Origin of the sequence: Paraburkholderia atlantica, assembly GCF_009362785.1 — a bacterium.
Taxonomy (GTDB): Bacteria; Pseudomonadota; Gammaproteobacteria; order Burkholderiales; family Burkholderiaceae; genus Paraburkholderia; species Paraburkholderia atlantica.
The window spans coordinates 1-56,501 of the sequence record NZ_WHNQ01000017.1 but is presented as its reverse complement, the minus strand read 5'-3'; the positions used below and the strand labels follow the sequence as shown (position 1 = coordinate 56,501).

General features: G+C 64.4%; 56 protein-coding genes (1 of these 56 running past the window's edge). 36 read left to right on the top strand and 20 right to left on the bottom strand.

Features of this window, described 5'->3' with window-relative positions:
* The 4 genes in view from GCT19_RS23165 to hyfB are tightly spaced (at most 4 nt apart) and all read right to left on the bottom strand, a layout consistent with a single transcriptional unit that may run on beyond the window.
* Positions 1-1,051, bottom strand: the 5' portion of a protein-coding gene (locus GCT19_RS23165; RefSeq protein WP_018437146.1) for a hydrogenase 4 subunit F. The gene continues 413 nt to the left of window position 1, outside the view; 1,051 of the gene's 1,464 nt are visible here — the first part of the coding sequence; the start codon lies at positions 1,049-1,051; its stop codon lies off the left edge, out of view.
* A complete protein-coding gene (locus GCT19_RS23160) occupies positions 1,044-1,703 on the bottom strand; it encodes a formate hydrogenlyase (RefSeq protein ID WP_152853211.1) in 660 nt (219 codons plus the stop codon). The genes GCT19_RS23165 and GCT19_RS23160 overlap by 8 nt, the downstream gene beginning before the upstream one ends.
* A complete protein-coding gene (locus tag GCT19_RS23155) occupies positions 1,704-2,654 on the bottom strand; it encodes a respiratory chain complex I subunit 1 family protein (RefSeq protein ID WP_013091243.1) in 951 nt (316 codons plus the stop codon). It lies immediately after the preceding gene.
* Positions 2,655-2,658: 4 nt separating this feature from the next.
* Positions 2,659-4,665 carry a hydrogenase 4 subunit B gene (gene hyfB, locus GCT19_RS23150; RefSeq protein ID WP_152853210.1) on the bottom strand — a complete coding sequence of 669 codons (2,007 nt, stop codon included), beginning with the start codon at positions 4,663-4,665 and terminating at the stop codon, positions 2,659-2,661.
* Positions 4,666-4,854: 189 nt separating this feature from the next.
* On the opposite strand from hyfB, the gene GCT19_RS23145 reads away from it, so the two are divergent.
* Together GCT19_RS23145 and GCT19_RS23140 are read left to right on the top strand one after the other, a co-directional pair.
* Positions 4,855-5,622 (top strand): YoaK family protein, encoded by a 768-nt coding sequence (locus GCT19_RS23145; protein ID WP_152853209.1) that lies wholly within the window; start codon positions 4,855-4,857, stop codon positions 5,620-5,622.
* Positions 5,623-5,730: 108 nt separating this feature from the next.
* Complete coding sequence (locus GCT19_RS23140; protein WP_013091246.1) at positions 5,731-5,916, top strand: CopG family transcriptional regulator; 186 nt, start codon at positions 5,731-5,733, stop codon at positions 5,914-5,916.
* A 23-nt stretch (positions 5,917-5,939) separates the two neighbouring features.
* Here the strand turns inward: GCT19_RS23140 and GCT19_RS23135 are convergent, their stop codons facing one another.
* On the bottom strand, positions 5,940-6,776 hold the full coding sequence (locus tag GCT19_RS23135; RefSeq protein ID WP_152853208.1) for a spermine/spermidine synthase domain-containing protein: 837 nt from the start codon (positions 6,774-6,776) through the stop codon (positions 5,940-5,942).
* Positions 6,777-6,865: 89 nt separating this feature from the next.
* Positions 6,866-7,210, bottom strand: coding sequence for a zinc ribbon domain-containing protein YjdM (locus tag GCT19_RS23130; RefSeq protein WP_026229011.1), 345 nt, complete (start codon positions 7,208-7,210; stop codon positions 6,866-6,868).
* Positions 7,211-7,507: 297 nt separating this feature from the next.
* On the opposite strand from GCT19_RS23130, the gene xth reads away from it, so the two are divergent.
* Entirely contained in the window at positions 7,508-8,317 is an 810-nt protein-coding gene (gene xth / locus GCT19_RS23125; protein ID WP_018437141.1) for an exodeoxyribonuclease III, read from the top strand.
* Between the two features lie 98 nt (positions 8,318-8,415).
* Here the strand turns inward: xth and GCT19_RS23120 are convergent, their stop codons facing one another.
* The 6 genes from GCT19_RS23120 to GCT19_RS23095 form a co-directional block, all read right to left on the bottom strand.
* Positions 8,416-8,682: a CsbD family protein gene (locus GCT19_RS23120; RefSeq protein WP_013091250.1), complete on the bottom strand. Its 267-nt coding sequence runs from the start codon at positions 8,680-8,682 to the stop codon at positions 8,416-8,418.
* 181 nt (positions 8,683-8,863) lie between these two features.
* Entirely contained in the window at positions 8,864-9,547 is a 684-nt protein-coding gene (locus GCT19_RS23115; protein WP_018437140.1) for a Pr6Pr family membrane protein, read from the bottom strand.
* 76 nt (positions 9,548-9,623) lie between these two features.
* Positions 9,624-10,658, bottom strand: coding sequence for a flagellar motor protein MotB (motB, locus tag GCT19_RS23110; RefSeq protein ID WP_152853207.1), 1,035 nt, complete (start codon positions 10,656-10,658; stop codon positions 9,624-9,626).
* Between the two features lie 14 nt (positions 10,659-10,672).
* Complete coding sequence (gene motA / locus GCT19_RS23105) at positions 10,673-11,542, bottom strand: flagellar motor stator protein MotA (RefSeq protein WP_018437138.1); 870 nt, start codon at positions 11,540-11,542, stop codon at positions 10,673-10,675.
* A 65-nt stretch (positions 11,543-11,607) separates the two neighbouring features.
* Positions 11,608-11,994: a hypothetical protein gene (locus GCT19_RS23100; protein ID WP_152853206.1), complete on the bottom strand. Its 387-nt coding sequence runs from the start codon at positions 11,992-11,994 to the stop codon at positions 11,608-11,610.
* A 24-nt stretch (positions 11,995-12,018) separates the two neighbouring features.
* Positions 12,019-12,852, bottom strand: coding sequence for a polysaccharide deacetylase family protein (locus tag GCT19_RS23095; RefSeq protein ID WP_152853205.1), 834 nt, complete (start codon positions 12,850-12,852; stop codon positions 12,019-12,021).
* A gap of 276 nt (positions 12,853-13,128) precedes the next feature.
* Between GCT19_RS23095 and GCT19_RS23090 the strand changes: the two genes are divergently transcribed.
* From GCT19_RS23090 to GCT19_RS23060, 7 genes are all read left to right on the top strand, one after another.
* Entirely contained in the window at positions 13,129-13,893 is a 765-nt protein-coding gene (locus tag GCT19_RS23090; protein ID WP_018437136.1) for an SDR family oxidoreductase, read from the top strand.
* 94 nt (positions 13,894-13,987) lie between these two features.
* A complete protein-coding gene (locus GCT19_RS23085) occupies positions 13,988-14,251 on the top strand; it encodes an oxidoreductase-like domain-containing protein (protein ID WP_176136703.1) in 264 nt (87 codons plus the stop codon).
* Positions 14,252-14,279: 28 nt separating this feature from the next.
* The gene (locus tag GCT19_RS23080; RefSeq protein ID WP_152853204.1) at positions 14,280-15,149 is read left to right on the top strand and encodes an NAD-dependent protein deacetylase; all 870 of its coding nucleotides are present in this window, start codon (positions 14,280-14,282) and stop codon (positions 15,147-15,149) included.
* Between the two features lie 46 nt (positions 15,150-15,195).
* Positions 15,196-15,813, top strand: coding sequence for a pyridoxamine 5'-phosphate oxidase family protein (locus GCT19_RS23075; protein WP_018437133.1), 618 nt, complete (start codon positions 15,196-15,198; stop codon positions 15,811-15,813).
* Between the two features lie 33 nt (positions 15,814-15,846).
* A complete protein-coding gene (locus GCT19_RS23070; RefSeq protein WP_152853203.1) occupies positions 15,847-16,455 on the top strand; it encodes a DUF938 domain-containing protein in 609 nt (202 codons plus the stop codon).
* 277 nt (positions 16,456-16,732) lie between these two features.
* Positions 16,733-18,142, top strand: coding sequence for an NADP-dependent phosphogluconate dehydrogenase (gndA, locus tag GCT19_RS23065; RefSeq protein ID WP_152853202.1), 1,410 nt, complete (start codon positions 16,733-16,735; stop codon positions 18,140-18,142).
* Between the two features lie 275 nt (positions 18,143-18,417).
* Positions 18,418-18,753 carry a DUF4148 domain-containing protein gene (locus GCT19_RS23060; RefSeq protein ID WP_018437130.1) on the top strand — a complete coding sequence of 112 codons (336 nt, stop codon included), beginning with the start codon at positions 18,418-18,420 and terminating at the stop codon, positions 18,751-18,753.
* A 167-nt stretch (positions 18,754-18,920) separates the two neighbouring features.
* On the opposite strand, the gene GCT19_RS23055 is transcribed toward GCT19_RS23060, so the two are convergent.
* Entirely contained in the window at positions 18,921-19,241 is a 321-nt protein-coding gene (locus GCT19_RS23055) for a hypothetical protein (protein ID WP_013091261.1), read from the bottom strand.
* 230 nt (positions 19,242-19,471) lie between these two features.
* On the opposite strand from GCT19_RS23055, the gene GCT19_RS23050 reads away from it, so the two are divergent.
* The 3 genes from GCT19_RS23050 to ltaE all read left to right on the top strand — a co-directional run bounded on the left by GCT19_RS23050 (position 19,472) and on the right by ltaE (position 21,962).
* Positions 19,472-19,783: a cupin domain-containing protein gene (locus GCT19_RS23050; protein ID WP_013091262.1), complete on the top strand. Its 312-nt coding sequence runs from the start codon at positions 19,472-19,474 to the stop codon at positions 19,781-19,783.
* A gap of 164 nt (positions 19,784-19,947) precedes the next feature.
* Positions 19,948-20,751, top strand: coding sequence for a peptidoglycan DD-metalloendopeptidase family protein (locus GCT19_RS23045; RefSeq protein ID WP_018437128.1), 804 nt, complete (start codon positions 19,948-19,950; stop codon positions 20,749-20,751).
* 203 nt (positions 20,752-20,954) lie between these two features.
* Positions 20,955-21,962, top strand: coding sequence for a low-specificity L-threonine aldolase (gene ltaE, locus GCT19_RS23040; protein ID WP_018437127.1), 1,008 nt, complete (start codon positions 20,955-20,957; stop codon positions 21,960-21,962).
* Between the two features lie 143 nt (positions 21,963-22,105).
* Here the strand turns inward: ltaE and GCT19_RS23035 are convergent, their stop codons facing one another.
* Complete coding sequence (locus GCT19_RS23035) at positions 22,106-23,476, bottom strand: MFS transporter (RefSeq protein ID WP_193727442.1); 1,371 nt, start codon at positions 23,474-23,476, stop codon at positions 22,106-22,108.
* Positions 23,477-24,186: 710 nt separating this feature from the next.
* On the opposite strand from GCT19_RS23035, the gene GCT19_RS23030 reads away from it, so the two are divergent.
* Positions 24,187-26,640 (top strand): glycogen/starch/alpha-glucan phosphorylase, encoded by a 2,454-nt coding sequence (locus GCT19_RS23030; protein ID WP_026229007.1) that lies wholly within the window; start codon positions 24,187-24,189, stop codon positions 26,638-26,640.
* Between the two features lie 75 nt (positions 26,641-26,715).
* Here the strand turns inward: GCT19_RS23030 and GCT19_RS23025 are convergent, their stop codons facing one another.
* Complete coding sequence (locus GCT19_RS23025; protein WP_152853200.1) at positions 26,716-27,105, bottom strand: DUF6232 family protein; 390 nt, start codon at positions 27,103-27,105, stop codon at positions 26,716-26,718.
* Positions 27,106-27,260: 155 nt separating this feature from the next.
* Here GCT19_RS23025 and gltS point away from each other — a divergent pair, with 155 nt between their 5' ends.
* The 9 genes from gltS (at position 27,261) to phaC (ending at position 37,124) form a co-directional block, all read left to right on the top strand.
* A complete protein-coding gene (gltS, locus tag GCT19_RS23020) occupies positions 27,261-28,463 on the top strand; it encodes a sodium/glutamate symporter (RefSeq protein ID WP_152853199.1) in 1,203 nt (400 codons plus the stop codon).
* 15 nt (positions 28,464-28,478) lie between these two features.
* Complete coding sequence (locus tag GCT19_RS23015) at positions 28,479-29,339, top strand: class I SAM-dependent methyltransferase (protein ID WP_152853198.1); 861 nt, start codon at positions 28,479-28,481, stop codon at positions 29,337-29,339.
* An 83-nt stretch (positions 29,340-29,422) separates the two neighbouring features.
* Positions 29,423-29,884, top strand: a complete 462-nt coding sequence (locus tag GCT19_RS23010) for a hypothetical protein (RefSeq protein WP_152853197.1) — start codon at positions 29,423-29,425, stop codon at positions 29,882-29,884.
* 123 nt (positions 29,885-30,007) lie between these two features.
* Positions 30,008-31,012 carry an AraC family transcriptional regulator gene (locus GCT19_RS23005; protein WP_013091271.1) on the top strand — a complete coding sequence of 335 codons (1,005 nt, stop codon included), beginning with the start codon at positions 30,008-30,010 and terminating at the stop codon, positions 31,010-31,012.
* 213 nt (positions 31,013-31,225) lie between these two features.
* The gene (locus GCT19_RS23000) at positions 31,226-33,028 is read left to right on the top strand and encodes an acyl-CoA dehydrogenase (protein ID WP_152853196.1); all 1,803 of its coding nucleotides are present in this window, start codon (positions 31,226-31,228) and stop codon (positions 33,026-33,028) included.
* Between the two features lie 69 nt (positions 33,029-33,097).
* Complete coding sequence (locus tag GCT19_RS22995) at positions 33,098-33,847, top strand: electron transfer flavoprotein subunit beta/FixA family protein (RefSeq protein WP_184130693.1); 750 nt, start codon at positions 33,098-33,100, stop codon at positions 33,845-33,847.
* 77 nt (positions 33,848-33,924) lie between these two features.
* Complete coding sequence (locus GCT19_RS22990; RefSeq protein ID WP_152853195.1) at positions 33,925-34,872, top strand: electron transfer flavoprotein subunit alpha/FixB family protein; 948 nt, start codon at positions 33,925-33,927, stop codon at positions 34,870-34,872.
* Positions 34,873-34,896: 24 nt separating this feature from the next.
* Complete coding sequence (locus GCT19_RS22985; RefSeq protein ID WP_152853194.1) at positions 34,897-35,367, top strand: MaoC family dehydratase; 471 nt, start codon at positions 34,897-34,899, stop codon at positions 35,365-35,367.
* A 14-nt stretch (positions 35,368-35,381) separates the two neighbouring features.
* Positions 35,382-37,124, top strand: coding sequence for a class I poly(R)-hydroxyalkanoic acid synthase (phaC, locus tag GCT19_RS22980; protein ID WP_193727440.1), 1,743 nt, complete (start codon positions 35,382-35,384; stop codon positions 37,122-37,124).
* A gap of 71 nt (positions 37,125-37,195) precedes the next feature.
* On the opposite strand, the gene GCT19_RS22975 is transcribed toward phaC, so the two are convergent.
* The gene (locus GCT19_RS22975; protein ID WP_018433631.1) at positions 37,196-38,197 is read right to left on the bottom strand and encodes an AraC family transcriptional regulator; all 1,002 of its coding nucleotides are present in this window, start codon (positions 38,195-38,197) and stop codon (positions 37,196-37,198) included.
* Positions 38,198-38,439: 242 nt separating this feature from the next.
* On the opposite strand from GCT19_RS22975, the gene GCT19_RS22970 reads away from it, so the two are divergent.
* The 9 genes from GCT19_RS22970 (at position 38,440) to GCT19_RS22930 (ending at position 47,262) form a co-directional block, all read left to right on the top strand.
* Positions 38,440-39,495, top strand: a complete 1,056-nt coding sequence (locus tag GCT19_RS22970) for a BKACE family enzyme (RefSeq protein WP_013091278.1) — start codon at positions 38,440-38,442, stop codon at positions 39,493-39,495.
* A gap of 153 nt (positions 39,496-39,648) precedes the next feature.
* Positions 39,649-40,971: an MFS transporter gene (locus GCT19_RS22965; protein WP_018433630.1), complete on the top strand. Its 1,323-nt coding sequence runs from the start codon at positions 39,649-39,651 to the stop codon at positions 40,969-40,971.
* A gap of 106 nt (positions 40,972-41,077) precedes the next feature.
* The gene (locus GCT19_RS22960; protein WP_018433629.1) at positions 41,078-42,058 is read left to right on the top strand and encodes a quinone oxidoreductase family protein; all 981 of its coding nucleotides are present in this window, start codon (positions 41,078-41,080) and stop codon (positions 42,056-42,058) included.
* A 10-nt stretch (positions 42,059-42,068) separates the two neighbouring features.
* Positions 42,069-42,917, top strand: a complete 849-nt coding sequence (locus GCT19_RS22955) for a TauD/TfdA dioxygenase family protein (RefSeq protein ID WP_013091281.1) — start codon at positions 42,069-42,071, stop codon at positions 42,915-42,917.
* A gap of 18 nt (positions 42,918-42,935) precedes the next feature.
* Entirely contained in the window at positions 42,936-43,502 is a 567-nt protein-coding gene (locus GCT19_RS22950; protein WP_018433628.1) for an RBBP9/YdeN family alpha/beta hydrolase, read from the top strand.
* 32 nt (positions 43,503-43,534) lie between these two features.
* The gene (locus tag GCT19_RS22945) at positions 43,535-43,891 is read left to right on the top strand and encodes a Rieske (2Fe-2S) protein (protein WP_152853193.1); all 357 of its coding nucleotides are present in this window, start codon (positions 43,535-43,537) and stop codon (positions 43,889-43,891) included.
* A 50-nt stretch (positions 43,892-43,941) separates the two neighbouring features.
* Positions 43,942-45,567 carry a 3-(methylthio)propionyl-CoA ligase gene (locus GCT19_RS22940; RefSeq protein ID WP_152853192.1) on the top strand — a complete coding sequence of 542 codons (1,626 nt, stop codon included), beginning with the start codon at positions 43,942-43,944 and terminating at the stop codon, positions 45,565-45,567.
* 138 nt (positions 45,568-45,705) lie between these two features.
* A complete protein-coding gene (locus GCT19_RS22935) occupies positions 45,706-46,851 on the top strand; it encodes a porin (RefSeq protein ID WP_018433626.1) in 1,146 nt (381 codons plus the stop codon).
* 30 nt (positions 46,852-46,881) lie between these two features.
* Complete coding sequence (locus GCT19_RS22930; RefSeq protein WP_152853191.1) at positions 46,882-47,262, top strand: BON domain-containing protein; 381 nt, start codon at positions 46,882-46,884, stop codon at positions 47,260-47,262.
* Between the two features lie 55 nt (positions 47,263-47,317).
* Here the strand turns inward: GCT19_RS22930 and GCT19_RS22925 are convergent, their stop codons facing one another.
* On the bottom strand, positions 47,318-47,761 hold the full coding sequence (locus tag GCT19_RS22925) for a VOC family protein (protein ID WP_152853190.1): 444 nt from the start codon (positions 47,759-47,761) through the stop codon (positions 47,318-47,320).
* A gap of 240 nt (positions 47,762-48,001) precedes the next feature.
* On the opposite strand from GCT19_RS22925, the gene GCT19_RS22920 reads away from it, so the two are divergent.
* The 4 genes from GCT19_RS22920 to GCT19_RS22905 all read left to right on the top strand — a co-directional run bounded on the left by GCT19_RS22920 (position 48,002) and on the right by GCT19_RS22905 (position 52,300).
* Positions 48,002-48,793: a DUF899 domain-containing protein gene (locus GCT19_RS22920; protein WP_018433623.1), complete on the top strand. Its 792-nt coding sequence runs from the start codon at positions 48,002-48,004 to the stop codon at positions 48,791-48,793.
* A gap of 146 nt (positions 48,794-48,939) precedes the next feature.
* Positions 48,940-49,794, top strand: coding sequence for a CPBP family intramembrane glutamic endopeptidase (locus GCT19_RS22915; protein ID WP_152853189.1), 855 nt, complete (start codon positions 48,940-48,942; stop codon positions 49,792-49,794).
* Positions 49,795-49,915: 121 nt separating this feature from the next.
* Positions 49,916-50,341, top strand: coding sequence for a DUF1801 domain-containing protein (locus GCT19_RS22910; protein ID WP_152853188.1), 426 nt, complete (start codon positions 49,916-49,918; stop codon positions 50,339-50,341).
* Between the two features lie 225 nt (positions 50,342-50,566).
* On the top strand, positions 50,567-52,300 hold the full coding sequence (locus GCT19_RS22905) for an IlvD/Edd family dehydratase (RefSeq protein WP_018433620.1): 1,734 nt from the start codon (positions 50,567-50,569) through the stop codon (positions 52,298-52,300).
* A gap of 133 nt (positions 52,301-52,433) precedes the next feature.
* Here the strand turns inward: GCT19_RS22905 and GCT19_RS22900 are convergent, their stop codons facing one another.
* From GCT19_RS22900 to GCT19_RS22890, 3 genes are all read right to left on the bottom strand, one after another.
* Complete coding sequence (locus GCT19_RS22900) at positions 52,434-53,486, bottom strand: serine hydrolase domain-containing protein (RefSeq protein ID WP_152853187.1); 1,053 nt, start codon at positions 53,484-53,486, stop codon at positions 52,434-52,436.
* Between the two features lie 43 nt (positions 53,487-53,529).
* Positions 53,530-54,822 carry an MFS transporter gene (locus GCT19_RS22895; RefSeq protein WP_026228312.1) on the bottom strand — a complete coding sequence of 431 codons (1,293 nt, stop codon included), beginning with the start codon at positions 54,820-54,822 and terminating at the stop codon, positions 53,530-53,532.
* A gap of 317 nt (positions 54,823-55,139) precedes the next feature.
* Entirely contained in the window at positions 55,140-56,321 is a 1,182-nt protein-coding gene (locus GCT19_RS22890) for a porin (protein ID WP_013091294.1), read from the bottom strand.
* Positions 56,322-56,501 lie beyond the last annotated feature (180 nt).

Sequence of the window (56,501 nt, the reverse complement as noted above, 5' to 3'; positions counted from 1 at the left end):
CAAAAAAGATCGCCGACTTGACCAGAGAATGGACGGTCATATGCAGCAGACCGGCGAACGTCGCGACCGGGCCGCCGAGGCCGAACGCGAACGTCATCAGTCCCATGTGCTCGATCGACGAATACGAGAACAGCCGCTTGACGTCCTTCTGCCGAAACAGCGAGAACGACGCGATCAGCACCGATACGAGCCCGAACCCGACCAGCAACCGTCCCGGCAGGCCATTGCCGAGCGCGCCGTCCGCCAGCACCTTGCAGCGCAGCACCGCGTACAGCGCGACGTTCAGCAGCAGCCCGGACAGCACTGCTGAGATCGGTGTCGGGCCTTCGGCGTGCGCGTCCGGCAGCCAGTTGTGCATCGGCACGAGTCCGACTTTCGTGCCGTAGCCGACCAGCAGGAACACGAAGGCGATCGACACGATGGACGGATCGAGGTGCGTCCTGACGGCGGCAAGGCTCGTCCACAGCAACGCGTCGCCGTCGCTCAGTTGCCGGCTCGCGGCGAGGTACAGCAGGATCGTGCCGAACAAGGCCTGCGCGATGCCGACACCGCACAGGATGAAGTACTTCCAGGCGGCCTCGAGGCTTGCGGCGGTCCGATAGACGCTGACGAGCAGCACGGTCGCGAGCGTGGCGCCCTCCATCGCGACCCACAGCACGCCCAGGTTATTGGTCAGCAGCGCGAGCAGCATCGCGAACATGAACAACTGGTACATGCTGTGATAGAGGCGCATGCGCGGCGCGGTCATCCGCCCGCGCGCTTCTTCGATCTGCATGTAGGGCCGCGAAAACAGCGACGTCGTCCAGCCGACGAAGGCAGTCAGCGCGACGAGGTACACGTTCAGGGGATCGACGAAGAATGCACGGTCGAATGCGAACGACGGTCCGTGTTCGACGGTGCGCGCGGCGAGCACGAGCGTCGCCGCGAACGTCACGAAGCTGAAGCCGGCGTTCAGGTTGCGCGCCACCCGGGCAGGACGCACGGCCGCCAGAGACGCGGCCGCCACCAGCGGAATGCCCAGCACGGCGAGCACGACGTGGGCGTCATTCATCTTTGAGTTTCTCGAGGTGATGGATGTCCAGGCTGTCGAACTGCTCGCGAATCTGGAACATGAACACGCCCAGAATCAGAATCCCGACCAGCACGTCGAGCCCGATACCGAGTTCCACGATCATCGGCATGCCATTGGTGGCGGCCGTGGCGGCAAAGAACAGCCCGTTCTCCATCGACAGGAAGCCGATCACCTGGGGAACCGCCTTCGCGCGCGTGATCATCGCCATGAACGACAACAGCACGCACGCCAGTGCGATGCCGAGCGTGCCGCGCGCCGCCGACGTCGCAAGCTGGCTGATCGGCGACGCGACGTTGAACGCGATGATCACGAGCACGATGCCGATCAGCAGCGTGGTCGGAATGTTGATCAGCGGCTCGACGTCGGCCTGAATGTCGAGCCTGCGCACGAGCCGATACAGAATCCACGGAATCAAGCCGACCTTCAGCACGAGCGTCAGTCCGGCCGACACGTACAGGTGCGCATCGCCCGTCACGAATCCGAGGATCAGGATTGCCAGCACCAGCGCGACACCCTGCAGCGTATAGAGATGGATCAGCGACAGGATGCGGCGCTGGCTCAGCATCGCGAACGACAGCATCAGCAGCACGGCCGCGAGGAAATTGATCAGTTGCGTCGCGTAGGCGTGCATTCAGGCTCCCAGCAGCAGATGGACGAGCATGCCGATCACGGCGAGCAGGAAGGCGGTCGCAAGGAACTCCGGAACCCGGAAAATCCGCATCTTCGCGTTGGCGGTCTCGACCACCGCCAGCGCGGCGCCGCCCACCATCAGCTTGACGAACAGTGCCGGCACCGCGAACACCAGCGCGAGCGGATTACCCGCCGCGGCGATCCCCCACGGCATGAACAACGCAATGCCGATGCACGAGTAGGCGAACAGTTTGAGACTGGCCGCCCATTCCATCAGCGCGAGGTGCCGCCCCGAATATTCGAGGATCAGCGCCTCGTGGATCATCGTCAGCTCGAGGTGGGTGGTCGGGTTGTCGACGGGCAGCCGCGCATTCTCGGCGAGCGACACCAGCGTGAACGCTATGCCGGCAAACGCCAGGCTCGGATAGATCGTCAGCTCGCTGTGTCCGAGCGTCGCGACGATGCTCGTGAGCAGCGTCGACTGCGTGATCAGCGAGGCCGACAGCAGCACCATCAGCAAGGCCGGTTCCGCGAGAAAACCGACCAGCATCTCGCGGCGCGCGCCGAGCGTGCCGAAGGCCGTGCCGACATCCATTGCAGCTAGCGATAGCGCGACGCGCGCGAACGCGAACAGGCCGACGAGCGCGATCGCATCCGCGGCGGGAGACAGCGGCAATTCGGTCGACAGCGTCGGCACGACTGCGCAGGCGAGCGTCATCGCTGCCCACACGACATAGGGCGCGCCACGGAACACCGGACTCGCGCCATGAGCGACGACCGACTCCTTGTTGAACAGCTTGTGGAGCATCCGGTACGGCTGCCAGATGCTGGGCGCGCGCCGGTTCTGCAGCCACGCGCGGCACTGGTTGACCCAGCCCGTGAGCAGTGGCGCGGCGGCAAGCGCCACGATGATCTCGAGGCTTTGCGATAGCACGCCGGATAGGGTCACCATCGTCTCACCATCGTCTCACCAGCATCAGGAGCAGGATCAGCACGGCGAAGCTGAAGGTCAGGTACACGGCGATCCTGCCCGTCTGCAGCCGTCCCGCCCATTCCGCCGCGCGTTGCGTGAGTGCCGCGATACGGTCATAGAGAATCGACCACGTGCGGTCGGCGACCGAGACCCGGTAGGCCGGCTGCGCGTCGAACGGCGACGGCAATTGCCGCTCGATGCGCAGCAGCGGCGCGAAGATCTCCCGGATCGGTTGCCCGAAGCCTTCCGCCGTGTCCTGCATCCGCGCGGTCGTGAACGGGAAGCCGCAACTCCACGGCGCGGCCCGTCGCAGCCGACCGTGGTAGAAGCGCCGTACCAGCACCCACGCAAGGCCGCAGCAGGCGACGAAAAACAGCATGAACACGACGGGCATATAGCTCGCCCGCGCGCTCGATACGGGCACGAAGATCAGCCAGCCATGATTCTCCGCGCCGATTCCGGCACCGACGAGCACGCGCGTGACCCGGTCCAGCACCTTGACGAACTGCGTGGGCATCAGTCCCAGCAGCACACCGGCCACCGCGAACCAGCAGAACGCGAGCCGTTCCCATCTGTTCGCGTCGTGTGCGCGACTCAGTTTCGCCTCTCTCGGCTGCCCGAGGAAGACGATGCCGAAGAACTTGACCATCGTGTAGCCGGCCAGCGCTGCCGTCATCGCGACGAGCGCGGCTGCGATCGGCACCGTCATCGCCAGCACGGAGTTCTGCAGAGCGGGCGTGAACAGGAAGCTTTGCAGCAGCAGCCATTCCGCAACGAAGCCGCTCATCGGAGGCAAGCCGGCGCTGGCCGCGACGCCTGTGAGCACGGCCCAGGCGGTCCACGGCATCACACGGATCAGGCCGCCGAGCTTGCCGAGATTGCGCTCCCCGGTGGCGTGCAGCACGGCCCCGGTGCCGAGGAACAGCAGGCTCTTGAAGGCCGCATGCGCGACGATCTGGTAGAGCATCGCGGTCAACGCAAGCGCGGACAGCTCCGTCATTCCGTACGCGCGAAACAGCACCGCGAGCCCGAGCGCGACGATCATCAGGCCGACGTTGTCGATCGACGAATACGCGAGCAGACGCTTCATGTCGACCTGGATCGTACTGAACACCACGCCGAGCAGCGCTGTGCCGATACCCAGCACGAGCAGCAGCACGCCCCACCAGGCGATCTGCAGATGCAGCAGGTCGAACACGGTGCGGATCAGGCCATACAGACCGACCTTCAGCACGAACCCGCTGAGCAGCGCCGATACGGGGGATGGCGCCGCGGGATGGGCGTCCGGCAGCCACACGTGCAACGGGAACACGCCCGCCTTGGCGCCGAATCCGACCAGCGCGAACAGGAAGGCGAGCGAAGCCCAGAACGCGTCGGGCGACTGCGCGCGCAGGTTGGCAAACGTGTAGTCTCCGGTGCGCGCCTGCAGGATGCCGAAGCAAAGCAGCAGCGCGAGCGCGCCGACGTGTGAGATCAGGAAATACAGGTAACCCGCGCGGCGGATCTCGGCGATCCGATGGTTGGTCATCACGAGGAACGTCGCGGACAGCGTCAGCGTTTCCCAGGCGACCATGAACACATACGCGTCGTCGGCGATCAGCACGAGCGCGATGCTCGCGATGCAAACGTGGTACTCGAAACAGATGAGTCCGGGCGCCGACCCTTCCCCCTTGCGGAAATAACCGGCGGAAAAGGCGCCGATCCCCGCGCTGACGACACCCAGCACGAACAGGAAATAGCCGGATAGCGCATCGACGCGCAGATGGAACGGCAACCCGGGCAGGCCGATGGGCAGCACGGCGGTGGTTGGTTCGTTGAAGATGCCGGCGAGTCCCGCCGCACCCAGCAGCAGCCCTCCCAGCGCGCCGAGCGGAAACAGTCCGTGTGCGACGAATCGCGTGCGATGCAGAACTCCGAGACCCAGCGTGCCGACCGCGAGCCAGGCGGCTGCGACCAGCAGGACGAAATGGACGACCGGGAAGGGTGCCATCCGGAATGTCTCCAGTACGCTCGGATTGGACGAGGAGCATGGAATGAGCTCCGGCTTGCCGGCCTCACTCGAAGCGCATTATGACATCAGAAACCAATCTGGATAACAGGATATGATAATGTCATTATCATGTGAGCCACATGTCCGCCACGTATTTGCTGTTGTTTCAAGCGATTGAGTGAAGATCCTATGCCTGCGCAGTACTTTCGAAGCCTGACGGGAAAACACCGCAGCACGAGCGCGAACCGTCAGCTCGGGTTTTCTCTCGCCTTCGTCGCCGGTGCCACCAATGCCGGCGGCTTCCTCGCGGTCAGGCAATACACGTCGCACATGAGCGGCATCGTGTCGGCGATCGCGGACCAGGCGGCGCTCGGGGACCTCCGGCTGGTGCTGGCCGGCATCGGTTCGCTGGCATCGTTTCTGGTCGGAGCGGGTTGCTCGGCCGTGCTCGTCAATTGGGGGCGCCGCCGCAGCCTGCAAAGCCAGTACGTGCTGCCGCTGGTGGTCGAGGCCGCGCTGCTGTTGCTGTTCGGTCTGCTCGGCAGCCACCTCGCGCTACGCGAAGCCTTCTTCGTCCCTCTGACCGTGATCCTGCTGTGCTTCATCATGGGGCTGCAGAATGCGATGATCACCAAGCTGTCGGGCGCGGAGATCCGGACGACGCACATGACCGGTATCGTCACGGACCTCGGTATCGAGTTGGGTAAGCTTTTTTACTGGAATCGGTCGGCGCTCGTCGACGACGAGCACGCGGTCATCGCAAACCGCGCGAAGCTGAGGATCCACGGCACGATGCTAGCGGCGTTCTTCGTGGGCGGCCTGCTCGGCGCAATCGGTTTCAAGCATGTGGGCTACGTGTCGACCGTGCCGCTCGCTGGCGTACTCGTCACGCTCGCGATCGTGCCCGTCGTCGATGATCTGCTGACCTATCTCTGCCGGTTCGAGCGCAGGCACTGAGCTCACGCGAGGCGGGGAGAATGCTGGCCTGAAATGCCGGTTCTGGTCGTGCCGTCGAAAGCAAATGCATTATAATTTGGTTAGCATATTTGCCGACCCGTCCTCGCAATGGAAACGAAAACCGCACGCCTGACCGTCCTGATCGACCCCGCCAAGAAAGAGGCATTTGAAATGCTCTGCTCGGCGCAGGATCTGACGCCGTCACAAGTCGTCCGCCAACTGATCCGCGAGTATCTCGAGCGTCACGGCGTGACCTACAAGACCAAGAGCCCGCTCGCCAAGCGTGGCCGCTGACGCCCGGGTTGACCTCGCGCCGGTCAACCGCCGATTTCCCAATGCCCTTGTCCTTGCTCACGCCAGACCAGCCGCTTCGGATCGAGGCGCTCGCCCTCTTTCAGATGGCGAGCAGTGGCGGACAGTTTGAGTTCGTCCGCAAAGGCAAACGACAGGGCGCGCTCGAATAGCACTTGCCTGGGCGGCAAACGCCGCCCGCTTTTCCAGGCGAACGCGACGAAGTTGCTGTCGTCGCCGCACCGAACGATCGCATAGCAAACGCCAAATACGGATCTCAGCCACTCGAGGTGCTGCGGTATGGCCGGATCGTCGTCCGTCAAGTTGATGACGAGGACGCCCGTTTCGGTCAAGCGCTCGCGACAGGCGGCGAAGAATGCGAGGTTCGCACAACGGCTCGCCATCCCTTCCGCGACAAACGCATCGAGCAGGATCACGTCCGTGCGGATGTCATCCTGCATCAGGTAGTCCGCGCCATCGGCGCAAATCACCTTGAAACGCGCGTCGTCCGCGGGAATCCTGAATACGTCACGCAGCGCGATCACCTCGGGGCTGATCTCGACTGCGTCGATCGCGACCTCAGGCAGATGCCGATAGCAATATTTCGCCAGCGATCCCCCACCTAGTCCGATCATGCAGATGTGCGTGGGGGCGGGCCGCAGCAACAGAAATCCCATCATCGCGCGGGTATAGCCGAGCGTGAGCTTCTCCGGGTTCCTGAGCGACATGAAGCTCTGAGTGGCGAAGTGATCGAAGTGTAGCGACACCGCGTGCTGCGTCTCCAGCACGAACGGTTGCCCATCACTGATTGGCGTGGACAGGAATTTGACGAACGCGTCGTACGAGGTTCGATCCTCAGCCATTCTCGGTATGCTCGGGTAGCCAACCAGTCGATTGAATCATGCCGCGCGGATCGCGCCTCGGAGCGGGGCCGCCAACGGCGAACGGCCCCTCAGACCTTCTTCAGAAAGCAGGCCTTGAGCATGAAACTGCCGGCGTCGGTCTTGCAGTCGATTTCGTGATCGCCGCCGACGATCCGGATGCTCTTCACCTTGGTGCCCATCTTCAGCGTGATCGACGAACCCTTGACGCGCAGATCCTTGATCAGCACGACCGAATCACCGTCGGCCAGCACGTTGCCATTTGCATCCTTGACGACGCTGCCCGCGGGTTCGTCGCTCGCGTCGGCGCCAGCGTTCGCCGACCATTCGTGACCGCAGTCCGCGCACACGTACAGCGTGCCGTCAGGGTAGGTGTTTTCCATTGCGCATTGCGGGCATGCGGGGGCAGCGTTCATTGCAGCTTCCATTGAAACGGTTTCAAGTCAGTCAGTAAAAAAGGCGGGCAACCCGCCTCGCCAGAGTCGGCGTCGCGCCGGCGGCTCATGGGCGCACAAGATTATAATGCAATACACATCGTGTTACCGTCCGATTAGCATTTGCTTTGGGCGCCATTGAACAGACTTGCGGGTAGCTTTGCAGCGGATGTCGACAATTCGAGCGGGATGGAAATTTGCGGGTGATAAATTTGGAACGGGCCAACCGCGCCAAAATGGGGTCGGTGCTCGCGGTGCCATAGCGACGGAGGGACGATCATGGCGAAGCTGCGCATTGCGACGTTCAATATCAACGGAATCCGTTCGCGCCAGGCAGCGCTATTGCAATGGCTCGAGCGCGAGGCGCCGGACGTCGTGTGTCTGCAGGAACTGAAGGCGGTGGATAGCGCGTTTCCCGTCGACGCATTGCGCGAAGCCGGCTATGGCTCCGTGTGGCAAGGCCAGAGCGCGTGGAACGGCGTGGCGATTCTGGCCAAAGGCGACGCGCCGCTCGAACGGCGGCGCGGTTTGCCCGGTTTCGAAGACGACACGCATAGCCGTTACATCGAGGCTGCGGTCGGCGGCGTGCTGATCGTGTGTCTGTACCTGCCGAACGGCAATCCGCAGCCGGGCCCCAAGTTCGACTACAAGCTCGCGTGGTTCGATCATCTGATCGCGCATGCGGCGCAACTCTACGAGAGCGGCCACCCGGTCGTGATCGCAGGCGACTTCAACGTCGTGCCGACCGACGAAGACATCTACAACCCGCGCTCGTGGCTAAAGGACGCGCTGTTGCAGCCGGAGAGCCGCGAGCGCTATCGCAAGCTGCTCGCGCAAGGCTGGACCGATGCGCTGCGCACGCATTTCGGCGACAAGCGCGTGTACACGTTCTGGGATTATTTCCGCCGTCATTGGGACACGAATTCGGGGCTGCGCATCGATCATCTGCTGCTGAGCGCCGATCTCGCGCCGCGTCTGCGCAACGCGGGCGTCGACCGCTGGGTGCGCGGCGAACCGCACGCCAGCGACCACGCGCCGACGTGGATCGAACTGGAGATGGGCGCCGGCCGCAAGAAGAAGAGCGGCTAGTAAAGCAGCGGGCGATCCGCTTGTAGCAGAGCGCCCGCTTTGGTGCGACTGCTTCGCACTGTCGATCGGCGTTTAAAATCCGGTGCGCCGTGCCTGCTTTAGTCGTAGTCGCGCCCGCCGCGCGACCACAGCGCGCCCATCACGAACCCGGCGAGTGCGACGACGGCCAGCGTCGTGAACGGGTTTTCGGCCGTCGTGTCGCGCACGAGGCTCGTCGTGTTCGCGCATAACTGCTGCGCTTTGCCGCTCAACTCGCGCGCCTTGCCCGCCACCTGCGCGCTGGTGTCGCCGACTGCGTCGCCGACCGCGCTTTGCACCTTGCCGGCGACTTCCTTTACCGCGCCTGCCGCTGAATTCGTGTCCATATGCATCGCTCCTGTAGTCATATTTACGTGCGGGCCCGCTGCAATTGCAACACGCCCGCACAAGGGCGCCGCGCAAGCCGCGCCAGTGCGGCGTCAGCCTGCGTCAGTGACGAAAGGGGTGCAAGAAGTGCGCCCGGCAACGCGGCGCAACGCATCCGGCCAGATGGAATGTGCTGGAACATCATCGTCGGCGCCTGGAATTGATGCCGACGAAGACCGCCAGCAGCATCAGAAAACCGCCGAACAGCAGCGCGGAATTGACGAGCACCTGGCGCAGCCCGAGCGTTTCGACGTCGATGAACGGATACGGATAGAAATCCGACAGGCTGCCGCGCCAGAACGTGATGCCGAGATAGGCGAGCGGATAGACGAGCCATAACAGGCAGTGGCGCAAGCGCAGATGGAAGCGCGGCACGAACAGCACCCAGTAGAGCGCGGCGAGCATCGGCAGCACGCTGTGCAGCGACTCGTTGAGCAGGAGCCGGTAGGGCGACAGCGGCCACAGTCCGCGCAACAGCACGTTGTACGCTATGCCGACGAACACCATGTACGCGACCACCGCAGTCACGACGGTCGGCTGTCGGAAAAAGCGCACGAGCGGCGAGCGGTGCTTCCACTGCGCGACGCAGGTGAAGCAGAATGCGCTGGCGAGCACGGTCAGATTGGTCAGGTAGCTGCTCATGCGCGCGAGCGCGTCGAACACGGTGAGACCGCGCGCGAGCGTGCGATCGATCGTCAGGTCGGCCTGCGCGAGGATTGCCATCCACGCGATCAGCGCAATGACCGCCGCCAACGTCAGCGACGACACACTGGGCGTATGCAGCGGCAGCTCGGACTCGCGCTGCGGAACGAGGGTAGGGCGCATGCGCTCGATTCTACGCGCGGTGCGCGCGCGGTCGCATATGCTTTCGCGCGCATGCGAGCCGGCGGTTGCGAAAATACTACGGGGTACTACGAGTGGCGATGACAGGTTGGACAGCAGGCTGCGAAGCGGGTTGTAAAGCGGGTCGCGAACCCGGTTGCAGCCGCGCCGACCAGGCCGGAAGCGCTGCGCCCACCGGCGACGATTCATCGAGCGTGGCGCGGCCGCCGTCGTGGAAGAACGCCTGCTCCGCGGCCTTGTTCAGCACGAGGATGCTGATGCGCCGGTTGGTCGGCTCGTCGGCGACGTGGCTGTTCAGCGGCAGCACGTCGGCGAGGCCGCGCACCTGCAGCAGCTTTTCGCCGTGCATGCCACCGGCAACCAGCGCGCGCCGCGCGGCATTCGCGCGCTCGGACGACAGCTCCCAGTTCGAGTAGCCTTCGGGGCCGGCCGTGTAGGGCACCGCGTCGGTGTGGCCCGCGATCGAAATGCGGTTGTCCACGTCGTTCAGCGCGGCGCCGATCTGCGTGAGGATCGTCACCGCGTACGGCTGCAGCTTCGAGCTGCCGGACGCGAACATCGGCCGGTTCTGCGAATCGACGATCTCGATGCGCAGGCCCTCGTTCGTGATCGAGATGCGGATCTGGTCCCTGAACGCGTTCAGCACGGGGCTCTGCTCGATTAGTGCGCTGAGTTTCGCCTTCAACTGCTGCAAGCGCTCCGCATCCATCGGCGTGACCGCGGGCGTCGCGGCGCGCGGCGGAGTCGGCTCGGTCTGGCTCTTCGTGCCGACGCCGTGCCGCGTATCGGAGATGTCGCGCCCGCCGCCCTGCACGACGCTCGGCCGCGCCGCTGCGGTGCCTTCATTGCCGCCGAGCAGACTCGACAGCGGCGTGTTGAAGTAATCCTCGATGCCCTGCTTGTCGTATTTCGACGTCGAGCCGAGCAGCCACATCAGCAGGAAAAACGCCATCATCGCGGTGACGAAGTCGGCGTAGGCGATCTTCCACGCGCCGCCATGATGAGTGCCGTGCTCGTCGCCCTTCCTCGAACGGCGCACGATCACCGGCGCGGGCGTTTCTACCTGCGCCGCGCGCGATCTTCTTTCTCTCATGTTGCCGCCCCGGGTCAGGCCGACTTCGGCATCTTGGTCGCGCGCACCGCGTCGTCGAGTTCCTGGAAGCTCGGGCGGTCGGCGGTGAACAGGACCTTGCGGCCGAATTCCACCGCGACCGGCGGCGCGTAGCCCGACAGCGATGCGAGCAACACCGCCTTCACGCATTGATACGGCTTGGCTTCGGCGCGGCCTTTCGCGTTCAGCAGATCGGCGACGGGGCCGATAAAGCCATACGCGAGCAGAATGCCGAGGAAGGTGCCGACCAGCGCGCCCGCGATCATCTCGCCGAGCACGGCGGGCGGCGCGCCGACCGAGCCCATCGTGTGCACGACACCCATCACCGCGGCGACGATGCCGAACGCGGGCAGGCCGTCGGCCATCTTCTGAATCGCGTTGGCCGCCACCGACGCTTCCGCGTGATGCGTGGCCAGCTCCTCGTCCATCAGGTCCTGCATTTCGTGCACGTTGACGTTGCCGCCCGAGATCATGCGCAGATAGTCGACGATGAAATCGAGCAGATGATGATCCTCCAGCACGTGCGAGTACTTCTGGAAAATCACGCTCTCTTCCGGGTTGGTGACGTCGCTTTCGAGCGCCATCATCCCTTCCTTGCGTGCCTTTTGCAGCAGTTCGTACAGCAGCGCGATCAGCTGCAGATATTTCTCTTTCGTATAGCCGCCGCTCTTGAAGCACGACGGCAGCACCTTGATGGTTTTCTTCAGCGTCGAGGTCGGATTGCTAACGACGAACGCGCCGATCGCCGCACCGAAAATACATAGCAATTCGAATGGCTGTACGAGTGCCGGCAGATGTCCGCCGACGCCAACAAAACTTCCGATCACAGAACCGATTACCACGACCCAGCCGATTGCGACAAACATGCTTTCTCCGTTTTCCCTTGCGCGACGCACGTTAGAACAGTGCGGAACGCGCCCTTTTTCAAGGGCTATTCGTGCGTCGCCAAATCCTGCATGGATGGGTATACGGCGCGCTTTGCGTTTGCTGAAGTGCATGGCACGACGAACATTGAAATTTTCACCAGACGGTGAGTTCGGCCCAAAGAACCTCGGTAAGTTTGTCCGCTTTTGCGTGCGATTCCAGCCAGCGTGGTGCGGGAAAAGCGCCAGAACATTTTTACCGATGCGGTTTCTCCGACCGCTATGATCGCGCGTGCAGCCCTCGGTTTTAACGACGCCATCTGCGGCAAAGCAAAAACGGAGAGAAAGCATGAAAGCCAGCACCATTGCTCATCAAAGCGTGTCGCGGCGGCAAGCTCGAAGAGCGTACGGACGAGGACATGGCGGCAGATTTTCGCGTGTAGCGTCGTATCCACGCGATGTCATTTCAAGGGCGTGGGTTACGCATCGACGCGCGCTTCGCGCAGCGTGACGAAACGCAGATGCCGCTCGCGCGCCGCTTCGATCACGCTCGGCAGCACCGCGAGAATCAGCGGCTGCCCTTCGATCGTCAGCGCGGCGTTGCCATCGTGCAGCAACAGGATGTCGCGCGCGGCGAGGCCATCGAGCAGCCGCCGCGCGACCACGTGCGGGTTGCGCTCGCGCGTATCGTAGCCGCGCCGTGTCCACGCCGCGAGACGCAGATCGAGCTTGCGCAGCACCGGCTCCAGAAAGAGGTTGCGCAGCCCGGCGGGCGCGCGGAAGAACATCGGCCGCGCGCCGCTGACGGTTTCGAGCGTGCGTTGCGCGGCGGCGATCTCGCGCGTCAACGCGTGCGGGAACGTAACCGAAAACGTATGCACGTGCATCTGCGAATGATTTTCGAGCGCATGTCCGCGCGCGACGATCTCACGCGCGAGCTGCGGATAGCGCTCGACCTTCGAGCCGATGCAGAAGAACGTCGCGCGCACGTCGAACGCGTCGAGCAGATCGAGCACTTGCGGTGTGACGACTGGGTCGGGGCCGTCGTCGATGGTCAGCGCGATCGCATCCGCGTTGCGCGGGCTCGCGGGCAGGCGGGTCCAGTTCGGTCCGAGCAGCGTCGTGCGGGGCAATAGTCCGGTGACCGTAAACAGCGCGTGGTTCGCGACGATCGCGGCGAGCCACCATGGCCACGCGGCCGGTGCGACGGCCACGCCGATCAGCACGATCACGTGCCAGCCGATCGTGCCGTTCAGCAGTGCGGAGTTGCGGCTACGCGGCCAGCGGCGCGGCGGGTTCGGGCATTCATTCATCAAACGTGCTTCCAGTACGCCTTCGGTCCGTCCAGGGAAGGCTGTGAATCTTGCGCGCGATGCGCAACCGCGAACGATACCACTGTTGCGCGCGCCGACGTGCCGCGTTCGGCGGCCACGTACCCGGTGAAAGGGGGCTGAAAGACGTGGAGCGGTTTGCGATCGCCGATTCGCTGTTGTATGGTGCGGAGCGAAAAGAGCCGCGCGTGTGTAGGGCGATCGGAGCGATTGCCGCAAAAAGCGCGCACCGCAAGCGAACACAACAGGAGAAGCGCGATGTGGCAATCAGGAAACGGCAAAGTGGCGCTGGTGACGGGCGCGGGCAGCGGCATCGGCCGCGCGTGCGCCCTGACGCTTGCGAAGCACGGCTATAGCGTGGTGCTCGCCGGGCGCCGCCAGGCCGCGCTCGACGCGGTCGCGCAGGAAGCGCGGGCGCAGCACGGCGACGCGCTCGCGGTGTCGTGCGACGTGACCGACGCCGACAGCGTCGCCGCGCTATTCGACACGATCCGCGCGCGCTTCGGCCGGCTCGATGTGCTGTTCAACAACGCGGGACGCAACGGCTCGCCCGTCGACCTCGATGAAGTGAGCATCGACGAATGGCGCTCGATCGTCGACACCAACCTGAACGGCGTATTCCTTTGCACGCGCGCGGCGTTCGGGCTGATGAAGACGCAGAATCCGCGCGGTGGCCGCATCATCAACAACGGCTCGATTTCCGCGCATGCGCCGCGTCCGAACAGCGCCGCCTATACGGCGACCAAACACGCGATTACCGGGCTCACGAAAGCGGTGTCGCTCGACGGCCGCAAATACGACATCGTGTGCGGGCAGATCGACATCGGCAACGCGGGAACCGAGATGGCCGCGCGGATGGCGCGCGGCGTGCCGCAAGCGAACGGTGAGATCGCGGTCGAGCCGCTGATGGACGTGCAGCATGTCGCCGACGCGGTGCTGCATATGGCGAGCCTGCCGCTGTCGGCGAACGTGCAGTTCATGACGATCATGGCGAGCAAGATGCCGTTCGTCGGGCGCGGCTGAGCGGCGCGCAGCGCCATCTTGCAACCGGAAGCGGCGCGTGCGCGTTCAACTTATACTGGGCGCTCCGCCGTCTCTCCGAGCAAAGCCACGCGCCGTGCCCCGCGCCACACCCAGCGACGACCCGCCGCCGCAGCCGCCCGTGCGGCCCGATCTCGACGACTGCTGTCACAGCGGCTGCACGCAGTGCGTATTCGATCTCTACGACGAAGCACTGGAGCGCTACGAGATCGCGCTGGCTGCGTGGCACAAGCGGCAGGCGCACAAAGCGCGGCCGGACACGCAGGGCGCGAAGTCGAAGCCGCAGGCGGACGCGCGTCGCTCGACAGCCAGGCGCGGCAAACCGAACTCACACCGCTGATGCGCGCAAGCAACTCCAGATCCCCGTCATGACCGACCTTCAGCTCACGCCGACCGAATCCCTCGCCGACCCGCACACGCTCGACGATCTGCATCGCTTCGTGCAGCGTCATCCCCGCCTGTTCGTGCTGACCGGCGCGGGCATCAGCACCGACTCCGGCATCCCCGGCTATCGCGACGACAACGGCGCATGGAAGCGCTCGCCGCCGATCACGCTGCAGGAGTTCCTCGGCACGCTGGCGATGCGTCAGCGCTACTGGGCGCGCAGCATGGTCGGCTGGCCGCTGGTCGCGCGCGCACGGCCGAATGCCGCGCATGTCGCGCTCGCGCGCCTCGAAGCGGCCGGTCACGTGCCGACGCTGGTCACGCAGAACGTCGACGGCTTGCATCAGCGCGCGGGCAGCCGCGACGTGATCGAGCTGCATGGCGGCATCGACGGCGTCAGTTGTCTCGACTGCGGCATGCAGCATTCGCGCGCGGCGATCCAGCAGACGCTCGAAGCCGACAACCCCGCGCTGCTCGACGTCACGGCCGAAGCCGCCGCCGATGGCGACGCGCATCTCGAGTGGCACGATCTCGGCGGTTTTCGCGTGCCGGCATGCTCGAACTGCGGCGGGCTGCTGAAGCCGTCGGTGGTGTTCTTCGGCGAGAACGTGCCGAAGGCGCGGGTCGTTGCGGCGTCGCATGCGCTCGATGCGGCCGACGCGGTGCTGGTGGCCGGCTCGTCGCTGATGGTGTATTCGGGCTACCGCTTCTGCGTGTGGGCGCAGCGCCAGGGCAAGCCGGTCGCGGCGATCAATCTTGGCCGCACGCGCGCCGATCCGCTGCTATCGCTGAAGGTGGCCGCGCCGTGCGGTGATACCTTGAGCGCGCTCGCCAGGTTGCTGGCGGGCGATTGAAAACGAGTACGTTCCGCGAATCACAATTAAAACCCGAGGAAACTGCATGCTGACGACGATCGAACAACTCGAAGCTCTCTACGCACAACCAGCCGAGCGCTCGCTGCGCAAAGAGATCCCCTATGTCAACGACGACTATCGCGCGTTCATCGCGGCCGCGCCGTTCGCGGTGCTCGCGACGAGCGGCCCGGACGGTCTCGACTGCTCGCCGCGCGGCGATGCACCGGGCTTCGTGCGCGTCGTCGACGAACGCACGCTCGCGCTGCCGGACCGCCCCGGCAACAACCGGCTCGACAGCTTGCGCAACGTCATCGCCGATCCGCGCCTCGCGCTGCTGTTCGTGATCCCCGGTGTCGGCGAGACGTTGCGCGTGAACGGCCGCGGCCGCATCTCGAACGACGCGGCGCTGCTGGACAGTTTCGCCGTCGACGGTAAACTGCCGCGCACGGTGCTGCTGATCGACGTCGATGCCGTGTACTTTCATTGCTCGAAGGCGATCGTGCGCTCGCAGCTGTGGGACCCGGCGCGTCACATCGAGCGCTCGCAACTGCCGAGCACGGGCGAGATCCTGCAACACATCTTCGCCGCGAGCGACGGCAAAAAATTCGACGCGGCCGCCTACGATCGCGAGCTTCCCGAACGCGTGCGCGCCACGCTGTACTAACGTAAAACGCGAAACTGAAACGCAAGGCCGACCATGACCGACGCCCGGCAACATTCGCCATCCGCCGAACGCAATCGCGAACCGATCCTCGCCGTGCTGCGCGATGCGCTGCCGGCCCGCGGGCGCGTGCTCGAAATCGCGAGCGGCACCGGTGAGCACGCGATCTGGTTCGCCGCCGCACTGCCCGGTCTCGACTGGCAGCCGAGCGATGCCGACGAAGAAGCACGCGAGTCGATTGCCGCGTGGACCGCGCATGCGGGGCTCGCAAACGTGCGCGCGCCGCTTGCGCTCGACGTGCATCAGCCCGACTGGGGCGTCGATGCGCTCGACGCGGTGGTCTGCATCAACATGATCCACATCTCGCCGTGGAGCGCGGCGCAGGCACTCATCGACGGCGCGGGGCGGCGGCTCGTCGACGGCGGCGTGCTCTATCTGTACGGTCCTTACCGGCTCGGCGGCGCGCATACGGCGCCGAGCAACGAAGCGTTCGAGCAATGGCTGAAGAGTCGCGATCCCGATTGGGGTGTGCGCGATATGGAAGCGGTCGTCGCGCTCGGCGACGCGGCGGGGCTCACGTGCGAACGGGTGGTCGCGATGCCGGCGAACAACTTCAGTCTGGTGTTCAGGAAGCGGGCGGGGTAGCGGGTAGACCGGCGGGCCGCGCATTCGTCCATGCGGGCCGCCAAACCTCAGTCCGATCCCAAACCGGACCCGCCGCCCAGACCCGGACGCGCGCACAATATCTGTCGTTACGCGCAAGCTGGGGCACGGCAGGAGCACCGCAGCAGCACGGGCAACCGGCGTGCTTGCCCGCCATCGAGCGGCAAGCGCGCATTTCTTTTATCCTTTCACCCTCGACGCCGCGCCGGTGTTTTTGCAGCGCGGCGCCACGACATTTATTGGACTCTGGAGAATTCAAATGAGCAAACAGGCAATCGGCGTGGTGGGGCTGGCGGTGATGGGCCGCAATCTGGCGCTCAACATCGAGAGCCGCGGCCACGCGGTGTCGGTCTACAACCGTAGCCGCGCGAAAACCGACGAACTCATCGCCGAATATCCGGACCGCAAACTGGTGCCGGCTTTCACGCTGGAAGAGTTCGTCGACTCGCTGGAAAAGCCGCGCCGCATTCTGATGATGGTCAAGGCCGGCGAGCCGACCGACGCAACCATTGCCTCGCTCAAGCCGCTGCTCGAAAAGGGCGACATCCTGATCGACGGCGGCAACACGCCTTTCACCGACACGATCCGCCGCAACCAGGAACTCGCGAAGGCGGGTCTGCATTTCATCGGCACCGGCGTATCGGGCGGCGAGGAAGGCGCGCTCAAAGGCCCGTCGATCATGCCGGGCGGCCAACGCGACGCGTACGACCTCGTCGCGCCGATCCTCACCGAGATCGCCGCGAAGGCGCCGGACGGCGAGCCCTGCGTCGCGTACATGGGACCGGACGGCGCGGGCCACTTCGTGAAGATGGTGCACAACGGCATTGAGTACGGCGACATGCAGCTGATCGCCGAAAGCTATGCGGTGTTGAAGCAGATCGTCGGTCTGTCGAACGAGGAACTCGGCAAGGTCTATACCGAGTGGAACCAGGGCGAGCTCGACAGCTATCTGATCGAAATCACGTCGAAGATCTTCAGCAAGAAGGACGACGAAACTGGCAAGGACCTGGTCGACGTGATCCTCGACCGTGCCGCGCAGAAGGGCACCGGCAAGTGGACCAGCCAGAACGCGCTCGACCTCGGCGCGCCGCTGCCGCTGATCACCGAGGCGGTGTTCGCGCGCGTGCTGTCGTCGCTGAAGACGCAGCGCGTGGCCGCGAGCAAGGTGCTCGAAGGGCCGCAGGCCAAACCGCTCGAAGGCGCGAAAGAGGCGTTCATCGAATCGGTGCGTCGCGCGTTGTACTTCAGCAAGGTGATCTCGTACGCGCAGGGCTTCGCGCAGTTGCGTGCCGCGTCGGAAGAGTACAAGTGGGATCTCGACTACGGCACGATCGCGAAGATCTTCCGCGCGGGCTGCATCATCCGCGCGCGCTTCCTGCAGAAGATCACAGACGCCTACACGAAGGACAAGGCGCTCGCGAACCTGCTGCTCGATCCGTACTTCCGCGACATCGCGAAGAACTACCAGGCGGCGCTGCGCGAAGTCGTGGTAGCGGCAGTCAACGCGGGTGTGCCGGTACCGGCGTTCGCGTCGGCGATCGCGTATTTCGACGCGTACCGCTCGGAGCGGCTGCCTGCGAACCTCGTGCAGGCGCAGCGCGACTTTTTCGGCGCGCATACGTTCGAACGCATCGACAAGCCGGGCAGCTTCCACGCACAGTGGAGCTGATCGGTTGAGAAAACGGCCCGGCGCGCGACGGTGACAGCGCGCCGGGCCGTTGTTCCATCTGGATCAGCATCCAGACACCGCATTATTACCAAATGTATCGTGGGTTAACTGTAAGCATTGGACAATGCGAAATGATTATTGCGATGGCAGCAATAGAGTTTCGCTGCTTTAAGGGTTTACCCTAGATCGTGACGCCTCTAAACTTGTTTTCAATCGCTGAGGGAAAAGCAGAAACCCCGAAGCGCACAACACAACAAGTCCTTTGGAGGTTAATCATGAAGACCCTGATTTCCGCAGTTGCAATCGCCGCCGCCCTCGTTGTTCCGGTCGCTTCGTTCGCTCAAGCCAGCCAGCCGGTGACCCGCGCTCAGGTTCGCGCTGAACTGGTTCAACTCGAAAAGGCCGGCTACAACCCGAACACCAGCGACGTCGACTATCCGGCCGACATCCAGGCAGCCCAAGCACGCGTCGATGCGCAGCGCGGCACGGCCGTCGCAGCCAACCGCGCGGACACCAGCGGCTACGGCGCTCCGGCTGTCGGCACGTCGCAAGCCGGCCGCGCCGTCGTTCCGGCGAAAGCCAACCGTAACTCGGTGTACTTCGGCAACTAATCGCAGTAGAAGTGTGCAGGTGCAGGTGCAGTTGTAGTTGGTAGCTGTAGTCCGCTGTAGACGCCGCTTCGTGGAGTAGCGCGAGCGCGGCGGGCAAGAAAAAACGCCATCCAGTTCGATCGGATGGCGTTTTGTCGTTTACCGCGCCGTGATTCGGCGGGTTCGCGTCAATGCAGCGTTCGCTGCCGCCGGCCGATGTCATCGAACAGCGCGCGGCTCGGCTCCAGCGCGAGCAACCACGATTCGTCGTAGCCGCTCAGATTGTCGAGCGCTTCGCGCAGCCGTTCGATCGCCACCGCGGGCAGCTCGACGCTCGCCTCGACCCCGCTCGACAGCCGCGCGACGCTCGCCAGTTGCACGAGCGCATCGGCGGCCTCGGCGACGTCGGCGGCGAAGATCAGATGCGTGTTCAGCAGTTCGACGAGGCCGGCAGACGCCGCCACATCGTCGACGTTGAGTTGCACGGCCAGAAAGGTGGCTTTGTTCATCCTCGATTCCTCCCAGAATCCCAACGTTGTCGTGAACTGCTCCGCGCGGCTTGACTGAGTATAGGCGATGGTCGATTGCCCGCAACGATCGGACGAATCGGCCGTGGCGGCTTGCTCGCCGAGACGCGCGGGCCATGCGACCTATAATAGGGCCAGCCGCGCAAGCGCCGTCGCCGTGGGCGGACGGCGCCGCCCGCGGAGTTTGCGCGCTTGCCAATTGCTCATCCACCATGAAAATCATCCGCAGCAAAAGCTTTACCGCGCCGCGTGCCTGGGGTGCGCTCGACATCGCGAACATGAACGGCATTACCACGCGTCTGCATTGGACCGACCAGCCGTACAAGTGGCACGTGAACGACGGCGAGGAAGTCTTCGCCGTGCTCGACGGGCGCGTCGAGATGCGCTATCGCGAAGACGGCGTCGAACGTTCGACGGTGCTCGAAACCGGCGACGTGTTCTACGCGGCGGTCGGCACCGAGCATGTCGCGCATCCGCTCGGCGCGGCACGCGTGCTCGTCGTCGAAACCCAGGGAAGCGTCTGAACAACACGGCAGTTTGACGGCGCGCGCCAGCGCGGCGTGCGTCTGGCGGTCGCGCATAATGTCCAGGCGGCAGCAGACTGCCGCGACCTTGCGCAAGCGTGGCGGCACGGCAATTGCTATGGCGTCGATTGAATCGGAATGGGACACACGTCGAGGAAAATCAGATGACACAACAAGGGCAACCGACGACGATCCGCCTGCTGATGGCGGTGGCGCTCGGCGCGGCGATCGCCGGCTGCACGACGATGCCGTGGGAAAGCACGCCGTTCTACAACAACGCGCCGTCGGCCACGACCAGCCTCGCGAACGTCCCGGTGCCCGCTGGCTTCTATCGCGTCAATCCGGGCGACACGCTGGCCGGCATCGCTTCGGCTTATGGACGCAAGCCACAGGAAATCGCGGCCTGGAACGGCTTGCCGGTCAACGCTGCGGTCGCGCCAGGCCAGGTGCTGCGCGTTTCCCCGCCGATGCCCTCGGGCAGCGTAGTCACACCGCCGGCTGCGGTGGCGCCGGGTGCGCCGGTCGCGCCGGGCGCGACGGCGAACGTGCCGCCGGGCGCGGTGCCCGGTGCGCCGGCCCCGGCGGCCGGGCCGCAGCAGGGCGTGCTGCAATGGCCGTTGCACGGGCCGATCCTGCGTGCGTTCGCGCCGGGCAAATCCAACGGCATCGTGATCGGCGGGCAACCCGGCGATCCGGTCAAGGCCGCGGCGACCGGCCGCGTGGTCTACGCGGGCACCGGCATCGAAGCCTACGGCCCGCTCATCATCATCAAGCACAACGACTCGCTGATCACTGCGTACGGCCAGAACAGCCAGTTGCTCGTCAAGGAAGGCGACGCGGTCGCGCAAGGGCAGACGATCGGCGAGGTCGGGGTCGATAGCCGCGGTGCCGCGTCGATCCAGTTCGAAGTGCGCCAGAACGGCCAGCCGGTCGATCCGCTCCAGTGGCTGCCGAAGCCTGGCGGCTGAGCGTCCCCGTCGCGTCTACTGATTTAGCGTCTGTTGACTCCTCGCAGCCGGATCGGCGCGCCTTGCGGGGACGCGCCGATTTTCAGCGTCGCCTGAATTGAATACACTGTATGGCTCGTTTGCCGGCGCGTACGCGTTCCTCCTGGAATGCACGCGCGGCCGGCTGCCGTAGGTTGTCATCCATGGACGCACAGGGACACACAATGATCGATTTGCGCAGCGATACCGTTACCCGTCCGACTCCGCCGATGCTCGCGGCGATGTCGGCAGCCGAAGTCGGCGACGACGTCTGGGGCGACGACCCCACCGTGCTGCGTCTGCAGGCCACGCTGGCCGAGCGCACCGGCAAGGAAGCGGGGCTGTTCTTCCCGAGCGGCACGCAAAGCAACCTCGCCGCATTGATGGCGCACTGCGCGCGCGGCGACGAATACATCGTCGGCCAGCTCGCGCACACCTACAAATACGAGGGCGGAGGCGCGGCCGTGCTCGGCAGCATCCAGCCGCAACCGCTCGAAAACGCCGCCGACGGCTCGATCCCGCTCGACAAGATCGCCGCCGCGATCAAGCCGATCGACGATCACTTCGCGCGCACGCGGCTGCTCGCGCTGGAAAACACGATCGGCGGCAGAGTGCTGCCGGCTCAGTACGTCGCCGACGCGACGCAGCTCGCGCGCGAGCGCGGCCTCGCGACCCACCTCGACGGTGCGCGCGTATTCAACGCGGCGGTCGCGTCGGGTAAGCCGGTCGCGGCGCTCACCGAGCCGTTCGATTCGGTGTCGATCTGTTTTTCGAAGGGACTGGGCGCGCCGGTCGGCTCGGTGCTGGTCGGCAGCCGCGCGCTGATCGATGTCGCGCATCGCTGGCGCAAGGTGCTCGGCGGCGGCATGCGCCAGGCTGGCGTGCTCGCGGCGGCCTGCCTGTACGCGCTCGATCACAACGTCGAGCGTCTTGCCGACGACCACGCGAACGCCGCGCATCTGGCGGCGGGGCTAGAGACGATCGAGCAGGTGAAGGTGCAGTCGGTCGCGACGAACATGGTGTTCGCGCAGTTTCCGCAGCAGCATTGCGCGCCACTCGAGGCGTGGCTCAAGGAGCGCGGCATCCTCACGCAGATGCTGTATGCGTCGCGCTTCGTCACGCATAAGGACGTGTCGCGCGACGATATCGACACGTTCATTGGCGCGGTGAAGGACTACTTCGCGGCACGTTGACCGCGCCGCACTGGTCGTGAGCGAGGCGGCTCGCGTGGTTGCCGCCTCGTCTTTCCGTATTGGTTCCAACTGTGATGCGCGCTCGTTCGAGCCGCGTTTCATTCAGGCTTTATCCCCGTCTCACGCGCCGTCCGGCGCACCTCTCACTTGTCCGCCGCCTTCGCCTGCACGCCTGCGCGATGCGACGGCGCGAGCAGCCGCAAGCCGCTCGCAAGGCTCGCCGCGCCGGCGAAGAAAGCGCCGAGGCCGAGCGCGAGCGTCGGTCCATGCTGGCGGCCGGCGATGCCGAAGCACAGCGCGACCAGCGCCGCGCCGGTCGCCTGGCCGAGCAGCCGCGCGGTCGCGACGATGCCGCTCGCGCCGCCGCTGCGCTCCGGCGGCGCGCTCGCCATCAGCGCCTTCAGGTTCGGCGATTGGAAAAAGCCGAAGCCCGCGCCGCAAATCGCCATGCGGATGCCGATGTCGAGCACGTGCGGATGGGCGGGCAGCATCGCCAGCGAGGCCATCCCCGCCGACAGCACCGCGAGCCCGATCGCGCCGAGCAGCCCCGGCGGGTAGCGGTCCGACAGACCGCCCGCGAGCGGCGCGGCAAGCGCGACCACGACAGGCCACGGCGTCATCAGGAAGCCGGTTTCGACCTGGCTGCGCAGCAGCACGTCCTCGAAATAGAACGGCAGCGACACGAACGCGAGGCCCTGCGCGGCGAACGAGCAGACGGCCGTCACCGCCGACAGCGCGAATACCGGCCGCTTGAACAGATCGACGGGCAGCATCGGCGCGGGGTGGCCCGCTTCGCGGCGGATCAGCAGCAGCCCGAACACGACCGCGATCGCCGTGGCGCTGAGCACGATCTGCGTCGAGACGCGTTGCGCAGCCTCGCCGAGCGCGAAGATCAGCGCGGCGAACGTGACCACGTTGAGCAGCGCCGCCACCGGATCGAACTGATGCCGGCCCTGCGCGGTATGCGGCAGCGCCGGCATCGCGAAGCTCAGCGCGAGTACGCCGAGCGGCACGTTGACCGCGAACAGCCACGGCCACGTCGCGACCGACAGAATCAGCGACGCCACCGTGGGCCCGACCGCGAACGATACGCCGACGATCAGCGCATTGGTGCCGAGCCCTCGACCGAGCCGATGCGGCGGGTACAGATAGCGGATCAGCGCGGTGTTGACGCTCATGATCGCGCTGGCGCCCAAACCCTGCACGATGCGCGCGGCGGTGAGCAGCGGCAGCGTCGGCGCCAGCGCGCAGCCGAGCGAACTCAGCGTGAACAGCGCAATGCCGCCGATATAGATGCGCCGATGCCCGACGATATCGCCGAGCGCGGCGAGCGGCAGCAGCGTCGCGACCATCGCGAGCTGGTACGCGTTGATGATCCAGACCGACGCGGCCGGCGCCGCGTGCAGGTCGCCGGCGATCGCGGGCAGTGCGGTGTTGGCGATCGCGGTATCGAGCGTGGCGAGCGCGACGGCGAGCATGATCGCGGCCATTGCGCGGCGATTGGCGGCCGACATCGGGCCGTCGGCGGGGAGAGTCGGCGCGGACACGCCGACGGTAGGGCTGAGCTTATCGGACAAGGCGTGGCTCGTCGGGTTGGGCATGCCGGCGTCGGCCGCTTCCGGAAAGGCGACGCGCGCACGGCGGTTTCGTTATGGATGGAGTGGCGCGCTGTCCGGACCACCGCGGATGAGCGTGGCGGCTTGTGCGGCGCAACGTCGCGATTGTTGCAGAGATGGCACGATCGTGCATGGAGGCGGGCAGGCGGACGCAACTAACCGTCAACTCCGCCCCCGTCTCCAAATCGGCCCGGCGCGTCGCGTCGAATGCGACACGCTTACGCGCAAACCGCTCCGCAGGGCGGGCGGCCCGATGGGATCACACAATTAGGGAATGCGCGGCTTCATTCCCCCGTCATGCATCGAAAAAATAATCGATGTGCGTTCCCCAACCCGCTTTCGTCGAACGAATCACGCCCGCCGATGGACATAAAGAGTGCCGCTGCCACGCGGTTTTGCACCGCATCCGGGCGCCCGCCGCGCGCCATCGCGCGGCAACTGGCGAGTCCGGCGGGCATGGCATATGCGTCACCGTCCGCTCGCGCAGCGATGTGCGCGATCCGCAAAATGTCCTACTCTGTTTTTTTAAACCGTTCCGACAGGCACGCGCCTCCCGTCCGTCTCCCGTGCGGTTCGCGTCTGCCATGTCGAACTTCCCGGAGGCTTCGATGACGACCGTCGATCTGGAATTCGACCAGCTCCACAGTACCGTCGACGCGCTACGGCGCTCAATTTCGAATCGCATGATGTACGGCGTCGGCAAGGACGCCATCACCGCTCACCCGCACGACTGGCTGCACGCGGCCGCGCTGGCCGTGCGCGACCGGCTCGTCGCGCGCTGGATGAAGACCACGCGCCTGCAATACGAGCAGGACGTGAAGCGGGTCTACTACCTGTCGATGGAGTTTCTGATCGGCAGGACGTTTACCAACGCGCTGCTCGCGCTCGGCATTCACGATCAGATGAAGGAGGCGCTCGCGAGCCTCGGCGTCGACATGGACGCGCTGATCGATATCGAACCCGACGCCGCGCTCGGCAACGGCGGCCTCGGCCGGCTCGCCGCGTGCTTTCTCGACTCGATGGCGACGCTCGGCATTCCGGGCTTCGGCTACGGTATTCGTTACCAGTACGGCATGTTCCGTCAGGAAATCGTCAACGGCGAGCAGGTCGAGGCCCCCGACTATTGGCTGCGCGCCGGCAATCCGTGGGAATTTCCGCGGCCCGAAATCAAATACATGGTGCACTTCGGTGGCCGCACCGTGCAGCGCGGCGACAAGACCGAATGGATCGACACCGAGCACGTGAACGCGACCGCCTACGACACCGTGATCCCCGGCTACGCGACCGACGCGACCAACACGCTGCGCCTGTGGTCCGCGCGCGCAACCGAGGAACTCGACCTCGGCGCGTTCAATCGCGGTGACTACCGCAATGCGGTCGACACCAAGAACATGTCGGAGAACGTGTCACGGCTGCTCTATCCGGACGACTCGACGCCGGCCGGCCGCGAGTTGCGGCTGCGCCAGGAGTACTTCTTCGTATCGGCGACGATGCAGGATCTGATCCGCCGCTATCAGCGCACGCACAGCACGTTCGGACGCTTCTCGGAGAAGGTCGCGGTGCATCTGAACGACACGCACCCGGTGCTCGCGATTCCCGAGCTGATGCGCCTGCTCGTGGACGTCCATAATCTGCCGTGGGACAAGGCGTGGAAACACGTGACGCAGATCTTCTCGTACACGAATCACACGCTGATGCCCGAGGCGCTCGAAACATGGGATGTCGAAATGCTGTCGCGGCTGCTGCCGCGCCATCTCGAGATCATCTTCGAAATCAACGCGCAGTTTCTGAAGCACGTCAGCGAACAGTCGGGCCACGACGTCGAGATGATCCGCCGTATTTCGCTCGTCGACGAATACGGGCAGCGGCGCGTGCGCATGGCCTATCTGGCGATCGTCGCGAGCCACAAGGTGAACGGCGTGTCGAAGCTGCATTCGCAGCTGATGACGCGCGACATCTTCGCCGACTTCGCGCGCCTCTATCCCGACCGCTTCACCAACGTGACCAACGGCATCACGCCGCGCCGCTGGCTCGCGCAGGCGAGTCCGTCGCTGTCGTCGCTGATCGATGCGCGCATCGGTACGCATTGGCGCAGCAATCTGTTCGAGCTCGAGCAGTTGCGCAATCTGCGCAAGGACGACGAGTTCGTCGACGCGTTCCGTGAGGCCAAACGACAGGCCAAGCTGCGGCTCGTCCACCGGCTCGCGCAGCACACCAAGCTGCACTTCGATCCAAACGCGCTGTTCGATCTGCAGGTCAAGCGCATTCACGAATACAAGCGCCAGTTGCTGAACGTGCTGCACGTGATCGTGCGCTACAACGAGATTCGCGCGAATCCGGAGCGCGACTGGGTGCCGCGCGTCGTGCTGTTCGCGGGCAAGGCGGCGTCCGCGTACCGGATGGCCAAGACGATCATCAAGCTGATCGGCGACGTCAGCGAGAAGGTCAATCACGATCCACTGATCGGCAACAGGCTGAAGGTCGTGTTCGTGCCGAACTACGGCGTGAGCGTCGCCGAGCTGATCATTCCGGCGGCCGATCTGTCCGAGCAGATCTCGATGGCCGGCACCGAGGCGTCGGGTACCGGCAATATGAAGCTCGCGCTCAATGGCGCATTGACGATCGGCACGATGGACGGCGCGAACATCGAAATCTGCGACGCGGTCGGACGAGAGAACATCTTCATCTTCGGCCACAGCGCCGACGAGGTGGACGATCTGCGCGCAAGCGGCTATCGGCCGCGGCAGATTTACGAGGAAAACGAAGCGTTACGCACCGCGCTCGATCAAATTCGCACGGGCTTCTTCTCGCCGGACGATCCGCTGCGCTTCTCGGATATCTTTCACACGCTGGTCGATTGGGGCGATCACTATATGGTGCTTGCCGATTTCGACGCGTTCGCGAAGGCGCAGAACGACGTGGATGCGCGTTTCGTCAACAGGCGCGCGTGGGCCGAAAGCGCGATCGAGAACGTCGCGGGGATGGGGCAGTTCTCGTCGGATCGCACGATCGGCGAGTATGCGCGCAATATCTGGCGCGTGAGTCCGCTCAGTCTGGACTGAGCTGGAGAGCAGCCGTGCGGGGCTGGAACTGAGCGGTCGCGCACGGCTTTTTGATGTCCGGTCGTCGCGCCGGCGTCAAACCTTGGGCGCAGCCGCCGCGGCCTTCGCCCGATGCACGGCCTCGCCGACGCGTTCGACGAACTCGCGATCCGTGCTCATCAGCGCCTCGCGCTCGCCTTCGGCCGTCTTGACCATCAACCGATGCGTGACGTCCTGAGTCACCCAGGTCAGCCAGCCGACCACGACCAGCATCGCCCCGGATACGAGTCCCGAAGCCGAATGCAGCACACCGCCGACGATCGCGCCGATCAGCCCCGCCACCGAGATCACCAGCGGCACGACCTTGTTCTTCTGCACGGTCACGACCTGCACGTCGACGATATCGCGCAGCGGAAAGACCTGACCCGCGGCCGAAAGAGCGTTGCGCGTGACCGACACGCCGCGATCGTTGAAAGGGATATCCATCGTTTCAGTGCAAGGGTGGTGAAGCGCGCAGCGTAGCAGACTTCGTCGCGGGCAGTGGCGCGACGTCATGCGCCGATTGCATTGCGTCAAGGAAAATCATACTTTGCCTGGGCGGATTGGCTAAGATGTCGCAGGTTCGCGCTCGGAGGCCATTGATGACTGTCGGCGTATATGCCACGCTGGTCGCGACGTCGCTCGTGCTGCTGCTCGGCGAAAAGCTCGTGCAATGGATCGGCGTGCTACGGACCTATTCGATTCCGGCGCCGGTGGCAGGCGGGCTCATCGTCGCGATCTGCGTGCTGATCACACGCATCACCACCCAGGTGCAAGTCAGGTTCGATTCGACGCTGCAGGCGCCGCTGATGCTCGCGTTCTTTTCGACGATCGGGCTGAATGCGCACCTGTCGAATCTGAAGGCGGGCGGGCCGGTGTTGATCCGCTTTCTCACGCTGGTCAGTGGGCTGCTGATCCTGCAGAACGTGATCGGCATCCTGCTCGCGTTCGCGCTCGGCGTCGATCCGCTGCTCGGCATTCTTGGCGGCTCGGTCACGATGTCGGGCGGGCACGGCACCGGCGCCGCGTGGAGCCAGGTCTTCACCGAACGTCACGGGCTGGAGTCGGCGACAGAAATCGCGATCGGCTGTGCGACGTTTGGACTCGTGATGGGCGGCGTGCTCGGCGGTCCGGTCGCACGGCTGCTGATGCGGCGGATCAGCGCCGACGAATTGCTGCGCGTCCAGCAGCTAGCGGACGAAACGCTGGTCTTCGAAGAGCCGAAGGCGGAGCAGGCCACCACGCCCGCCGCGATCATCACGACGCTCGCGCTGATCTCGATCTGCCTCGCGGGCGGCGAAGTGTTTGCCGACTGGATCGCGAACACCGTGTTCGAATTGCCGACGTTCGTCTGCACGCTGTTCATCGGCGTGATCCTGAACAACGTGCTGGCGCTCGCGCGCGTGCGGATCGACCAGCACGCGGTCGCGCTGGTCGGCAACGTCGCGCTCGCGCTATTTCTCGCGATGGCGCTGATGCGGCTCGATCTATGGGAGCTTGCCGCGCTCGCATTGCCGATCATCTCGATCCTCGCGGCGCAGACGCTGCTGATGGCGCTCTACGCGATCTTCATCACGTTCCCCGCGATGGGCCGCAACTACGACGCGGTCGTGTTGTGCGCGGCGCAATGCGGGCTCGGACTTGGCGCCACGCCGACCGCGATCGCGAACATGCAGGCGATCACGAACCGCTTCGGCCATTCCCATATCGCGTTCCTGATCGTGCCGATGACGGGCGCGTTTTTCATGGACATCGTCAACGCGATCGTGATCAAACTGTTTCTCACGCTGCCGTTTTTCCATTGAGCCCGCGCAAATACCATGAGCAATCAACCACACATCGCACCCGACAGCACCGCGGCGCGCGTCGCACTATGGCGTGCGCTGCACGTGCAAGCCGACGCGCCGCCGCACGTGCTCGAAGACGAAGTCGGCTTGCAGTTGCTGGCGCCCGCCGAAAACTGGCACAGCCGCGGCGACATGGACCCGAGGTTCACGCGGCCGTTTCGCGCGTCGATCGTCGCGCGCGCACGTTTTATCGAGGATCTGGTCGTCGAGCAGGCCGGGCGCGGTGTGGATCAATACGTGATCCTGGGCGCCGGTCTCGATAGCTTCGCGCAACGCCGGCCCGATATCGCGTCGCGGCTCACCGTGTTCGAGGTCGATCCGCCGGGACCGCAAACGTGGAAGCGTCAGCGGCTCAGCGAGCTGGGTTACGGCCTGCCGGACTGGCTGCGTTTCGTGCCGGTCGACTTCGAAGCGGGCGACAGCTGGCGGCAGCGTCTCGTCGCCGAAGGCTTCGACGAAAGCAGGCCCGCCGTCGTCGTGTCGACCGGCGTCAGCATGTATTTGACCAGGGAGGCGAATGCGGCGACGCTGCGCGAAGTGGCCGGGCTCGCGCGCGGCTCGACGTTCGCGATGACGTTCCTGTTGCCGCTGGAGATGGCGGACCCGGACGTGCGCCCCGGACTCGAAATGGCGGAGAGGGGCGCGCGTGCGAGCGGGACACCGTTCATCAGCTTCTTCATGCCGCAGCAGATGATCGCGATGGCGCGTGAAGCGGGCTTTGACGACGCGCGGCATGTGTCCGCGGCCGATCTGACGCAGCGCTACTTCGCGGCTCGCAAGGATGGGCTGCGCCCGCCGGACAATGCGGAAGAATTGCTGGTGGCGAACACCTAGGGGCCGCTGCGGTGTGTTGAATGCGCGATCGCGCTCCTCTCGCGGCTATAATCGCGCTCGAACATGGCCTCCGAAGTCTACTCATGAAAAAGATCGCAGCCTTCGCACTCGTCGCATGTGCACTCGCCGCCTGCTCGTCCACGGAAAAGCAGGCGCAGCGGGCCCAGCAGGAAATCCTTCATAGCGAGCCGAACCTTCTCGCCGCGCAACGCGACGCGGTGATCGATTGCACGCCGGCGAATTGCGATGCCGCGTGGGCGGCGACGAAGCGCTATATCGAGCAGCACTCCGACACGCACGTGATCCGCTCGGACGCGATCGCAATCGATACCGACGTGCCCGACGATTCGGGCAAGGCCGCTTTTTCAGCGACCCGCGCGAACAAGAGCACGGGCGGCGCGACGCTGTCGCTGTTCGCGCAGTGCCGCGGCATGTATGGGCCCGATAGCGCGAAGGGCGACGACTATGACGAGTGCGCCGACAAGATCCTGAAGACCCAGAACGGCTACGTGCCGTATCTGCGCTCGCACGCATCGGCGCAATAGCAGACCGGCTGCCAGAACCGCGGGGGCCCCAAACGCGGCACTAGCGTAGCGATTCGCCGAACCCTCGCCACGATGCGGCGGGAGGCGCTATGCTGATGCGTCATCGCCTCGCGGAACCCTGTCATGCAAGCTCCTGGCGCTACCGTACCGATCTCGCTCGTCAATGGGTTCCTCGGCAGCGTCGGGACACGGCCGGATATCGTCGACCGGCATCTGTCCGGCGCGAACATTCCACGCGCGCTTCTGAACCAGCCTGGCGCGCGCGTCACCGAGGAACAGTTCTCGACGCTCTACCGCTCTCTCGCGATCGAACTCGACGATGAGATGCCCGGCGTTTTCTCGCGCCCGCTGCGTAGCGGCGCGCTCAAGTTTCTGTGCCTGAGCCTGCTGGATGCGCCGAATCTCGAAACCGCGATGCATCGGTTCGGCCAGTTCTTCCATCTGGTGCTCGACGACTTCCGTTTCGAGTCGCGCCGCGGCGACCTGGTCGCGACGCTGGCGCTGCATCCGGGAAGCACCGGAGCGCTGCCCAGCATGCTGGCCCAGGAGCTGATGCTGAAGCTCGCGCATGGGATCGCGTCCTGGCTGATCGGTCAGCGGATCGCATTGCTCCAGGTGCAGTTTTCCTTTCCCCGTCCCGCTCACGCGCTCGAGTATCTCTATCTGTTTCCCGGACCGGCGAAGTTCGACTGCAATCAGACCTCGATGCAGTTCAGCAGTAGCTATTTCGACCTGCCCGTGCGGCAGCGCAAGGCGAACCTGCGCAGGTTTCTCGCTCGCGCGCCGGAAGACTGGATCTTCGTTTCGTTCAACGAGCAGCTGTTCAGTCATCGCGTGCGGGAACATCTCGCGTCCCGGCTGCCCGACGTCCCATCCATCGAAGAGGCGGCGGAAGGCCTGCACTGTTCGGTCAGAACGCTATGCCGTCATCTTGCCGCCGAGGGCACGGCGTTCCAGGTGCTCAAGGACGAACTGCGCCGCGACATCGCGATCCAGCGCCTGACCGGAACGCACGAGCCCATCGCCATCATCGCGGGCGACGTCGGCTTCGGCGACCCCACCGCATTCCACCGAGCGTTCCGTCACTGGACCGGCAGCACCCCGGCGGCCTATCGCCGGGGCGGTTGAACCTGGTCATATCAAGCGTCGGCAGCACCCACCGACGCATTTCCCACGGGGCGTTTACTTCCTCCGACGTGGCCAGAGATGTCAATAGATCGTCCGGTTTGGACAACCGGGCAGGGCCTGTCCGACGCTACGATTCAGCCATACGTTACCCCCGGCCGCATCGGTGCCAGACGGGTGACTTTCCCCACGGACTATCTGATCGGAAGAATGGTAATGAGCTACGTCGCGCCTCTCAAAGACATGGTGTTTGCAATCACGGAACTGGCCGGAATCGACCAACTGGCGGGCTTGCCCGGCTGCGAGGACGCGACCGCCGATACCGCTCGCGCGGTGCTCGAAGAGGCCGCGCGCCTGCACGAAGGCGTGCTCGCGCCGCTGAACGTCGACGGCGACCGCAACCCGAGCACGTGGAAGGATGGCGCGGTGACCGCGACGGCCGGTTTCAAGGACGCGTTTCGCCAGTTCACCGAAGGCGGCTGGCAGGGTTTGCAACATCCGTCTGAATACGGCGGTCAGGACTTGCCCAAGCTGCTGTCGACGCCTTGCATCGAAATGCTCAACGCGGCCAATCTGTCGCTCGGGCTGTGCCCGCTGTTGACCGACGGCGCGATCGAAGCGCTGCTGACGGCGGGTAGCGAAGAGCTGAAGCAGCGCTACGTGCCGAAGATGATCTCCGGCGAGTGGACCGGCACGATGAATCTGACCGAGCCGCAAGCGGGCTCCGACCTGTCGCTGGTGCGCACCCGCGCCGAGCCGCAGGGCGACGGCTCGTACCGGATCTTCGGCACGAAGATTTTCATCACGTGGGGCGAGCACGACATGACGGAAAACATCGTGCATCTGGTGCTCGCACGCACGCCGAGCGCGCCTGAAGGCGTGAAAGGCATTTCGCTGTTCGTCGTGCCGAAGTTTCTGGTCAACGAAGACGGTTCGCTCGGCGAGCGCAACGACGTGCACTGCGTATCGATCGAACACAAGCTCGGCATCAAGGCGAGCCCGACCGCCGTGCTGCAGTTCGGCGATCACGGCGGCGCGATCGGCCAGCTCGTCGGCGAGGAGAACCGCGGTCTGGAATACATGTTCATCATGATGAATGCCGCGCGCTTCGCGGTGGGCGTGCAGGGCGTGGCGATCTCGGATCGCGCGTACCAGCAGGCCGTCGCGTATGCGAAGGAGCGCGTGCAGAGCCGTCCGGTGGATGGCTCCGCGAAGCAGTCGGTCGCGATCATCCAGCACCCGGACGTGCGCCGCATGCTGTCGACGATGCGCGCGCTGACCGAAGGCGCACGCGCACTGGCGTATGTGTCGGCCTCGCACTGCGATCTCGCGCATCGTCATCCGGACGGCGCGACGCGTGCGAATCATCAGGCGATCTACGAATACCTGGTGCCGATCGTGAAGGGCTGGAGCACGGAGATGTCGCTGGAGGTGACCAGTCTCGGCGTGCAGGTGCACGGCGGCATGGGCTTCATCGAGGAAACCGGCGCCGCGCAGTACTACCGCGACGCGCGCATTCTGCCGATCTACGAAGGCACGACGGCGATCCAGGCGAACGATCTCGTCGGCCGCAAGACCGTGCGCGACAACGGCGAGGTGGCGGGGATGCTGCTCGCGCAAATCGACGCGACGCTGGCTGCGGTGCAAGGGCACCCCTCGTATGGTTCGAACGCGGCTTTCCAGGCGATGCACCGTCATCTGTCCGCCGGCCGCAACGCATTGCACAGCGCGGTGCGCTACGTGGTCGAGAACGTCAAGCGCGATCCGAATGGGGTGTTCGCGGGCAGTGTCTCTTATCTGATGCTCGCGGGCATCGTGCTCGCGGGTTGGCAAGTCGCCCGCTCGCTCGTGCTCGCCGCCGACAAGCGCGACGAAGATCCGGGCTTCTACGACGCGAAGATCGCGACCGCGCACACCTACGCGACGCAGGTGCTGCCCCGTGCAATCGCGCTCGAAGCGACGATTCGCGGCGCTCGCGATGGCGAAGGCGCGTTGGCGCTGCGCGAAGACCAGTTCTGATCGATCAACGGACGTAATGTCATTCAAAACGATAGGGCTCGGCCCTATCGGTGTGGGAAGGAGAGAGTTGTGAGAGTTCTTGTAGCAGTCAAGCGAGTGGTCGACTACAACGTGAAGGTCCGCGCGAAGTCGGACGGTACGGGCGTCGATATTGCGAACGTGAAAATGTCGATGAACCCGTTCGACGAAATCGCGGTTGAAGAAGCCGTGCGTCTGAAGGAAGCGGGTGTCGTGACCGAAGTGGTCGCCGTGTCGGCTGGTGTTGCGCAGTCGCAGGAAACGCTGCGCACCGCGCTCGCGATCGGTGCGGATCGCGCGATCCTGATCGAATCGAACGAAGAGCTGCAGCCGCTCGCAGTCGCGAAGCTGCTGAAGGCGCTGGTCGACAAGGAGCAACCGCAGCTGGTGATTCTCGGCAAACAGGCCATCGACGACGACTCCAATCAGACCGGCCAGATGCTCGCCGCGCTGGCGAACCTGCCGCAGGCGACGTTCGCGTCGAAGGTGATTGTCGCGGACGGCAAGGCGACGGTGTCGCGTGAAGTGGACGGCGGCGCCGAAACGCTGTCGCTGACGCTGCCGGCTGTGGTGACGACCGATCTGCGCCTGAACGAGCCGCGCTACGTGACGCTGCCGAACATCATGAAGGCCAAGAAAAAGCCGCTGGAAACGATCAAGCCCGAAGACCTCGGTGTGGACGTCACGCCGCGTCTGAAGACGCTGAAAGTCGCCGAGCCTCCGAAGCGCTCCGCCGGTGTGAAGGTGCCGGACGTGAAGACGCTGGTCGAGAAGCTGAAGACCGAAGCGAAGGTGCTTTAAGTAGAACGGCAACTATGTTGCATGGGACTGGAGTAAGCGCTAAAGCGCCAACTCCAGTCGACACGGAGACAGAGCAAATGACGAATCTGGTAATTGCAGAACACGATAACGCGTCGATCAAGGCCGCGACGCTGAACACGATCGCAGCGGCACAGAAGATCGGCGGTGATATTCACGTGCTGGTTGCGGGTCACAATGCGCAGGCCGCGGCCGATGCGGCAGCGAAGATCGCCGGCGTCGCCAAGGTACTGCTGGCCGACGCGCCGCAACTCGAAGCGGGTCTCGCGGAAAACGTCGAAGCGACGGTGCTGACGCTGGTACGAGATGCGGCGAAGAACTACACGCACATCCTCGCGCCGGCTACCGCGTACGGCAAGAACGTCGCGCCGCGTATCGCCGCGAAGCTCGACGTCGCGCAGATCAGCGACATCACCGCAGTGGATAGCGCCGACACGTTCGAGCGTCCGATCTACGCGGGCAACGCGATTGCGATCGTGCAATCGGCTGATCCGATCAAGGTCATCACGGTACGTTCGACCGGCTTCGACGCCGTCGCAGCCGAAGGCGGCAGCGCAGCGGTCGAAAAGATCGAAGCCGCAGCCGACGCCGGCATCTCGCAGTTCGTGAGCCGCGAAGTGACGAAGCTCGATCGTCCGGAATTGACGAGCGCGAAGATCATCGTGTCGGGCGGCCGTGGTCTGGGCAATGGCGAGAACTACACGAAGGTTCTGGAACCGCTGGCCGACAAGCTCGGCGCGGCGCTCGGCGCATCGCGCGCAGCCGTCGACGCGGGCTTCGTGCCGAACGACTACCAGGTCGGCCAGACCGGCAAGATCGTCGCGCCGCAACTGTACGTCGCGGTCGGCATCTCGGGTGCGATCCAGCACCTCGCCGGCATGAAGGACTCGAAGGTCATCGTCGCGATCAACAAGGACGAAGAAGCGCCGATCTTTAGCGTGGCCGATTATGGCCTCGTCGGTGATCTGTTCACCCTCGTGCCGGAACTCGAGCAGGCGCTCGGCTAACCGCCCCCAGCAAGCGGAATAATCATGAATGAACTTAACGGATACGATTTCGAAGACCTGCGACCGGGCATGAGTGCCCGCTTCGCCAAGACCATCACGGAGGCGGACATTCTGTTCTTCGCGAGCGCGTCGGGAGACATCAACGCGGTTCACATCAACGAGCAGTTTGCGCAAACCACACCCTTCAAGGGGCGCATCGCTCACGGCATGCTGACTGCCAGCATCATCTCCGCGGCGCTCGCGGGGCAACTGCCCGGTCCGGGCACGATCTACCTCGGCCAGAACCTGCGCTTCAAGGCGCCGGTCCGGCCCGGCGAAACCGTGCAGGCCGAGGTGACGGTCAAGGAACTGATTCACGACAAGCGCCGCGTGGTGCTGTCCACCGTTTGCACGGTCGGCGGCAAGGTGGTGGTCGAAGGCGACGCGACGGTGATGCCGACATCGTGCCACGACCGTGTCGTCGCGGACCCGGCTTGCGCCGTCGGCGAAGCATGATAGCGAGCCCCGCCATGAGAATGCCATTCAGCATGCCACACGAGTTTTCCACGGGCTGGGTCAAGGCCGGCTTCGATTTCTGGCGTTTTTCGCCGCTCAAGGATGAATTCGATGCGACGGTGCCTGACACCGGCGGCTCGGACTTCGATGTCGACGGGCCGTTCGCGCGAGGCTCCGTGACCCACACGAGCGCCCACTACCTGCAACAGCAGGCGCAACTGTGGAGCGACGCCGTCGCGGGATTGATCGGCGGGCGCACGGAGTTGAAGGCGGTCGCCGCACCCGAGCAGGGAGACCGGCGCTTTCACGCCGACGACTGGTCCAGCAACGGCTGGTACAGCCTTCTGAAACAGAGCTATCTGATCAATGCCCGCGCGCTCGCGGACCTCGTCGAGGCGAGTACGCTCGATGAAAAGGGCAAGCATAAGCTGCGCTTTTTCATGCGCCAGTTCATCGACTTCGCCAGCCCCGCGAATTTCCTCGCGACGAATCCAGAGGTCCTCCGGGAGGCCGTGGAATCGGGCGGATCGAGCCTGCTCTCGGGCGTCACGCATCTGCTCGACGATCTGGGCAGCGGCTCGATTTCGATCACCGACCGACGCGCGTTCGAAGTGGGCCGCAGCGTCGCCACGTCCAGCGGCGCGGTGGTCTATGAAAACGATCTGTTTCAGCTGATCCAGTACGAGCCGCTGACGCCGAAGGTCGCCGCGCGGCCGGTCGTGATCGTGCCGCCGTGCATCAACAAGTTCTACATCCTGGATCTGCAGCCCGAGAATTCCTTCGTGCGCTTCGCCTCCGAGCAGGGCCTGACGGTGTTCGTCGTGTCGTGGCGCAACCCGCAGCAGGACATGGCGCAGACCACGTGGGACGCCTATCTCGAGGACGGCGTGATGCAGGCGCTCGAGGTGGCGCGTGAGATTAGCCGGGCCGACCAGGTCAATGCATTGGGCTGGTGCGTGGGCGGCACGATGCTGTCGTCGGCGCTGGCAGTCATGCGTGCGAACGGCGACGACTCCGTAGCGAGCCTGACACTGTTGACCGCATTGCTCGACTTCACCGATCCGGGGGATCTCGGCGTGTTCATCGACGAGCAGGGCGTGACGATGCGCGAGCATACGATCGGTCGCGGCGGCCTTTATCCGGGCCGCGAACTCGGCTTCGTGTTCCAGGCGCTGCGTGCCAACGATCTGATCTGGCCGTATGTCGTGAACAATTACCTGAAAGGCAAGACTCCGGCGGCGTTCGATCTGCTGTACTGGAACGCGGACACGACCAATCTGCCCGGCCCGATGTACAGCTTCTATCTGCGCAACATGTACCTCGAAAACAGTCTGCGCGTGCCGAACAAACTGACGTTTTGCAACACGCCGGTGGATCTCGGCAACATCGATATCCCAAGCTATCTGATGGCGGCCGAGGAAGATCACATCGTGCCGTGGCGATCCGCCTATCAGTCGACGCAATTACTGGGCGGTCATACCGAGTTCGTGCTCGGGGCAAGCGGCCATATCGCGGGTGTGATCAATCCGGCGTCGAAGAACAAGCGCAGCTACCGGACCAACGATACCTGCAACGAAAACGCCGACGAGTGGCTCGCCACCTCGGTTCAGCAGCGCGGCAGCTGGTGGAATCACTGGATCGAGTGGGTCAAGCAGCATTCCGGCGAGCAGGTCGACGCGCGTACGAAGCTCGGCAACAGGAAGTACAAGGCTATCGAGAGCGCACCGGGCCGCTATGTGAAGCTTCGCGCGGAATGAGCGGATCGCGATAGTGCGGCAACGACGGAGTGTGATGTCCAGTGCATCACACTCCGCTTTTTTTTTTGCGGTCACTTCGCATGGCTCGCGCGCCAGTCGCGCGGCGTCATGTGGAAGCGCGACACGAACCAGTTCGTGAACGATCCCTGTTGCGCGTAGCCGAGCAGCGCCGACACACGTCCGATCGGGTAGGTGGGATTGCTCATGTAGCGCACGGCGAGTTCGCCGCGCACTTCCTCGACCTGATCCGAGAAGCTGGTGCCGGCCGAATTCAACTGCCGTTGCATGGTGCGCACGCTCAGATGCAGATAACGTGCGACCAGCTCGGCGTTCGCCTGCTCGAGCGGCAGCAGCAGGTAGATCGCCTTGCGCACTTCGAGCGCGGCCGATTCGGCGGCGCTCGCGTTCAGCGGAGAGGCGAGGCTCTCCGCATAGCGCACGAGCTCGGGATCGGCCAGCGGATTCGGGTAGTCGAGATCGGCGCTCGCGCAGACGAAGCCATTGAAGTCGCTGCCGAACTGCAGCGGACAGCCGAAGAAGCGCCGATGGAACGTCAGGTCCTTCGGTGCGGCGTGTGTGAAATGGAGCTCGCGCGGTTTCCAGAACTTGCCGAGCAGAGCACTGGAGTGTCGCGCGAGCACAGCGAGCGCCAGTTCGATCGCCTGCTTCGTCGGGGTACCCGGTTCGACGACGAGTTCCTCCCGAATGGTGACCGTTTTGTCCGCGTCCTCGACGTACACCGCCAGCGCTTCGTTGAGCAGATGACGGTATTCGGCCGCGGCCAGCAACACTTCGCGCAGCGTGCGTTTGTGCGCGAGCAGGACGTTGATCACACCGCTGCCGAAGGTCTGCCGCGTTTCCGCCATTTGCAGCGCGAAGGTCGGGCACGACGCCTTTTGGGCCGTCATTTCGAGCAGCCGGCAACAGGCAGTGGCCGATACGCGATCGTCCGGATTCGCGAGCGCGCCGGCATCGATGCCGGCCTGTTTCGCGAGTTCGACCGGATTCAGTCCAAGCCGCCGCGCCACCTCGAAATAACCGCTCATGGCTACCGACGTCACCATCGTTTCCATCGTAGTTTCTCCGGACGATTCAAACGCTGAGTCTTTTTCTAGTCATTAAACGCTTGCTTCGCGCAATTATTGGTGTTAACGCGCAGTGGCACGAATCGCTAAAAGGATGGCGTCCAATCATAAAAGTGTAGCGCTTGATTCCCGTATCGTGTGCACATGTCGTTCGATGTGTTCCAGCAGATTTTCATGCGACCTCGCGATAGCGGAACACAGTCACTTCACAACTGGATGGAGGCAATCAAATGCAATTTCTCGACGATTCGCTGCACCCTGAGAATCAGGACAAGGTAGTCATCACCACCGCCCCTTACGGCCCGGAATGGATGCCCGCGGACTTCCCGGAAGACATCCCGGTGACAATGGATCAGCAGATCCAGAAGGCCGTCGATTGCTACAACGCGGGCGCCACGGTGCTGCACCTGCACGTGCGTGAACTGGACGGCAAGGGCTCGAAGCGCCTGTCGAAGTTCAATGAACTGATCGCGGGTGTGCGCGCCGCTGTGCCCGACATGATCATTCAGGTCGGTGGCTCGATTTCGTTTGCACCGGAAGACGACGGCCAGGCCGCGAAGTGGCTGTCCGACGATACGCGCCATATGCTGGCCGAACTCGATCCGAAGCCGGACCAGGTGACGGTTGCGATCAATACCACGCAGATGAACATCATGGAGTTGCTCTATCCCGAGTATCTGGCGGGCACCTCGCTTTCCAACCCCGCGTTCATGGCCGCCTATAGCGAAATGACGGTTCCGGCCGGTCCCGCATGGGTCGAGGAGCATCTGCGCCGCCTGCAGGCTGCGGGCATCCAGCCGCACTTCCAGCTCACCGGCATTCACGCGCTCGAAACGCTCGAACGCCTCGTGCGCAAGGGCGTCTACAAGGGCCCGCTGAACCTGACGTGGATCGGCATCGGTGGCGGCTTCGACGGCCCGAACCCGTTCAACTTCTTCAACTTCGTGCATCGCGCGCCGGATGGCTGCACGCTGACCGCCGAGTCGCTGCTGAAGAACGTGCTGCCGTTCAACATGATGGCGATGTCGATGGGCTTGCATCCGCGCTGCGGCATCGAGGACACGATCATCGATCAGCACGGTAAGCGCTTCACGTCGGTACAGCAGATCGAGCAGTGCGTGCGCGTAGCGCGCGAACTGGGCCGCGAAATTGCCAGTGGTAAAGAAGCCCGCGAGATCTATCGTATTGGTGTGCAGTACGAGACGGTCGAAGAAACGCTCAGCGCCAACGGTATGGCGCCGAACCGCCAGGCCGGCGTCAGGAACCTGCCGCTTCGCGCGGCGTGAATGCCGGAAGCCCGGGCCGAGGCGTTGGCCGAGGCGGGGCTTCTGGGTAACGCTCCCGCCGCATAGCGGGAGCAGATAGCTGAATCCATAACAGGTCGCCGGCCCACGCGGGCAAGGCGGCCGCCACGGAGTCAGCGTGGAAGGAGACTAAACATGCTCGTTCAGCATGCAGCGCCCACGGCGGGCGAAGTTTCGGTAGCAAAGACGGATGTGCGCGCTTATGCGTGGGTGGTGTTTGCGTTGACGGTCGGATTGCTGCTTTCCGACTATATGTCGCGGCAGGTGTTGAATGCAGTGTTTCCGCCGCTCAAGGCGGCATGGCATCTGTCCGATGCGCAGCTGGGTTCGCTCAGCAGCGTGGTCGCGCTGATGGTCGGTGTGCTCACGTTTCCGCTGTCGGTACTGGCCGACCGCTGGGGCCGCGTGAAGAGCATCGTGCTGATGGCGGCGATGTGGAGTCTCGCGACGGTGGGCTGCGCAATCTCGGCGAACTATGGGCAGTTGCTGCTGGCGCGTGCCTTCGTCGGAATCGGTGAAGCGGCGTATGGCAGCGTCGGCATCGCAGTTGTGCTGAGCATCTTTCCGGTGCGGCTGCGCTCCACGCTGACCGGCACCTTCATGGCGGGCGGCGCGTTCGGCTCGGTGCTGGGCATGGCGCTCGGCGGCGCGGTGGCGGCTCACCTCGGCTGGCGCGCGGCATTCGGCGCGATGGCGGCGATGGGGATCGTGCTGGTCGTGATCTACCGCCTCGTCGTCACCGAAAAGCGTCTTGCGCCGCTGCAGCCGGCGAGCGTGACGAAGCAGACGCAAACGCGCGGCATGCGCATGAGCCTGCGCGAGTTGATGAAGGGCTTGTTTTCGACGAAGTCCGTGGTGTGCGCCTACGTGGGCAGCGGTCTGCATCTGATGGTTCCCGCCGCTGTGTGGGCGTGGATGCCGAGCTTCCTGAATCGCTACTACGGCATGGCCACCGGCAAGGCTGCGATGTGCGCGGCGGTGTTCGTGCTGGTGACCGGGGTGGGCATGGTGGTGTGCGGGAACCTCGCCGACCGGCTCAGCAAGAACGTGCGGGAACGCAAGTGGAGCGCTGCGATCGCCTACTGCCTCGCCTGTTTCGTCCTGCTCGCGATTGGCTTCCACATGCCGGCGGGGCCGTGGCAACTGATCGTGATCGGTGTCGGCATGTTCTTTTGCGCCGGTGCGAGCGGCCCGTCGGGTGCGATGGTGGCGAACCTCACGCCGCCGACCATTCATGCCTCGGCGTTTGCGACGCTGACGCTCGCGAACAACCTGCTGGGCCTCGCGCCAGCGGCTGTTCTGACGGGGATCATCGCCGATCGGATCGGACTGCTGGGCGCGTTGCAACTGGTGCCGTTCGCACCGCTCGTCGCGGCCGCCGCATTCATGATCGGCAAGCGGAACTACTCGGGCGATCTGGATCGGCTGAACACGCTACGCGAGCAGGCCACGCGCTGACATCGGATGGTGCCGCGCGGACGGCGCGGAGAACGGAACCTGTAATGCGCCGCGAGCGCAACGAATTCTGCGAAGTGCAGATCAAGCAAAGAATTGGAGAGTCGACATGGCAAAGGCAGTGCGTTTTCATGAAACCGGTGGTCCCGAGGTCCTGCGCTACGAGGACGTCGAAGTGGGTAACCCGGGTCCCGGCCAGGTTCGCCTGCGCCACCAGGCCGTGGGCCTGAACTTCGCCGATACCTACTTCCGTAGCGGCCTGTATCCGGTCCCGCTGCCCGCGGGGATGGGCGTGGAAGCCGCGGGCGTGGTCGAGGCCGTTGGCCCGGACGTCACGAACGTCGCGGTGGGGGATCGAGTGACCTACACGGGCTTCATCAACACGCTCGGCGCGTACAGCACCGAACGCCTGATTCCGGCCGCGCCGCTGATCCGGCTGCCCGATGCGATCGACTGCGAAACGGCTGCCGGCATGACCATGCGCGGCCTGACCGCCGCGTACCTGATGCGCCGCATTCACGACTTCAAGGCGGGCGACACGATCCTTCTGCATGCCGCCGCCGGCGGTGTCGGCCTGATCGTTTCGCAGTGGGCGAAGCTGCTGGGTCTGACCGTGATCGGCACGGTTTCGAGCGAGGCCAAAGGCGAGGTAGCGCGCGCGCATGGCTGCGATCACGTCATCAACTACAGCAGCGAAGACGTCGCCAGACGCGTACGCGAACTGACCGATGGCGTCGGCGTGAACGTCGTGTTCGACAGCGTCGGCAAGGACACCTTTGAGGCTTCGCTCGATTCGCTGAAGCGTCGCGGTCTGCTGGTTTGCGTCGGCACGGCCTCCGGCCCGATTCCGCCGTTCAATCCGCAACTGCTGGCAATGAAAGGCTCGCTGTATCTGACCCGCCCGGCTCTGGCTGATTACATCGCCGATCCGGCCGAGAAGGACGAGCTGGCCGGCGAAATCTTCGGCTTGATCGCCTCCGGACGCATCAAGATCGAATTGAATCAGCGCTATGCGCTCGAGGATGCGGCGCAAGCGCATCGTGATCTGGAATCGCGCAAGACGACGGGTTCGTCGGTCTTCATTATCTAAGGAGCTAGCCATGCGAGTCGAACAACTGACGTACTCGATCGGCGCGGAACTGACCGGCGTGAATGTCGCTCACGCCATCCATGACGACGGCCTGTTTGCGGAGATCCGTTCCGCGCTGCTGAAGCACCGGGTGCTGTTCCTGCGCGACCAGGACATCACGCGCGCCGAACACGTGGCGTTCGCGCGCCGCTTCGGCGAACTGGAAGACCATCCGGTCGCGGGCAGCGATCCGGAAAATCCGGGCCTCGTGCGTATCTACAAGACCCCGGACCAGCCCAACGACCGGTATGAAAACGCGTGGCATGCCGACGCCACGTGGCGCGAAAAGCCGCAGTTCGGTGCCGTGCTGCGCTGTGTCGAGTGTCCGCCCGTCGGTGGCGACACGATGTGGGCGAACATGGTCCTCGCCTACGAGAATCTGCCGGCGTACGTGAAGGCGCAGATCGCGGACCTGCGCGCGCGCCACAGCATCGAGGCGAGCTTCGGTGCCGCGATGCCGATCGAAAAGCGTCTGGCGCTGAAGGCGCAGTTTCCGGACGCGGAGCATCCGGTCGTGCGCACGCATCCGGAAACGGAGGAGAAGGTGCTGTTCGTGAGCGCTTTCACGAGCCATTTCACGAACTTCCATACGCCGGAGCGGGTGCGCTTCGGTCAGGACGCGAATCCGGGCGCGGGCGATCTGCTGCGCTATCTGATCAGCCAGGCGTACATCCCCGAGTACCAGGTGCGCTGGCGCTGGCAGAAGAACAGCATCGCGATCTGGGACAACCGCAGCACGCAGCACTATGCGGTGATGGATTACCCGCCATGCCATCGCAAGATGGAACGCGCCGGCATTATCGGCGACAAGCCGTACTGAACCAGTAAGTAGCTTCCCATGAATTACGAATTGAAACCGACCATTCTGATGGTCCCGGGCTTGCGCGACCATGTCCCGGAGCATTGGCAAACCCTGTTGCAGCAACGGCTGCCGAAAGCGCTGTCGGTGCCGCCGCTCGAACACGACAAGCTCAGCTGCGCGGCACGGGTAGCGGCGCTCGATGCGGCGCTCGCGAAAATCGACGGCCCGGTGATTCTGGTCGCGCATAGCGCGGGCGTGATGATCACCGTGCAGTGGGCGGCGCAGCACAAGCGCGAGATTCACGGTGCGCTGCTCGCGGCGCCCGCGGACCTCGAAACGCCGATGCCGGCGGGCTATCCGGAGCTGGATACGCTGGAGCAGAACGGCTGGCTGCCGATTCCGCGCAAGCGTCTGCCGTTCCCGAGCATCGTCGGCGCGAGCCGCAACGATCCGCTCGCACGGTTCGAGCGGGTGCAGGACATGGCGCAGGACTGGGGCAGCCGCCTCGTCGATCTCGGCGAAGTGGGGCACCTCAACCCCGCGTCGGGCTTTGGCGAATGGCCGATGGCGGAGACGTTGATTCGCCGCCTGGTGCTGATGTGACGCGGCTAGCGTCGGATCGGAAGGAGTCGGGGATGTCACGTCGGATCGTGGTGGGTGTCGCCGGCGAACTCGCGCCGGGCCAGCGCAAGCTGGCCTTCATCGATGGCCGCAGCATCGTGCTGTTCAACATCGCAGGCACGCTTCACGCCATCGACAACACCTGTCCGCACAACGGGGCCGCGCTTTCGAGCGGCCAGCTCGAAGGCTGCATGTTGCGCTGTCCGGCGCACGGTCTGCGCTTCGACGTGCGCACGGGCTGCATGGCGGGAGCAGGTGGATTGAGTGTAACGACCTTCCCGGTCGAAATAATGGATTCAAAGGTGATGGTGAGTCTCGACGAACCGAACGCGACGCCCTCGCATCAGCGAGCCGGCAGCGCGGCAACGTAAGGCCGGGTGGGCCAGGTTCGAGACGCCACAAGCAATCAGGAGACGGAAAGATGCAAGGCTTGATGATGCAGCAGTCGCTGCTGGTTTCCGCGCTGCTTACGCACGCGGAGCGCCATCACGGCGAACAGGAAATCGTGTCGCGACGCGTGGAAGGAGATATCCATCGTTATTCGTATCGGCACCTCGCGCAGCGCGCGCGCCGCATGGCCAACGCGCTGGCAACGCTTGGCGTCGGCCGGGGCGAGCGCGTCGCAACGCTCGCGTGGAACGGCTATCGCCACATGGAGCTGTATTTCGCGGTGTCGGGCTCCGGGTCGGTGCTGCATACGCTGAACCCGCGACTGCACGTCGACCAGCTCGCATACATCATCGAGCATGCGGAAGACCGTGTCGTGTTCTTCGACCTGACGTTTCTGCCGCTGATCGAGAGCGTCGCGCCCCGCGTGAAGAGCCCGAAGATATTCGTGGCGATGACCGATCGCGCGCACATGCCGCAAGCGAACGAGCTGGGCGGCATGCTGATGTGCTACGAGGACCTGCTCGAACTGCACGACGACGTCTTCGAATGGCCGCTGCTCGACGAAGACAGCGCGTCGTCGCTGTGCTACACGTCGGGCACCACTGGCAATCCGAAGGGCGTGCTGTACAGCCATCGCTCGACCGTGCTGCATACCTACGCGGCGGCGCTGCCCGATGCGCTGAACTGTTCCGCGCGCGACGTGATCCTGCCGGTCGTGCCGATGTTCCATGTGAACGCGTGGGGACTGCCCTACATCGCCTGCATGGTCGGCGCGAAGCTGGTGTTTCCGGGTCCGGCGCTCGACGGCAAGTCGCTCTATGAACTGATCGAAACGGAACACGTGACGCTGTCGGCCGGTGTGCCGACCGTGTGGCAGGGACTCCTCACGCATGTCGATGCGATGGGCGGCACCTTCTCGTCGATGCGACGCACGGTGATCGGCGGCGCGCCGTGTCCGACCGCGATGACCGAGGCGTTCCAGAAGCGCCATCGGGTCGAGGTGCTGCACGCGTGGGGCATGACCGAATTGAGCCCGATCGGCACGGTCTGCAGCTTCAAGGCGCATCAGCAGTCGCTGCCGATGGACGAGCAGTATCAGGTCCAGGCGAAGCAGGGACGTGCGCTGTTCGGCATCGATATGCGGATCGTCGGCTCGCACGGCAATGAATTGCCGTGGGATGGCGAAAGCGCTGGCGATCTGCAGGTGCGCGGCCACTGGGTCACGCAGCAGTACTTCGGCGCCGGCGTCGAGTCGCCGCTGTGCGACGGCTGGTTTCCGACCGGCGACATCGCGACGATCGACCGGCACGGCTTCATGCAGATCACCGATCGCAGCAAGGACGTGATCAAGTCGGGCGGCGAATGGATCAGTTCGGCGGCCATCGAAAACGTCGCGTATCTGCATCCGGAAGTCTCGACCGCAGTGTGTATCGCCGCACGGCATCCGAAGTGGGACGAACGGCCGCTGCTGCTGGTCGTGAAAAAGCCGGGCAGCGATCTGGCCAGCGACGAACTGCTGTCCTTCTTCAACGGCCGGGTCGCGCGCTGGTGGACCCCCGATGCGGTGGTGTTCGTCGACACGGTGCCTATCGGCGCAACGGGCAAGGTGCTGAAGAACCAATTGCGCGATCAATTCGGGAACTACTACCTGCCCTGACGCAACGCTTGCGCAGCAACACAGTTCGATGCACGCAACAACGCGGCCGGGTACGCCCGTCGCATACAAAATCACCAATCAATTGAAGCGACCGCAGCATGGGCGTTTGCGCCACCGCCGGTACGCGAAGGAGACACAATGAAGTTAAAGGCAAGCAGCGCTATCGCGTTGGCCATTTTCGCCACCGCGGCTCATGCGCAGTCGTCAGTGACGCTCTATGGCGTGATCGATACGGGTTTCCTGTATCAGAGCACTTCGGCGGCCACCTTCCTGCCGCACGCGCCGAACACCGGCAAGATTTATCAGCTGAAGGACGGCGGTATCTATGCGAGCTTCTGGGGTTTGAAAGGCAGCGAAGACATCGGCGGCGGCTACAAGATCAATTTCAAGCTGCAGGGCGTATTCAACTCCACGAACGGCAAGTTCGGCCTGTCCGATACGCCGGGCACCACCGCGATCTTCAACCAGTTCGCGACGATCGGCGTGTCCGGGCCCTTCGGTACCTTCGACGCCGGCCGGCAGATCATTCCGATGATCTACGCGATGGCGGAAACCGACGTGCGCGGCGCGCAGTATTTCGGCAGTATTCTGACCGCGTGGCTGGGCATCAATCAGGCGGCCGGCTGGCCGGGTACGAGCACGAACGCGCCGATTGGCGCGCTGTACGACAGCAATGCGCTGGTCTATAACTCGCCGAAATTTTACGGCGCATCGCTTGCGCTCGAGTACGCGCCGGGCGGCGTCGCCGGTCATTTCCAGGGCGGCACGCGCGAGTCGGCCGTGCTCAAGTATTCGAACTACGGTCTGAATCTGTCCGCCGTGTATTACAACGGCCACGATACCAACCCGTTCCCGATCACGTACCCGGCGGCACCCGCCATCCCTGCGACCGGGCTGGCGAACAACCGTTTCTACTATTTCGGTGCGATGTACACGATCGCCGGATTTTCGGTGTCGGCCTCGTATGGCGCCGGCAAGAACCCGGCGCATAGCAACACCGCGGACTTCGAAATGATTTCGGGGGGCCTTGGCTACCAGTTCAATCCGCGTTTCAAGGTCACATCAGGGTACTACTACCTGAAAGACAAGAACAACTCGGCGAACCATTCGAGCGAATTCGCGGTGGGCGCGGAATACAACCTGTCCCAGCGCACCAAGGCTTACGCGCAGGTGGGTTATGTGGCCAACAAGGGGACCATGAACCAGACCATCATCTATGGCGCTCCGGTTGCGCCCGGCGTGTCCACGACGGCGGCCATGGTCGGCATCCGCCATACCTTCTGATTACGTCACGTATAACAACTGGAGTATTCGATGAAAAGCATTCAGGCACGCGTGTTGGCGATTGCCGCCACATTGATTCTGGCCGCGTCGGGCAGCGCATGGGCGCAGTCGGGTCAGACGGCCAGCGCAGCTTCGGGCGCGCCCGCGATGTCGGGTAGCGCAGCCGCTCCCGCCAGCCCCAGGCAAGCGAATCGCGCGCTGCGTCGGCAGGTGTATGCCGCGATCGGCAAGCACAAGGAGATCAGCGCAGGCAATATCAGCGTCATCGCAAAGGGCGGCGCGGTGACGCTGAGCGGCACGGTCACCGACGCTTCCCAGATCAATCAGGTCGCGGAGATTGCGAAGGGCGTTCCGGGGGTGACTTCGGTGACCAACAAGCTCACCGTGCAAAAGCCGTTCGGCGGGCAGTAAAAAGAGCGCACGCATCGGGGGAATCAAAGCGCGAGGAGCTCACTACAACAACTCACTAGCTGTCGAACAGCGCCGTGTAACGGCGCTGCATCTCTTCAGGCGTAAGCGCTTCGATCTGCGCGCCGAGCTGCCATTCGTGGCCGAACGGATCGCGCACGGTCGCCGAGCGCTCGCCGTAAAAATGATCGGTTAGCGGGAGGATCACGGTTGCTCCCGCTTTGACCGCTTGTGCGAACAGCTGATCGACGTCGTCGCAGTGGATATGCAGCAGCACGCCCGGCCGGCTGTTGCCGCTCGGGCCGAGCATGTCGTGCTCGGGATATTCATCGGACAGCATCACGGTCGCGGGACCGATCTTCACTTCGGCATGACCGATGCGGCCGCCCGGTTCGGTCAGGCGAAACTGCTCGACGCCGCCGAATGCCTGCGCGTAGAACTCAATCGCCTGCGCGGCGTTGCGCACGCGCAGATAGGGGTAGACCTCGTGGATCGCGCTCATCGTCACCTCCAGGGTGTGGGGAGTGATTCGTGGGACGTCATGATAGTGGCGGCAGATTACATCAGAAATCGACAGCCGGGCTTCGCTGACCATGAAGCCGGAATCGCGTCACATTTGTCACTCCCATCGTTCGATGTTCAGCGGCCTAAACTAACCCATCCTCAACACCGAGCGATGCAAGGCGAGCAATTCGCCTTCCGACCCGAACACACAGGACATCGCTCTAACCCGGAGGTTGCGATGACGACGAACGAGTCACCTGAGAAGAGTGGGAAAGATGGACAGCCTGCGATGAAGACACCGCCGATTGTGTCGCGGCAAGAGTGGGAGGCCGCGCGCGAGCAATTGCTCGTCAAGGAGAAAGCCTTGACCCGTGCCCGCGACGCGCTGGCTGCTGAGCGGCGTCGAATGCCATGGCTTGCGGTGGAAAAAACGTATGCGTTCGACGGGCCGGAAGGCAGAGTGAGCCTGCTCGACCTGTTCGACGGCCGCCGTCAGCTGGTCATCTATCGCGCCTTTTTCGAGCCTGGCGTGCACGGGTGGCCAGAGCACGCGTGCATCGGCTGTTCCCTGGGGGCCGATCAGGTTTCCCACCTTGCGCATTTGCACGCTCGCGACACGACCCTCGTGTACGCCTCCCGCGCGCCGCAAGCCGATATCGCGCGGCTGAAGGCGCGGATGGGCTGGCAGATGATCCCCTGGTACACGATCACCGACAGTTTCGACGTCGACTTCGGCGTGGACCAATGGCACGGCCACAACGCGTTCATCCGGGATGGCGATCGTGTGTTCCGAACGTACTTCATTAACGGACGTGGCGACGAGGCGATGGGCACGGTCTGGAGCTACCTCGACATGACGGCGCTCGGGCGGCAGGAGACGTGGGAGGATTCGCCGGAGGGCTACCCACAGACCCGGCCGTACAAGTGGTGGAACTGGAACGACACCTACGTCCCCGGCGCGGCTCCCGATCCGAAGTGGGTCGAGGTGTCGGATGCCGGAGAGGCTGCGTTTCGCAAGCGCGACGACTAGCGCCTGACGAATCGTCACTCGGAGAAACAAACGACGTTCGCCGACGTACGGGGACGGCCTTTCTTGCGGTTCAGCGGTATTCGAATGCTAGAGTCACGCTCGCACGCATCGACAGCAACCAGCGCAAGCCTGACTTCGAGCCTTCTATGTTCGCATTACCGTGGATCGCGATTTTCCTCGCCGCGCCGGCGACGTGGGCCGGCACGTTTCGCTGGCTTGGCGTCGGCCTGCTCGTGGTCGGATACGGCACGGCGTTTGCGACCGGGCAGCTCGGCCCTTTGGCGAGCGTCGCCATTGCGCTGCTCGGCGTGGCTGCGTACGCGGTGTCGCCGGCTCGCCGGCGCTACGTTCGATACGCGGGTCATTTGCTGTTCGTCGCGCTTGCGCTCGCGCTCAGCCTGCATTGGCTGCCAGGCTTTCACAACCCGCGCGTGATGGGCCCCGTGCAGTTCACGCCGGATGCCGTGCCCTTCACGATGTATCTCAATTTCGACAAGCCGCTGATCGGCTTCTGGCTGTTGCTCGCCTTGCCGTGGATTCGGCCGCCGCACGCGCTGCGGACGTGGTTACTCGCCGGCATCGCCGGTTGGCTGATCATGGTCGCGGTTTGCATGGCCGTGGCGTTGTCGCTGGGGGTCGTCGGATGGGCGCCGAAGCGGCCTGCCGACAGCGTGCTGTGGTTGGTGAACAATCTCTTTCTCGTCACGCTGACCGAGGAGGCGTTGTTTCGCGGCTATCTGCAAGGCGGTCTCACGCGACTGTTCGCGCGCTGGAACAGGGCGGACCTGCTCACGCTGTGCGTGGCGGCCGTGCTGTTCGGCCTCGCACATAGCGCGGGCGGATGGCAGTGGATCGTGCTCGGAAGTGTCGCGGGCATCGGCTATGGACTTGCGTATCGCTTCGGCGGATTGTCTGCGGCCGTGCTCGCACATTTCGGGCTGAACGTGGTCCACTTTTTCTTCTTCACGTATCCGATGCTGCAGCCCGCGGGCAAACTGTGAAGCGACGCGGATCGCCAGTGCGCCAGCCATGAATCCAGGCGAAGATTACCCATGACCGGATCATTAGGGCATCCTGGCGGTTCAACCACTTCGTCTCTCCGCTTACGAGGGCCACACTGCGATGAACGCATCCGAACGTATCGACGAACTGATCGCAGGACTCACCGACTGGCGCGGCGCGACCTTCGCTCGCATCCGTCAATGCGTGCTGGCGGCGGACCCGGCGATCGTCGAGGAATTCAAGTGGATGGGTAGTCCGGTCTGGTCGCGCGACGGCATGATCGCTGTCGCCAACGCGCACAAAGGCAAGGTCAAGCTGACCTTCGCGCATGGGGCGGGTCTGGCCGACCCGGATGGCTTGTTCAACGCGGGCCTCGAAGGCAACGAACGGCGCGCGATCGACTTCTTCGAGAGCGACGACGTTGACGAGCGCGCACTGAAAGCGCTGATCCGCGCCGCGATCGACTATAACCAAAGTCATCTGAAGAAGAACACGCGCGGCGCACAACCGAAAGCCCGCCGTAAGCAGGTGGCCGGCGACGCCTGAAGCCGGCACGGTCTGCTCACCGGCCCCGCCGCGCCGCCAGTCCGGGCGGATCGATACCAGAACTGATATCGATATCACCAAAAATATAATTGGAAAGATATCAACCCGCTCCGTACACTTCACCAACCCTGGACACTGAGCGGCAAGCTTGCGCCGTAGCGCCGGGTGGGCCGCTTCAGTCAAAAATGCCGGTGAGGGTCCCGGCGCATGCATCAAGGACCTAGCATGTCGGAAAAAAAGCGGAAATTGCGCTCGGCCGAATGGTTCGGCACGGCTGACAAGAACGGCTTCATGTATCGAAGCTGGATGAAGAATCAGGGCATCCCCGATCACGAGTTCGACGGGCGCCCCGTGATCGGTATCTGCAACACGTGGTCCGAGCTGACACCGTGCAACGCGCACTTTCGCAAGCTCGCCGAGCATGTGAAGCGCGGCATCTACGAAGCGGGCGGCTTCCCGGTCGAGTTCCCGGTGTTCTCGAACGGCGAATCGAATCTGCGTCCGACCGCAATGCTCACGCGCAATCTCGCGGCGATGGACGTCGAGGAGGCGATCCGCGGCAATCCGATCGACGCGGTGGTGCTGCTGACCGGCTGCGACAAGACGACCCCCGCGCTGCTGATGGGCGCGGCGAGCTGCGACGTGCCGGCGATCGTCGTAACCGGCGGCCCGATGCTGAACGGCAAGCTCGACGGCAAGAACATCGGCTCGGGCACGGCGGTGTGGCAACTGCACGAATCGCTGAAGGCCGGCGAAATCGATCTGCATCAGTTTCTGTCGGCCGAGGCGGGCATGTCGCGCTCGGCGGGCACCTGCAACACGATGGGCACCGCGTCGACGATGGCCTGCATGGCCGAGGCGCTCGGCACATCGCTGCCGCACAACGCGGCGATTCCCGCAGTCGACTCGCGACGCTACGTGCTCGCGCATATGTCGGGCATCCGCATCGTCGAGATGGCGCTCGAAGACCTGAAGCTGTCGAAGATCCTCACGCGCGAGGCGTTCATGAACGCGATCCGCGTCAATGCGGCGATCGGCGGCTCGACCAATGCGGTGATTCATCTGAAGGCGATTGCGGGGCGCATCGGTATCGATCTCGAACTCGACGACTGGGTTCGCATCGGCCGCGACACGCCGACGATCGTCGACCTGATGCCGTCGGGCCGTTTCCTGATGGAAGAGTTTTATTACGCGGGCGGTTTGCCGGCCGTGCTGCGCCGGCTCGGCGAAGCGAATCTGCTGCCGCATCCGGACGCGTTGACGGTCAACGGCAAGTCGCTGTGGGACAACGTGAAAGATGCGCCCAACACCAACGACGAAGTGATCCGTCCGCTCGACAAGCCGCTCGTCGCCGATGGCGGTATCCGCGTGCTGCGCGGCAATCTCGCGCCGCGCGGCGCGGTGCTGAAGCCGTCGGCGGCGACGCCCGAGTTGCTCAAGCATCGCGGACGCGCGGTCGTGTTCGAGAACTTCGAGCACTACAAGTCGCGCATCGTCGATGAAACGCTCGACGTCGATGCGAACTCGGTGCTGGTGATGAAGAACTGCGGGCCGAAGGGTTATCCGGGCATGGCCGAAGTCGGCAACATGGGCCTGCCGCCGAAGCTGCTGAAGCAGGGCGTAAAGGACATGGTGCGGATTTCCGATGCGCGCATGAGCGGTACCGCATACGGCACCGTGGTGCTGCACGTGACGCCGGAAGCGGCGGCCGGCGGCCCGCTCGCGGCGGTGCAGGACGGCGACTGGATCGAGCTCGATTGCGACGCGGGCACGCTGCACCTCGACATCAGCGACGCGGAGCTCGAGCGCCGTCTCGCGAAGCATGTGCCGCCCGAGCCGCCGGAAGGTGGCGGCTACCGGCGCCTGTATATCGATCACGTGCTGCAGGCCGACGAAGGTTGCGATCTCGACTTCCTCGTTGGATGCCGGGGTTCCGCGGTGCCGCGGCATTCGCACTGACGCGCCGTTGCAACGGCAACGGCTCGACCCATGACCGTGCGGGCGATGCATTCGTGCATCGCCCGCATTTTTTATGACCTGTAGTTGGCGTTCGCGGCGCGATCGCCCGCAACGGGCGCACCGCTAACGGCTATCAGCGCAGCTTGTCGACCGCGTCGAGCACCAGCCCGAAAAACTCGTTCGCCGCGGCCGGATTCAGCCAGCGCACGACCACCGTCATGCGTCGCTCCGGTTCGACCCACGTGAACGAACTGCCCGCACCGATGCCGAAATAGCTCGACTCCGGCACGTTCGGGAACACCTTGCGCCCGGTGTTGAGCCACACGAGGTAGCCATAGAACGGCGCGATCGCGCACGGCGTGCGCATGCGCGCAATCCATTCGGACGACAGCACGCGTCGGCCGTTCGCGACGCCGTCATCGAGCAGCATCTGCGCGACCTTCAACTGATCGTTCGCGCTGACCGACATGCCGCCGCCCCAGTGCGTGCCGCCGGGCACCGACTGCATGCGTCGTCCGTCGATCTCGACCCATGCGTCGTCGTAGCCGATCCATTGCCAGTTTTCACTCGCGCCGGAAGGCCGCATGATCGCTTCGCGAAACACCTCGGGCAGCGGCTGACGGAACAGATGCAGCAGCGCGAGCGAGAACTGGTTGATGCGGACGTCGTTGTATTCCCAGTAGCTGCCCGGCCGTTGCAGCGGACGCGGGTCGCCTTTCTTGCCATCGGGCGGCGCGGCGAAATTGACCGCGCGGTAGTGATCCGCCTGATCCGACAAACCGAAGTACGTGCCGCGCCATTCGCTGGTTTGCTGCAGCAGATGCGCCCAGCTGATCGGCGCGTTGTGTTCGTCGTCGAAGCCGATGTTGGGCACGCGCACGCGCACCGGCTCATCGACGTCGGGCAACAGGCCGCGATCGTGCGCGACGCCGGCGAGCAGCGCGAGGTACATCTTCGCGACGCTGAAGGTCAGATCGGCGCGATCCGGTTCGCCCCAGCGCGTCAGCACGCGGCCGTCGACGGCGATCGCACCCGATACCGGCCCGCGATCATGCACGGGACCGAGCAGCTTGTTCCACGGCGGCGGGTCGTTCACGTGCACACCCCATGCGCCACCCACGTGACGGTCCCAAGGCGATTCATGATCCACCGCGAACTGCACGGCTTGCTGCAAACGGTCTTGCATGGATAAGGTCCTGTCGGTTCAACGAAGCCCGTGAGGCAGAGACTCAGCGTGCGTGCAGCCGCACGCGTGCCCACGTCACGGTGAAAAGGCTGAGCACGGCCGCGAGCATCAGATAGAGGCCGGGTGCGAGGTTATTACCGGTTGCCGCGATCAGCGCGGCGACGGCGAGCGGCGTGAAGCCGCCGAACACGGTGGTGCCGATGTTGTAGCCGAACGCCATGCCGGTCGTTCGCGTGCGGGTCGGGAACAGCTCGGACATCATGGCCGGAATCGGCGCGAAGTAGGTCGCCTTCAGCATCGCGACCCACGTGACCGCGGCCAGCAACGAGCCGAGCGACGGATGCGCGTTCATCAGCATGAAGGCTGGATAGACGGTCGCGAAGAACAGCACGCCGGCGCAGAGCATGATGCGCACGCGGCCCACCTTGTCGGACAGATGACCGACGATCGGTGTGAGCACCATCATGATCAGACCGGCCGCCAGCGTAGCGATGAAGCCCGACGACGGCGCCAGCCCGAGCTGCCGCGCCGCATAGGTCGGCATGTAGAGCAGCATGTAGTTGGCCGTGGTGGTCAGCACGAGTGCGCCGATCGACACGAGCACCTGTTCCTTTTGCGTCGCGAGTAGTTCGCGCACCGGCGCGGCGGATTTTTCCGCGCGCTCGAACTCGGGCGTTTCGTCGATGCGGCGGCGAATGTACAGCCCGACCGGACCGATCAGCAGGCCGAACAGGAACGGAATGCGCCAGCCCCAGCTTTCGAGTTGCGCGGTGCTCAGCGTGCTCGTCAACACCGCGCCGAACAGCGAAGCGAGCAGCGTGCTCGCGCCCTGGCTCGAGAACTGCCAGCTCGCCATGAAGCCCTTGCGCTGCGGCGCATGTTCGATCAGAAACGCGGTCGAGCTGCCGAACTCGCCGCCCGCCGAGAAGCCCTGCAACAGCCGCGACGCGAATACGCCGATCGGCGCGAGCACGCCGATCGCCGCATACGACGGCATCAGCGCGATCATGCCGGTGCCGAGCGTCATCATGGCAATCGACAGCGTCAGCGATGCCTTGCGGCCTTTGCGGTCGCTGAACGAGCCGAGCGCGAGCGCGCCGATCGGCCGCGCGAGATACGACAGCGCGAAGGTGCCGAGTGTGAGCAGCAGCGACACGGTGCGGTCGTGCACCGGAAAAAACGTACGCGACAGCACGGCCGCGAAGTAGCCGTATACGACCAGATCGTAGAACTCCAGCGCGTTGCCGATCGAGGTCGCGAGAATCAGCCGCGATACGCTCGAGCGCGAGGTGTGCCGCGCGAGCGCGGCGGCGGTGGTGGCGGAGTCCATGCTCATGTCGAAGTCCTCTGGCGGCGTTTGGAGGCGCGCCGGCAGTGTCGCGTTAGCGCCGCGGGCGCGGGATCGAAGCGTGTGACCCGATGTTGGGGTGGACGATATTTATAGACAATTACAATATTTGGCAGATATCGTTGCCGAAACGGCAAAGCGCAGGCTTGCGTCGAATCGCTGACGGGCGCGATCGAGAATCCGGCGTTGCTCGACTGCGTTGCTCGACTGATTTCGCGCCGCAAAAGAAAAAGCGCCCCGTAGGGCGCTTTCCATCGATTCAACCACGCAGGGAACACAGGTGTTCCCCACCGCGAACCGTCTGCTTAGAACTTGTGACGCATACCGACGCGGAACGCGAGCTGGTTGTCGGCGCCGACGCCCGACGTGTTGAAGTAGCTCGTGCTCGAACCGATCTGTGCCTGCAGGTCGCCACTTGCAGCGTTGTGACCCGACGCGATCTGATAGATGCCCAGCACGTACACGTCCGTGCGCTTCGACAGCGCGTAGTCGCCGCTCAGGTTCACCTGGTTCCAGTGACCGACGTTCGCGCCGCTCAGGTGCATGTACGTGTAGCCCGCGCCTGCCGTGATAGCCGGCGTGACCGCGTACTTCGCGCCTGCTTCGTAGGCTGCGAACGTGGTCGAGCCGCCCGAGATCGGCGCGAGGCGCGTGTTCGTGTACAGGGCCCACAGCGTCGCCGGGCCGAAAGCGTAGCGGCCGCCAACGCCGAACGAGCGCAGATCCTGGATCTGGCCGGTGCCGAGCGACGGGAAGCTCACGTTAGCCAGCGAAGTCGAGAAGGCCGGCGATGCCTGGCCCGGGTAACGGATGTCCGTATACGCTGCGCCGATACCGAACGGGCCGTTCGCGTAGTTCGCGCCGAAGCTGTATGCGCGCGACGAACCCGCAACCGGTGCAGCCGACGTGCCCGTAGCCGGCGTGCCGGCAAAGCCGCCTGCCGTGTTCGAGAAGCCGTACATCGCGCCGAAGGTCAGGCCCGAGAAGTTCGCGCTGCTGAACTTGACCGAGTTGTTGATACGGCTCGACGTGAGCTGGTCGACGTCGTTGATGTGGTAAGCGTAGTTACCCGCGACGGTCAGACCGCCGGTCGAGTAGTTCGAGCCGAGGTAGTCGGTCGAGAACGAGTACTGGCGGCCGAACGTCAGCGAACCGATGTTGTTCTGCGACACACCGACATAGGCCTGGCGGCCGAACATCGCGCCGCCCTGGCCGGCGGTGCCGTTACCGCTGTTGAAGCCGTTTTCCAACACGAACAGCGCCTTCAGGCCGTTGCCGAGGTCTTCCGTGCCACGCAGGCCCCAACGGCTGCCTTGTGCGACGCCGTCGTCGTACTTGGTCAGGCTGCTATTGCCGGTGGACGTTTTCGAGTTGTTCACGTAGCTGATACCCGCGTCGATCACGCCGTACAGCGTGACGCTGCTTTGTGCGTGAGCGGCGGAGGCGAAGACGGCAAACGTAGCGGCGGTCAGGATCTTCTTGTTCAAAATACTTCTCCGAGTTAGCGAATTTTGGCGATCGCGACGCGCTGCTCTGCGGCAACGTCGCGCGATGGCCGGCAATTTAAGGGAACGCTGAGTAAGGTATGTGACAGTGAAAAATTTTTTCCACGGTGTCGTGTCGGCGCGACAGTTTGCGTGTGCACCGGGGGCGGGTATAGCGGGGGC

Coding starts and splice junctions, on each gene's coding strand:
- GCT19_RS23070 (WP_152853203.1), top strand. CDS start 15,847: ATGACCGACGCCCGGCAACATTCGCCATCCGCCGAACGCAATCGCGAA.
- GCT19_RS23025 (WP_152853200.1), bottom strand. CDS start 27,105: ATGGATATCCCTTTCAACGATCGCGGCGTGTCGGTCACGCGCAACGCT.
- GCT19_RS23015 (WP_152853198.1), top strand. CDS start 28,479: ATGAGCAATCAACCACACATCGCACCCGACAGCACCGCGGCGCGCGTC.
- GCT19_RS22975 (WP_018433631.1), bottom strand. CDS start 38,197: ATGGAAACGATGGTGACGTCGGTAGCCATGAGCGGTTATTTCGAGGTG.
- GCT19_RS22925 (WP_152853190.1), bottom strand. CDS start 47,761: ATGAGCGCGATCCACGAGGTCTACCCCTATCTGCGCGTGCGCAACGCC.
- GCT19_RS23035 (WP_193727442.1), bottom strand. CDS start 23,476: ATGTCGGCCGCCAATCGCCGCGCAATGGCCGCGATCATGCTCGCCGTC.
- GCT19_RS23000 (WP_152853196.1), top strand. CDS start 31,226: ATGAGCTACGTCGCGCCTCTCAAAGACATGGTGTTTGCAATCACGGAA.
- GCT19_RS22945 (WP_152853193.1), top strand. CDS start 43,535: ATGTCACGTCGGATCGTGGTGGGTGTCGCCGGCGAACTCGCGCCGGGC.
- motB (WP_152853207.1), bottom strand. CDS start 10,658: ATGAGAGAAAGAAGATCGCGCGCGGCGCAGGTAGAAACGCCCGCGCCG.
- GCT19_RS22895 (WP_026228312.1), bottom strand. CDS start 54,822: ATGAGCATGGACTCCGCCACCACCGCCGCCGCGCTCGCGCGGCACACC.
- GCT19_RS22935 (WP_018433626.1), top strand. CDS start 45,706: ATGAAGTTAAAGGCAAGCAGCGCTATCGCGTTGGCCATTTTCGCCACC.
- GCT19_RS22940 (WP_152853192.1), top strand. CDS start 43,942: ATGCAAGGCTTGATGATGCAGCAGTCGCTGCTGGTTTCCGCGCTGCTT.
- GCT19_RS23160 (WP_152853211.1), bottom strand. CDS start 1,703: ATGCACGCCTACGCGACGCAACTGATCAATTTCCTCGCGGCCGTGCTG.
- GCT19_RS23140 (WP_013091246.1), top strand. CDS start 5,731: ATGGAAACGAAAACCGCACGCCTGACCGTCCTGATCGACCCCGCCAAG.
- phaC (WP_193727440.1), top strand. CDS start 35,382: ATGAGAATGCCATTCAGCATGCCACACGAGTTTTCCACGGGCTGGGTC.
- GCT19_RS23115 (WP_018437140.1), bottom strand. CDS start 9,547: ATGCGCCCTACCCTCGTTCCGCAGCGCGAGTCCGAGCTGCCGCTGCAT.
- GCT19_RS22905 (WP_018433620.1), top strand. CDS start 50,567: ATGTCGGAAAAAAAGCGGAAATTGCGCTCGGCCGAATGGTTCGGCACG.
- gndA (WP_152853202.1), top strand. CDS start 16,733: ATGAGCAAACAGGCAATCGGCGTGGTGGGGCTGGCGGTGATGGGCCGC.
- GCT19_RS22990 (WP_152853195.1), top strand. CDS start 33,925: ATGACGAATCTGGTAATTGCAGAACACGATAACGCGTCGATCAAGGCC.
- GCT19_RS22985 (WP_152853194.1), top strand. CDS start 34,897: ATGAATGAACTTAACGGATACGATTTCGAAGACCTGCGACCGGGCATG.
- GCT19_RS22965 (WP_018433630.1), top strand. CDS start 39,649: ATGCTCGTTCAGCATGCAGCGCCCACGGCGGGCGAAGTTTCGGTAGCA.
- GCT19_RS23080 (WP_152853204.1), top strand. CDS start 14,280: ATGACCGACCTTCAGCTCACGCCGACCGAATCCCTCGCCGACCCGCAC.
- GCT19_RS23010 (WP_152853197.1), top strand. CDS start 29,423: ATGAAAAAGATCGCAGCCTTCGCACTCGTCGCATGTGCACTCGCCGCC.
- GCT19_RS22900 (WP_152853187.1), bottom strand. CDS start 53,486: ATGCAAGACCGTTTGCAGCAAGCCGTGCAGTTCGCGGTGGATCATGAA.
- GCT19_RS23145 (WP_152853209.1), top strand. CDS start 4,855: ATGCCTGCGCAGTACTTTCGAAGCCTGACGGGAAAACACCGCAGCACG.
- GCT19_RS23060 (WP_018437130.1), top strand. CDS start 18,418: ATGAAGACCCTGATTTCCGCAGTTGCAATCGCCGCCGCCCTCGTTGTT.
- GCT19_RS22930 (WP_152853191.1), top strand. CDS start 46,882: ATGAAAAGCATTCAGGCACGCGTGTTGGCGATTGCCGCCACATTGATT.
- GCT19_RS22920 (WP_018433623.1), top strand. CDS start 48,002: ATGACGACGAACGAGTCACCTGAGAAGAGTGGGAAAGATGGACAGCCT.
- ltaE (WP_018437127.1), top strand. CDS start 20,955: ATGATCGATTTGCGCAGCGATACCGTTACCCGTCCGACTCCGCCGATG.
- GCT19_RS23075 (WP_018437133.1), top strand. CDS start 15,196: ATGCTGACGACGATCGAACAACTCGAAGCTCTCTACGCACAACCAGCC.
- GCT19_RS22960 (WP_018433629.1), top strand. CDS start 41,078: ATGGCAAAGGCAGTGCGTTTTCATGAAACCGGTGGTCCCGAGGTCCTG.
- GCT19_RS23095 (WP_152853205.1), bottom strand. CDS start 12,852: ATGAATGAATGCCCGAACCCGCCGCGCCGCTGGCCGCGTAGCCGCAAC.
- GCT19_RS22955 (WP_013091281.1), top strand. CDS start 42,069: ATGCGAGTCGAACAACTGACGTACTCGATCGGCGCGGAACTGACCGGC.
- GCT19_RS22910 (WP_152853188.1), top strand. CDS start 49,916: ATGAACGCATCCGAACGTATCGACGAACTGATCGCAGGACTCACCGAC.
- GCT19_RS23030 (WP_026229007.1), top strand. CDS start 24,187: ATGACGACCGTCGATCTGGAATTCGACCAGCTCCACAGTACCGTCGAC.
- hyfB (WP_152853210.1), bottom strand. CDS start 4,665: ATGGCACCCTTCCCGGTCGTCCATTTCGTCCTGCTGGTCGCAGCCGCC.
- GCT19_RS23005 (WP_013091271.1), top strand. CDS start 30,008: ATGCAAGCTCCTGGCGCTACCGTACCGATCTCGCTCGTCAATGGGTTC.
- gltS (WP_152853199.1), top strand. CDS start 27,261: ATGACTGTCGGCGTATATGCCACGCTGGTCGCGACGTCGCTCGTGCTG.
- xth (WP_018437141.1), top strand. CDS start 7,508: ATGGCGAAGCTGCGCATTGCGACGTTCAATATCAACGGAATCCGTTCG.
- GCT19_RS23050 (WP_013091262.1), top strand. CDS start 19,472: ATGAAAATCATCCGCAGCAAAAGCTTTACCGCGCCGCGTGCCTGGGGT.
- GCT19_RS22915 (WP_152853189.1), top strand. CDS start 48,940: ATGTTCGCATTACCGTGGATCGCGATTTTCCTCGCCGCGCCGGCGACG.
- GCT19_RS23130 (WP_026229011.1), bottom strand. CDS start 7,210: ATGAACGCTGCCCCCGCATGCCCGCAATGCGCAATGGAAAACACCTAC.
- motA (WP_018437138.1), bottom strand. CDS start 11,542: ATGTTTGTCGCAATCGGCTGGGTCGTGGTAATCGGTTCTGTGATCGGA.
- GCT19_RS23155 (WP_013091243.1), bottom strand. CDS start 2,654: ATGGTGACCCTATCCGGCGTGCTATCGCAAAGCCTCGAGATCATCGTG.
- GCT19_RS23135 (WP_152853208.1), bottom strand. CDS start 6,776: ATGGCTGAGGATCGAACCTCGTACGACGCGTTCGTCAAATTCCTGTCC.
- GCT19_RS23120 (WP_013091250.1), bottom strand. CDS start 8,682: ATGGACACGAATTCAGCGGCAGGCGCGGTAAAGGAAGTCGCCGGCAAG.
- GCT19_RS22970 (WP_013091278.1), top strand. CDS start 38,440: ATGCAATTTCTCGACGATTCGCTGCACCCTGAGAATCAGGACAAGGTA.
- GCT19_RS23090 (WP_018437136.1), top strand. CDS start 13,129: ATGTGGCAATCAGGAAACGGCAAAGTGGCGCTGGTGACGGGCGCGGGC.
- GCT19_RS22950 (WP_018433628.1), top strand. CDS start 42,936: ATGAATTACGAATTGAAACCGACCATTCTGATGGTCCCGGGCTTGCGC.
- GCT19_RS23045 (WP_018437128.1), top strand. CDS start 19,948: ATGACACAACAAGGGCAACCGACGACGATCCGCCTGCTGATGGCGGTG.
- GCT19_RS23055 (WP_013091261.1), bottom strand. CDS start 19,241: ATGAACAAAGCCACCTTTCTGGCCGTGCAACTCAACGTCGACGATGTG.